Below are 57,023 nucleotides of genomic sequence, written 5' to 3'. Positions count from 1 at the left end.
TCGACACCCGTCAGCTCGGTGGCCTTCTTGATGACGGCCATGGAGGTGTCGATCTCGTACATGTTCTGCACGCCCTGCAGAATCATGGCGAGGCGTTCCATGCCGAGGCCGGTGTCGATGTTCTTGCTGGGCAGGTCGCCGAGGATCTCGAAGTCCTCCTTCGAGGTGCCCTCGCCGCGCTCGTACTGCATGAAGACCAGGTTCCAGATCTCCACGTACCGCTCGTCGTTGACGGCCGGGCCGCCCTCGACGCCGAACTCGGGGCCGCGGTCGTAGTTGATCTCGGAACACGGGCCGCAGGGGCCGGGGACGCCCATGGACCAGTAGTTGTCCTTCTTGCCGAGGCGCTGGATGCGCTCGGCCGGGACGCCGATCTTGTCGCGCCAGATGGACTCGGCCTCGTCGTCGTCGAGGTAGACCGTGATCCACAGACGCTCGGGGTCGAGCCCGTAACCACCCTTGTCCTGGGGCGAGGTGAGCAGCTCCCAGGCGTAGGTGATGGCGCCTTCCTTGAAGTAGTCGCCGAAGGAGAAGTTGCCGCACATCTGGAAGAACGTGCCGTGGCGGGTGGTCTTGCCGACCTCTTCGATGTCGGGTGTGCGTACGCACTTCTGCACGCTGGTGGCGCGCGACCACGGCGGCTTGACCTCACCGAGGAAGTACGGCTTGAAAGGGACCATGCCCGCGGGGACCAGGAGCAGAGTCGGGTCGTCCGCGATGAGCGACGCCGAGGGGACGACGGTGTGACCGCGCTCCTCGTAGAAGCTCAACCAGCGGCGGCGAATCTCGGCCGACTCCATCAGTGGTCCTCATTCCGGTTGTGCGAGTACGTCGACCTCTCGACGTACGTCGGGTTCTTGCTGTAGTTCGGGTTGTTGCGGTTCTCGATCGCGGTGTGACGTCGCGGACCGGGGAGCTCGTGGTCGACGGGCGCGTTCAGGCCGAGCACCTCGTCGAGTTCGGCCTCCCGCTGGGCCATGCCGTCGCGGACGTCGAGTGCGAAGTCCTTGAGCCGGTGCCCGGCCTCGATCGCCTTGTTCGTGGCCTGGGCCGCGAGGCTTTCGGGGGTCAGCTGCTTGAGCTTTCGGTTGACCTTGGTGGTGGCCCACACACCCGCGGCTGCGCCGGCGGTGAACCAGAACGTACGGCGGAACATCGCTGCGTCAGTCCTTCTTCCGCTTTCCCCGTCGCGCGGACGGGACGGTGCGGCCCACGATCACGGTACGCCGGGACGCCTTGGGGGGCACGTTCTCTCGGCGGCCGCCGAGGGCCTGGCGGACGCCGTAGCCGAACGCCGCGACCTTCACCAGCGGGCCGCCGAAGGTGGACGCGACTGTCGTGGAGAGCGCCGACGCGTTCGACGTGACCTCCTGGACGTCCGATGCGATGGCGTCGACCCGGTCGATCTGGGTCTGTGCGGAGCGCACCGCCGTGGAGGCGTCGGCCAGCAGGGGGACGGCCTGGTCGGTCACGTCGGCCACGAGCTTGGTGGTCGCCCTGAGCGTCTGGGCCAGCCTCGCCAGCGCGACGGCGAGGAAGGAGACCAGGATCGCCCAGAAGACGGCCACCAGGATCCCGGCCACCTCTCCACCGGACACTGTCGCACCCGCTCCCTAAGTACGTGCCTGAATATCGGGCCTGACCATCGTGCTTGAACATCGTGCTTGAACATCGTGCTTGAACATCAAAAGTCGTCCCCCGAGCCTATCGCGCCAGGGCCGCCACTCCGTACCGCATTACCGCCCCGACGGGACCGGAGTCGCGCGACGGGATTGTACGGAATGCTTATGGGTCAGTACGCTCCGCAATCCATGCAGCACTTTCACCGGCCCCAGCGCTCCGACGGTGCGCCGCACGGCAATCTGCCCCTGGAACTCAACGCGTTCGTGGGCCGCTCGGCCGAACTCGCGCAGCTGGCCGAGGAGCTGGACAGGGCCCGGCTGGTGACGGTGACCGGCATGGGCGGCGTCGGCAAGTCGCGCCTCGCGGCGCGTGCCGCGGCGGGCACGCGGTGGCCCGACGGGGCGTGGCGGGTGGAGCTGGCCGCGGTACGCGATCCGGGCCTCGTCGCCTACGCGCTCGTCGAGGCCCTCGGTCTGACGGATCAGACGTCGAGGCCACCGCGCCAAGTGCTCCTCGACCATCTCGCCGAGCGTCAACTCCTGCTGGTCGTAGACGGGTTCGAGCACCTGGTGGACGCGTGCGCCACGCTGATGAGCGAGCTGCTGCGGTGTACGCCGGGGCTGCGGGTGCTCGCGGTGGGGCGCAGGCCGCTGGCGGTCGAGGGTGAGCGGCTGTTCCCGCTGGCGCCGCTGAGCGAGTCGGAGGCCGCGGACCTGTTCGAGGACAGGGCGGCGGCCCGGTCGCCCGGGTTCGCGCTCGACGACGGCAACCGGTCGGACGTCCGGGAGCTGTGCCGGCGCCTGGAGGGGATCCCGCTCGCGGTCGAACTGGCGGCGGGGCGACTGAGCGCCCTGTCGCCCGCGCAGCTTCTGTCCCGCTTCGAGGACCGCTTCCGGCTGCTGACCGGCGGCGGGCGCGACGCGCTGCCCCGGCACCAGACCTTACGTACGGCGATCGGCTGGAGCCATGAGCTGTGCACACCCGAGGAGCGGCTGCTGTGGTCGCGGCTCTCGGTGTTCGCCGGACAGTTCGACCTGGAGGCCGCCGAGTACGTCTGCAGCGGCGACGGACTGCACGCCGACGACGTCCTCGACCTGCTGGACGAGTTACTCGCGCAGTCGGTGCTGTCCCGCGAGGAAACGGTGGCGGGCCCGCGCTACCGCATGCTGGACACGGTCCGGGCGTACGGCGGGGACTGGCTGGAGGCGGTGGACGACACGGGCAGGCTGCGCCGCCGCCACCGCGACTGGTATCTGGGTCTGGCCACCTGGTGCGAGCTGGACTGGTTCTCTCCGCGGCAGGGAGAGGTGGCCGGGCGCATCGAGACGGAACTGCCGAATCTGCGTCGCGCCCTGGAGTACTGCCTGACCGAGCCGGGCGAGGCGCATCTGGGCCAGTACCTCGCGGGCACCCTGTGGTTCCACTGGGTCGGCTGCGGCCGGCTGTCGGAGGGACGGCACTGGCTGGAGCGCGCCGTGGATCTCGACGGCGATGGTGACCAGCCACGACTGAAGGCCTTGTGGGTGCTCGGCTATGTGGCGATCCTGCAGGGCGACACGGTGCCCGCGCTGACCGCGCTCCAGGAGTGCCGCGAGGAGGCGGAGCGCACCGGAAACGCCATCGCGTTCGCGTACGCCGAGCACCGCACCGGCTGTCTGGCGCTGGTCACGGACGACATGGCGGGCGCGGAAAACCTGCTGCGCTCGGCGCTGAGCCGGTATCACGAGATCGGCGAGCTGAACAGCAATGTGCTGATGGGCCAGGTCGAGCTGGCGATGGCGCTGGCGTTCCAGGGCGATCTGCCGGGCGCGGTGCGGTTGTGCGAGGACGTCCGCCAGGTCTGTGAGGACCACGGGGAGCGCTGGGCGCTGACGTACGCGCTGTACGTACTGGCGTACGAAGCCTTGGCCGACGGCAATGCGGCGCGGACCCGGGATCTCCTTCAGGAGTGCCTCGGTATCGCGCACACCTTCCACGATCTGCTCGGCGCGGTCCTCTCGATCGAGCTGCTCGCGCTGGTCACGGCGGTGCAGGGCGATCCGGCCGAGGCCGCGCTGCTGCAAGGGGCAGCGGCCCGGATGTGGCCGTCGGTGGGCCTGCCGCTGTTCGGCTCGGCCTACTACAACGCGCCGCACGAGCGGTGCGAGGCCATGGCCCGGGAGCGGCTGGGCGATGAGCGGTACGAGGAGTGCGTACGGGCGGGGGCGCGGCTCGGGCAGGAGGCGGCGGTGGCGCGGGCGCTGGGGCGGGCCGGGGCCCGGCCGCTCGGCGCGGTGCCGTCACCTCGCAGGCTGCCCCCGGACACGCAAAAGCCCGCCGTCTCGCCCACCTCGAAGGGTGGGGAGACGACGGGCTGACGCTGACGCGCGGGTGGTACTACGTCCGCTGGAAGATCAGCGGGCGTAGTACTCGACGACGAGCTGCTCGTCGCAGATCACCGGGATCTCCTTGCGGTTCGGCTCGCGGTCCAGGCGGAACGCCAGGGCGCCGAGGTTCACCTGGAGGTAGCGCGGGGTCTCGCCGTCGGGGGCGAACCCGCCCGCGCGGGAGACCTCGAACAGCGTCTTGCTGCGGCTGCGCTCGCGGACCATCACGACGTCGTCGGGACGGACACGGAACGAGGGCTTGTCGACCTTGCCACCGTTGACCTCGATGTGGCCGTGGACGACCATCTGGCGAGCCTGGTAGATCGTGCGGGCAATGCCCGAACGCAGGACCAGCGCGTCGAGACGGCGCTCGAGCTCGATGATCAGGGCCTCACCGGTCTTGCCCTGAACCTTGGAGGCACGCTCGTAGGCGCGGACGAGCTGGCGCTCGGACACGTCGTACTGCGCGCGCAGACGCTGCTTCTCGAGCAGACGGACCTTGTAGTCCGAGTTCTGCTTGCGGCCGCGGCCGTGCTCGCCCGGCGGGTAGGGGCGGGCCTCGAAGTACTTGACGGCCTTCGGGGTCAGCGCGATGCCGAGGGCACGCGACTTCTTGACCTTGGGGCGGGACTGATTCGCCACTGTCTTTTTCTCTTTCCTGGTTTTCGGCTCACCAGAGTTAAAGGAGGTCGCATCCGCAGCCTGGGAAACCCCGCGGGTCCGGTCGGTCGAACCCGCTGGGCAGCCGCTCCCTGGTCTGGGCACATACGTGCAGCACGCGAGTGGCCCACCGACCGTTCCCGGAAGACCGGGTGGTGGTGGGCTGCCCGCGACACCTTCGACGGTGCGCGACGCTCCTGGAATCCCTCCATGGAGGCAGGGGTTCCGGCTGGATGTCCCGTTCTGGTGGTGCCGACCGGAGCCGGACACGGGACGCAGCGCTTCGAGACATGTTACAGGCCGATCAGGGCCGCCCTCGACCGAGGTGCTTCCTGGTCCACTCCACCGCGTCCGCGTAGCGCGCCTCGGCGCCGTGCCGGGTCGGCGCGTAGTACTCCCGGTCCTTGAGCTCCTCCGGAGCGTACTGCTGGGCGGCGATGCCCTCGGGCAGGTCGTGCGGATACACGTACCCCTGGGCGTGCCCGAGCTTGGCCGCGCCCTTGTAGTGCCCGTCGCGCAGGTGCATCGGCACCGGACCCGCGTGCCCCTTGCGCACGTCTTCCATCGCGGCGCCGATCGCCATCGTCGCGGCATTGGACTTCGGTGCCAGGGCGAGGGCGATGGTGGCGTGGCTGAGGGTCAGCGCGGCCTCGGGGAAGCCGATCAGCGCGACGGCCTGGGCGGCGGCCACGGCTATGGACAGTGCGTTCGGATCGGCCAGTCCGATGTCCTCGCTGGCGGAGATCATCAGGCGGCGGGCGATGAAGCGGGGGTCCTCGCCCGCCTCGATCATCCGGGCCAGGTAGTGCAGCGCGGCGTCCACGTCCGAGCCGCGGATGGACTTGATCAGGGCGCTCGCGACGTCGTAGTGCTGGTCGCCGGCGCGGTCGTACTTCACGGCGGCGCGGTCGACAGTCTCTTCCAGGGTCTGGAGGGTGACCTCCGGCTCGCCCTTGTCGAGTGCGGACCCGGCCGCGGCCTCCAGGGCCGTCAGGGCGCGGCGGGCGTCACCGCCGGCGATCCGCAGCAGGTGCTGCTCGGTGTCCTCGGGGAGAGTGACGGCTTCCCGCAGGCCGCGCTCGTCGGTGAGCGCCCGCTTGAGGAGGCCGCGCACGTCGTCGTCGGTGAGGGGTTCGAGGGTGAGGAGGAGCGAGCGGGAGAGCAGCGGGGAGATCACCGAGAAGTACGGGTTCTCGGTGGTCGCGGCGATCAGGGTCACCCAGCGGTTCTCGACGGCCGGGAGCAGGGAGTCCTGCTGCGCCTTGCTGAAGCGGTGGATCTCGTCCAGGAAGAGGACGGTCTCCTTGCCGAAGCCGCCGGTGGCGCGGCGTGCGCCGTCGATGACCGCGCGTACTTCCTTGACGCCCGCGGTGATCGCGGAGAGCTCCACGAAGCGCTTGTTGGTGGCCTTGGAGACGACATACGCGAGGGTCGTCTTGCCGGTGCCGGGCGGGCCCCAGAGGATCACCGAGGACGGTCCCGCCGGGCCGCCGTTCCCCTCGCCGACGAGCCTGCGCAGGGGCGAGCCCGGCTTCAACAGATGCTGCTGGCCTACTACTTCGTCGAGGGTGCGCGGGCGCATCCGTACCGCCAGGGGGCTGCCGGTCGGGTCCTTCTCCTGGCGTTCTTCTGCTGCGGCGGTGAACAGGTCGGGCTCCACGTACAAAACCCTATGTCACGCCACTGACATTGCCCGCAGGGCTGTCAGCTGGTCCAGAAATCCCACCAGCGGGTCAGGATCAGCATCCCGATGATGCCGATGTGCAGCACCGGCAGGACCCAGGTGAACTCGCCGAAGAAGCTCTTCAGCCAGCGCGGGGCGGGCAGGAAGTCGTTGCGGACGTTGGACGAGGTCACGTACCAGAACATGATGATCGTGGCGACCCAGGCGAGGCAGCACCACAGGCACAGCGAGTTGATGCGGTACAGCGACTGGAACTGCAGCCAGGTGCAGAATCCGACACCGAAGAGCGTGCCCGCGTTGAAGGTCAGCCAGTACCAGCGCGGGAACGTGACCCGCGCGAGCAGGGTCATGCCGACGCAGATCACCATGCCGTACGCGACGAGTCCCAGCATGGGGTTCGGGAACCCGAAGGCCGAGGCCTGGTCGCTCTTCATGATGTTGCCGCAGGAGACGACAGGGTTCAGGCTGCACCCCGGCACGAAGTTCGGGTTCTCCAGCAGCTTGAACTTGTCAATCGTGATGACCCACGCGGCGAGCAGCCCGGCCGCGCCGGTGATCACCAGCATCAGGGCGAGCGCACGGCTGCCGCCGACCGTCCGGGGACCGTCGACGCGTTCCGGGTCGGTGGAGACGTCCTTGACTGTCGTCTTGCTCATCACGCCGTTTCCGTAGCTTCGAAGGGCCTGCGGGCACCGACATTGTGCCGCACGCGCATGTGTGCCCACCGTTCGATGGACATAAGAAGGTACGCACGGTCGTCCCGGAGTGCTCGGTTTCGGCGGGGGTTCATCGGCATGACCACACGTACGAACGGACTCGCGGTGGATGTTCGGCCGAACCCGGTGGAGGGCACGCGCGCGTGGCGCTCACGCGTCGGCATCGCCGGGCTGAGGGCCTTTTTCGCCCCCGCCGCCCCTGCCCATTCCCATCCCCTGGGGGCTGCCGCCCCCAGACCCCCGCTTCGGCCCGAACGGCCTCGTCCTCAAACGCCGGACGGGCTAAAGATTGCCGTCCTCGTTCAACCCTGCCGGCAGCCGTTCAGGCCTGGGGGCAGCATGCATGCCCGGCCGGGGACACCCAGCCCGTCCGGCGTTTGAGGACGAGCCCTTCGGGCGAAGGCGGGGGTCCGGGGGCGGAGGCCCCGGGGATGGGACGGGTAGGGGCGGCGGGGGCGAGCAAACCCGGCCTCAGCCCAGTCGTGACTCGACCTCCGCCACGATCTCGTTCACCCCGACCGCAACCTGCTCACCCGACTCCATGTCCTTGAGCTGCACCACACCCTCGGCGAGATCCCGCTCTCCAGCGACGATCGTGTACCGCGCACCCGACCGGTTCGCGTTCTTCATCGCCCCCTTGAGCCCCTTCGCCCCGTACGAGAAGTCGGCGGCAACACCCAGTCTCCGCAACTCCGTGACCTTGGCGAAAAGCACCCGCCGAGCCTCCTCCCCCAGCGGCACCGCGAACACACTGGTGGACGCGGGAAGTTCGAGCTCGACCCCCTCCGCCTCCAGCGCGAGAACCGTGCGGTCGACACCCAGCGCCCAGCCGACGGACGGCAGCGCAGGACCGCCGATCATCTCGGACAGCCCGTCGTAGCGCCCCCCGCCGCCCACCGCGGACTGGGAACCCAGACCGTCGTGGATGAACTCGAAGGTGGTCCGGGTGTAGTAGTCGAGGCCGCGCACCAGCTTCGGGTCGTCCTCGAAGGAGACGCCCGCGGCGGTGATCAGCTCGCGCACCTCCTCGTGGTACGCCTTGCACCCGTCACACAGGTAGTCGCGCAGCAGCGGCGCACCGACCAACTGCTTCTGGACCTCGTCGCGCTTGTCGTCGAGGACGCGCAAGGGGTTGATCTCGGCGCGGCGCAGCGTGTCCTCGTCCAGGTTCAGCCCGCGCAGGAAGTCCTGGAGGGCGGCCCGGTAGACGGGACGGCACTCCTTGTCGCCGAGGGAGTTGAGCAGGATCCGGAAGTTACGCAGACCGAGCGAGCGGTACGCCTGGTCCGCCAGGATGATCAACTCGGCGTCGAGCGCCGGGTCCTCCGCGCCGATCGCCTCGGCGCCGACCTGCGAGAAGTGGCGGTAACGGCCCTTCTGGGGGCGCTCGTAGCGGTAGTACGAGCCCGAGTACCAGAGCTTGACCGGCAGATTGCCGAGTTTGTGCAGATTGGCCTCGAGCGCCGCGCGCAGCACGGACGCGGTGCCTTCGGGGCGCAGCGCCAGCTGGTCGCCGCCCTTGGTCTCGAAGGCGTACATCTCCTTGGTCACGATGTCGGTGGACTCACCGACCCCGCGCGCGAACAGCTCGACGCTCTCGAAGCCGGGCGTCTCGATGTAGCCGTAGCCGGAGTTCCGCAGCGGGGCGGCGATCGCCTCGCGCACGGCGAGGTACTTGGCGCTCTCCGGTGGAATCAGGTCGTACGTGCCCTTGGGGGCCTTGAAGGTGCTCACGGAAAGTCTCGTCACATTCCTCGTCGGGGAGCGGTGTTCACATCAGCTCCCTGGCCGGCTGCCACCTGCCGCAGATACGGGTTGGTGGCACGCTCCTGGCCGATGGTCGTCTGGGGGCCGTGGCCGGACAGCACCACGGTCGAGTCGTCGAGCGGCAGGCACACGCGGGCCAGCGAGCCGAGCATCTCGTCCATGTCACCGCCGGGCAGGTCGGTACGTCCGATGGAGCCGGCGAAGAGCAGATCCCCGGAGAAGAACACGGACGGGATGTCCGCGCTCTCGGGCATCCGGAAGGCCACCGACCCCTTCGTATGGCCGGGCGCGTGCGCGACGGACAGCTCCAGGCCGGCGAGTTCCAGTCGCGCGCCGTCAGTGAGCGTCTTGACGTCGTCCGGCTCCCCCACCGTCAGCTCGCCCATCAGCGGCATCCCGATGGACCGGCCGAGCGCCCGCTCCGGGTCGCTCATCATGTACCGGTCCTCGGGGTGGATCCAGGCCGGTACGTCGTGCGCTCCGCACACCGGGACGACCGAGGCGACATGGTCGATGTGGCCATGGGTGAGGATGACCGCGACGGGCTTGAGCCGATGCTTCACAAGCGTGTCCTCGACTCCCTGAGCGGCCTGATGGCCCGGGTCGATGATCACGCACTCCTCACCCGCGGCGGGGGCGACCAAGTAACAGTTGGTGCCCCAGGCCCCGGCGGGGAACCCGGCAATGAGCACGATCGTCCTTCGTGGTGGCGTACGCGATGTGTCGTACGGGGTGGGCGGCTGTGGATCAGAGCCTACCGGCGCTGCCGATTCCTCAGCGAACCCATATACGGTACGGGGCACACGCAGGCGGTCGGCTCACAAGACGCACGCGTCCCACTTGACGTACGAGACGCATGAGGAGATAACCCGGTGGTCACCCAGGAACAGCGGCGACGTCAGCTCGCCCGGGAGAAGTTCTTGCGGCAGCAGCAGCGGCGTACGGCCGCGCGGCGCAAGACGAACATGCGCAACTCGGTGATCGCATCGGTCCTCGGTGTGGTCGTCGTCGGCAGCGTGGTGTCGTACGCGACCGGGGTGTTCAAGGGCGACGACAAGAAAGCCAACGCGGGCGCGGAGGTGACCCCGAGCGCTTCGGCGACGAGCGCGGCGCCGGATCCGTGCAAGAAGCCCGCCGAGGGCGCGGTGAAGTCGCTGAGCTGGAAGAAGGAGCCCGCGGTCACCATCGACAAGTCCGCGGACTACACGATGAAGATGGCCACGACCTGCGGCGACATAGACATCGCCCTGAAGACGGCCGCGGCCCCGCACACGGTGAACTCGTTCAGCTTCCTCGCGGGCAAGGGGTTCTTCGACCACACCAAGTGCCACCGGCTCACCACGAACGGCATCTACGTGCTGCAGTGCGGTGACCCGCAGGGCACCGGCAGCGGCGGTCCCGGGTACACGATCCCGGACGAGAACCTGAAGGACAAAACCCTCAAGGGCGGCGTGTATCCGGCCGGCACGATCGCCATGGCGAACACCGGCACGGCGCACACCGGCGGCAGCCAGTTCTTCCTCGTGTACCAGGACAGTCAGCTGCCGGCCAGCTACACACCGTTCGGAACTATTTCCAAGTCCGGCCTGACGGTCCTCAAGAAGATCGCGGCGGCCGGCGAGAGCACAGGCCAGGGCGATGGCGCGCCCAACGCGACCGTCGTCATCAACAAGATGACCGTGACGAAATCCTGACCGTCAACTGCGAAATTTCGGTCGCGCTGGATGCGGACAGCCGCCGTGCTGGTCGCCTATGTTGGCCGTGACGAAACTGTGGACGATGCCCGGGGGCACTGAAGCCCCTCGCAGGCATCATGTGGAGGAGGCGCTGTGAGCAGCGACCCGTGGGGCCGCGTCGACGAGACGGGGACCGTGTACGTGCGTACGGCCGACGGCGAGCAGGTCGTCGGTTCCTGGCAGGCCGGCTCTCCTGATGAGGCGCTGGCCTACTTCGAGCGCAAGTACGAAGGCCTGGTTGTCGAGATCGGCCTCCTCGAGAAGCGAGTGAAGACCACCGACCTGTCGGCGAAGGACGCACAGACGGCCATCGACCACATTCGCGAGCAGGTGGACGCCCACCACGCGGTCGGTGATCTGGGCGCGTTGCGGCAGCGGCTGGACAAGCTCGTCGAGACGGTCGAATCGCGCCGCGAGGAGCGCAAGGTCCAGCGCGCGAAGCAGTCCGACGAGGCGCGGCACGCCAAGGAGGCGCTGGTCGTCGAGGCGGAGGAGCTGGCGCAGAGCGACCAGTGGCGGGCGGCCGGTGAGCGGCTGCGCTCCCTGGTGGACACGTGGAAGGGGCTGCCGCGACTCGACCGTAAGTCGGACGACGAGCTGTGGCACCGCTTCTCGCATGCCCGCTCCGCGTTCTCCAAGCGGCGCAAGGCGCACTTCGCCTCGCTGGACGCGCAGCGTGAGGAGGCCCGCAAGACCAAGGAGAAGCTGGTCGCGGAGGCCGAGTCGCTGTCCGGTTCGACGGACTGGGGTCCCACCGCGGCGCGCTATCGCGAGCTGATGGCGGACTGGAAGGCCGCGGGCCGCGCCCAGCGCGAGCACGAGGACGACCTGTGGAACCGCTTCCGCGGCGCCCAGGACGTGTTCTTCGCGGCGCGCAGCTCGGTCTTCGCCGAGCGGGACGCGGAGCAGACGGAGAACCTGAAGCTCAAGGAGGAGCTGGCCGAGGAGGCCGAGAAGCTCGTCCCGGTGCAGGACCTGAAGGCGGCCCGGTCCGCTTTCCGGTCGATCAACGAGCGCTGGGAGGCCATCGGCCATGTGCCGCGCGACGCCCGCCCGAAGGTCGAGGGCCGGATGCACGCGGTGGAGCGGGCTCTGCAGGAGTCCGAGGAGGCCGAGTGGCGCCGGACCAACCCGGAGGCACGCGCGCGTGCCGAGGGTCTGACCGGTCAGCTGCAGGCCGCCGTGGACAAGCTCCGTGGCCAGATCGAGGCGGCGCGCTCCGCGGGCAACACCGCGAAGGCCGACAAGCTCCAGCGGGAGCTCGACGGCCGTCAGGCGCTGCTCGACCAGGCGCTGAAGGGGCTGCAGGAGTTCGGCGGCTGAGGCGGCTGAGGTTTTCCGCTGCTACGTAGAGGGGCTCCCGTACGGTGCGTACGGGAGCCCCTCTACGTAGTGGCCGATTACGGCCTGCGGGCCGAAGTGACGCGGTACACGTCGTAGACGCCCTCGACGCCCCTGACCGCCTTCAGGACGTGCCCCAGGTGCTTGGGGTCGCCCATCTCGAAGGTGAAGCGGGAGGTGGCGACGCGGTCGCGGGACGTCTGGACGGCCGCGGACAGGATGTTGACGTGCTGGTCCGACAGGACGCGCGTGACGTCCGAGAGGAGTCGGGAGCGGTCCAGGGCCTCGACCTGGATGGCGACCAGGAAGACCGAGGACTGGGTGGGCGCCCACTCGACCTCGAGGATGCGCTCGGGCTCACGGGACAGCGAGTCGACGTTGACGCAGTCGCTGCGGTGCACCGAGACGCCGCTGCCGCGGGTGACGAAGCCGATGATCGGGTCGCCGGGGACGGGCGTACAGCAGCGGGCGAGCTTGACCCACACGTCGTCGACGCCCTTGACGACGACACCCGGGTCGGCGTTGGAGCGCCGCTTGCGGCCGCGGCCGCGCGCGGGCGGAACCGACTCGTCGATCTCCTCGGTGGCCGCCTCCTCGCCACCGAGCGCCTGCACCAGCTTCTGCACGACGCTCTGCGCGGCGACGTGGCCCTCGCCGATCGCCGCGTACAGCGACGAGATGTCGGGGTAGCGCATCTCGTGCGCGAGGGTGACCAGGGAGTCGCCGGTCAGGATGCGCTGGATCGGCAGGTTCTGTTTGCGCATGGCGCGCGCGATGGCGTCCTTGCCCTGCTCGATCGCCTCGTCGCGGCGCTCCTTGGAGAACCAGGCGCGGATCTTGTTGCGGGCGCGCGGGGACTTCACAAAGCCGAGCCAGTCGCGGGAGGGGCCCGCGCCGGCCGCCTTGGAGGTGAAGACCTCCACCAGGTCGCCGTTGTCCAGCGTGGATTCGAGCGGTACGAGGCGGCCGTTGACCCGTGCGCCTATGGTGCGGTGGCCGACCTCCGTGTGGACCGCGTAGGCGAAGTCCACCGGGGTCGCGCCCGCCGGGAGCGCTATGACGTCGCCCTTGGGCGTGAAGACGAAGACCTCGTTGCGGGACAGGTCGAAGCGCAGGGACTCGAGGAACTCGCTGGGGTCCTCGGTCTCCTTCTGCCAGTCGAGCAACTGGCGCAGCCACGCCATGTCGTTGACGGCGTCCTTGTCCTTGCCCGTGCTCCTCGGGGCGTCGGTGCGGACCTTGGAGGCACCGGCGGAGGGCTCCTGCTTGTACTTCCAGTGCGCGGCAATGCCGTACTCGGCACGGCGGTGCATGTCGAACGTACGGATCTGGAGTTCGACGGGCTTGCCGTTGGGTCCGATGACCGTCGTGTGCAGCGACTGGTACATGTTGAACTTGGGCATCGCGATGTAGTCCTTGAACCGGCCGGGGACCGGATTCCATCGCGCGTGCACCGTGCCGAGGGCCGCGTAACAGTCGCGAACCGTGTCGACCAGTACACGAATGCCCACCAGGTCGTAGATCTCCGCGAAGTCACGGCCGCGGACGATCATCTTCTGGTAGACGCTGTAGTAGTGCTTCGGGCGGCCGGTGACGGTGGCCTTGATGCGGGCGGCGCGCAGGTCGGACTGGACCTCGTCGGTCACTATGGCGAGGTATTCGTCGCGCTTGGGGGCCCGCTCGGCGACGAGGCGCACGATCTCGTCGTACATCTTGGGGTAGAGGATCGCGAAGGCGAGGTCCTCCAGCTCCCACTTGATGGTGTTCATGCCCAGGCGGTGGGCGAGAGGCGCGTAGATCTCCAGGGTCTCGCGCGCCTTCTTCTCCTGCTTCTCGCGCTTGAGGTAGCGCATGGTGCGCATGTTGTGCAGACGGTCGGCGAGCTTGATGACCAGGACGCGGGGGTCCTTGGCCATGGCGACGACCATCTTGCGCACGGTCTCGGCCTGTGCGGCCTCGCCGAACTTGACCTTGTCGAGTTTGGTGACGCCGTCCACGAGGAGGGCGACCTGGTCGCCGAAGTCGCGACGCAGGGTGTCGAGGCCGTACTCGGTGTCCTCGACGGTGTCGTGCAGGAGGCCCGCCATCAGCGTGGCCGGGTCCATGCCGAGTTCGGCGAGGATCGTGGTCACGGCGAGCGGGTGGGTGATGTACGGGTCGCCGCTCTTGCGCTTCTGGCCGCGGTGCCAGCGTTCGGCGACCTGGTAGGCGTTCTCGATCTGCCGGAGCGTCGCCGTCTCGATCTTCGGGTCGTTGCTGCGCACTATCCGCAGCAGCGGCTCCAGGACCGGGTTGTACGGGTTGGAGCGCTGGACGCCGAGCCGGGCGAGGCGGGCCCGTACGCGGTTGGAGGAGCCGCCGGTGCGCGCGGGCTGGCCCGCCGTGGAACGGACCGCAGGGGTGCTCGCGGGGCGCTCGGGAGTGGCCGGCTTGGGGCGTGGCTGCTCGGCCGCCTTGTCGTCCGGCGCGGACTGGGCGTGCTCGACCGGCCCGCTCGTGGCGTTCTTGGCGGGCGTGTCCGCGGGACCCGAGGTGGGCTCGGGCTTGGCGGCGGTGAGTGGCTGGGCCTCGTCTGGCAAGAGGACTCCTCGTGCGCGATCCGGGTCCCCCGGTCAGGCTCCGGAGACCCCATGGTAGCGATCCTGAGCGTCGGACTCTCTTTCGGCCGCTGGGACGGCCTCGTACAGGAGGAACGCAAGAGGCGGGCGCCGGATTCCTCCGGGCCCGCCTCTGCGGTGTCCTAGGGGTGTCTCAGGCCTTTCCTGAGGCTTTCCCTGGGGGATCTCGGACCTTGCGGGGGTCCTCAGGGCGCTCAGACCTTGAGGAGCGCCTCCAGCGGAGCGCCCGCGAGGGCCGGCTCCAGACGGCCGCGGCCGCCGAGGAAGCCGAGCTCCATCAGTACGGCGACGCCCGCGACCTCGGCGCCCGCCCGGCGGATCAGTTCGAGCGAGGCCTCGGCCGTGCCACCGGTGGCGAGGACGTCGTCGACGACCATGACACGGTCGCCCGTGACCAGGTCCTCGGCATGGACCTCGATCTCGGCGGAGCCGTACTCCAGGTCGTAGGCCTGCGACAGCGTCGCTCCGGGGAGCTTGCCCGCCTTGCGTACGGGGATGAAACCGAGCCCGGCGCGGACGGCGACGGGGGCGCCGAGGATGAAGCCGCGGGCTTCCAGGCCGACGATCTTCGTGGCTTCGTTGCGGACGGCGATCTCGGCCAGCGCTTCGGTGAGCGCCGTGAACGCCGCGGGGTCCGCCAGGAGCGGGGTGATGTCCTTGAACATCACGCCCGGCTCCGGGTAGTCGGCAACGTCACGGATTCGGCTGAGCAGCAGCCCTTCGATGTCGGTCATCGGCGCTTTCCCGAGGGTCGGCCGCGGCCCCGGTTGCGGGACGCGGGCTGGTTGCGCGGGCCGACGACCGCTGCTGCGGCGTCCTCCGGCTCGTCGTCGTCCAGCGGTTCGTCGGAGACCTCGGTCTCCAGGGGCACGCCCGTCGCGGCGGCCTGGGCCCGCTTGGCGAGCACACGCTTCTTCAGCGCCTTCATCTGCGGCTCGCGCTCCTTGAGGTCGGCGACGAGCGGCGTGGCGATGAAGATCGAGGAGTACGCACCGGCGGCAAGGCCGACAAACAGCGACAGCGAGATGTCGTTGAGCATGCCCGCACCGAGCACACCGCCACCGATGAACAGCAGGCCCGCGACCGGCAGCAGCGCGACCACCGTGGTGTTGATGGAGCGGACCAGGGTGCCGTTGATCGAGCGGTCGGCGATCTCGCTGTAGGTCCAGCGGGTCTGTTTGGTGATGTCCTTCGTCTGTTCCTTGAGGCTGTCGAAGACGACGACCGTGTCGTAGAGCGAGTAGCCGAGGATCGTGAGCAGACCGATCACCGTGCCTGGAGTGACTTCGAAGCCGACCAGGGCGTAGATGCCGACCGTGATGGTGATGTCGTGGATCAGTGCGACGAGCGCGGCCACGGCCATGCGCCACTCGAAGGCGATCGCCAGGTAGATCACGACGAGGATCATGAAGATCGCCAGGCCCTGCCAGGCCTTGTTGGCGATCTGGTCACCCCAACTGGGGCCGACCAGCTCCGCGTTGATCTTGGCAGCGTCGACCTTGAGGTCCTTGGCGAGCTGCTCGTTGATCTGGTCGGACTTGTCGGTGTCGATGCCGGCGATCTGGATGCGCAGGCCGCCGTTGCCGAGCTTCTGGACGATCGCGTCGTGGCCGGACGCCTCTTCCGCGTACGTCTCGGCCTGGGACACCGAGACGCTGGTCCGCTCGGTGGTGAAGACGGCGCCGCCCTGGAACTCGATGCCCATGTTCAGGCCGCGCACCGTCAGGCCGAGGATGGCCGTGATGGTGATCAGGATCGAGATGCCGTACCAGATCTTGCGCTTACCGACGAAGTCGTAGCCGATCTCGCCGCGGTGGAGCCGGGCGCCGAGGGTGCCGAGTTTCGACATCTCACGCCTCCTTCGTGTCGACGGGGGCGGACGCGCGACGGGTGCGGCGCAGCGGCGGCTTGGCGCCCAGTCGCTTCGGGTCGAGACCGGACCAGCTGTGGCCGTTCGCGAAGAACTTCTTGCGGGCGAGGATCGTCATCAGCGGCTTGGTGAAGAAGAAGACCACGACCACGTCGAGCACGGTGGTCAGGCCGAGCGTGAACGCGAAGCCCTGGACCTTGCCGACGGTGACGATGAAGAGCACCGCGGCGGCCAGGAACGACACGAAGTCGGACACCATGATGGTGCGCCGGGCCCGTGGCCAGGCACGCTCGACGGCGGGCCGCAGGGAGCGGCCCTCGCGGATCTCGTCCCGGATGCGTTCGAAGAACACGATGAACGAGTCCGCTGTGATACCGATCGCGACGATCGCCCCGCAGACGGCCGGCAGGTTCAGTGCGAACCCGATGGTGGGACCGAGCAGCGCCATGATCACGTACGTGAGGATGCCGGAGACCAGCAGGGAGGCGATCGCGATGAGCGACAGGCCCCGGTAGTAGACCACCAGGTAGACGACGACCAGGGCCAGGCCGATGCCGCCCGCGATGAGACCGGCTTCGAGCTGCTCACCGCCGAGCGCGGCGGTGACGGTGGTGACGCTCGCCTCCTTGAAGGTGAGCGGCAGCGCGCCGTACTTCAGCATGTTCGCCAGGTCCTGCGCCTCGGTCTGGTCGAAGCTGCCGGAGATCTCCGCGCTGCCGCCGGTCAGCGCCTGGCTGACGTACGGGTCGGAGACGACCTCACCGTCGAGGACGATGGCGAACTGGTTCTGCGGGGACTGGTTCTGCGCGAGCTTGCCGGTGATGCTGGCGAACTTCTTGGAGCCACCGGACGTGAAGTCCATGGTGACCTTCCAGCCCGCGGTGCTCTGGGTGTCGAAGACGGCGGAGGCCGACTTGATGTCCGTACCCGACACCTCGGCCGGGCCGAGGATGTACTTCTGCCACTGGCCCGAGGAGTTCTGGCCGCAGGCCACGGTGGTGTCGGTGGGCTTGACGCCTTCGCCGGCCTTGGCCCGGACCGCCGGGTCGGTGCAGTCGAGCGCGGTGTACGCCGCTTGGAGCGCGGTGGTCTCGGCGTCGGCGCTGCCGCTCGCGGACGGGGAGGCGCTGGCGGAGGGCGAGGAAGTCGCGGAGCTGCTCGCGGACGGCGTGGAGTCGGCCTTCAGGGCGTCGGTGACCGCACGGCCCTGGGAGGTGGCGGTGGCCGACGGGCTCGCGGAGCTCGACGAGGACGAGGTCGCCTTGTCGGCGGCCGACTCGGAGGCGCTCGGCGACGCGCTGCCGGAGGGGCTCGTCGACGGGCTGGCCGTCGCGGCCGTCCCGGCGACCTCGGTGGTCAGGACCGGACGGAAGTAGAGCTTGGCGGTGGTGCCGACCTGCTCCCGGGCCTGCTTGGAGTTCGTGCCCTTGGGGATGTTGACGATGATGTTGCGATCGCCCTGGGTCTGGACCTCCGCCTCGGAGACGCCAAGACCATTGACACGGCGGTTCATGATGTCGACCGCGGTGTTCATGTTGGTCTTGTTGATCGCGTTCGGCTGACCCGGCTCGTTCTTCGCTTCGAGCGTGATGCTCGTGCCGCCGGCGAGGTCGATGCCGAGACGCGGAGTGGTGTGCCCGGAGAGGAACATCCCCCCGGTGAGCGCCACGATGGCGATCAGGATGAGGGCCAGCGAGCGCCCCGGCCTGCTCTGGGCGCTCGCGCTCCGGCCCTTCTTCGGTGCTGCCACCTTCTCGTACTCCCTCTCGGGCCGCCTCGCGCGGGGTCAGCGCGTGGGCGGCCATGACATGGTGTCGGGACTCCGTGCGGTAAGACGCACCTCCCGGGAGACGCGGGGCGCAAGCGGATCGCGCCGCGTCCCCGGGGTGTGCCTACTTCGCGTCGGACTCGCCGTCGGTCTTCTTCGGCTCGGCTTCGTCGTCCTTGTCGGCCTTCGCCTCGGCGGCCTCGTCGACCTCGTCGGACGGCTCGTCCGCAGCGTCCTTCTTGCCGAGGTCGAGGGGCTTGGCGTCGGAAGCGTCGGAAGCGACGTCGGCGGCAGGCTCGTCGGTCTTGGTGAGGGAGGAGGCGTCGTCCGGAACGACCGAGCCGTCGGCCTCCAGGTCGTGCTCGATGCCGTGGACGATGCGGTTGTACTCGTCGTCGGAGAGCACGGCGCCGATCGCGTTCTTCGCGAAGAGCAGGTCGACACCCGGGCCCGCGTCAAGAAGGACCGAGTCCTCGCTGACCTCCTTGACGGTGGCGTACATACCACCGATCGTGCGCACGCCGGAGCCGGGCTGCATCTCATTGCGCATGGACGCGGCCTGCTGCTGCTTCTTCTTGGCCGACCGGGTCATCAGGAACATGGCCCCGATGAGCACGATGAACGGGAGGAGGGTCACGAGACTCACGGGTCGGAACTTCCTTCTTCGACCGCAATGGTGAGCGGCCTGCTGGATGGGGGTATGTACGTCGCCGACAAGGGCGGTATCGGCGGAGTCTAAGCGAGTCCGCACTCAGGGAACAACGCTCAGCATGGCACCGGGGTTCCTGACCTCGCGAGTGCCCTCGCCGTCACGCCCCGAACAGGTCCCCTTGTCCGTTTCCCCCGTTTGACCGGGAGGGCGGGGTGAGGCCGAGATGCGCCCAGGCGGCCGGGGTCGCGACCCGACCGCGCGGTGTCCGGGCAAGCAGGCCCTCCCGCACCAGGAAGGGCTCGGCGACCTCCTCGACGGTCTCGCGCTCCTCCCCCACCGCGACCGCGAGCGTGGACAGGCCGACCGGACCGCCGCCGAAGAGCTTGAGCAGGGCTTCCAGGACGCCGCGGTCCAGGCGGTCGAGGCCGCGGCCATCGACTTCGTAGACCTTCAGCGCGGCCGCCGCGATCTCGCGCGTGATGACGCCGTCGGCCTTCACCTGCGCATAGTCCCGTACACGGCGCAGCAGGCGGTTGGCGATACGGGGCGTGCCACGGGAGCGGCCGGCGATCTCGGCGGCGCCGTCCGAGTCGATCTCGACGTCGAGGAGGCTCGCGGAGCGGTGGATGACGCGCTCCAGCTCGGCGGGCTCGTAGAACTCCATGTGCGCGGTGAACCCGAAGCGGTCGCGCAGCGGGGGCGGCAGCAGTCCCGCGCGCGTGGTGGCGCCGACCAGGGTGAACGGCGGCAGCTCCAACGGGATCGCGGTGGCGCCGGGTCCCTTGCCGACGATGACGTCGACGCGGAAGTCCTCCATCGCCATGTAGAGCATCTCCTCTGCCGGCCGGGACATGCGGTGGATCTCGTCGAGGAACAGCACCTCGCCCTCCTGGAGCGAGGAGAGGATCGCGGCGAGGTCTCCGGCGTGCTGGATGGCCGGGCCGCTGGTGATGCGGATCGGGGCGCCCATCTCGGCCGCGATGATCATCGAGAGGGTGGTCTTGCCGAGGCCGGGGGCGCCGGAGAGGAGCACATGGTCTGCGGTGGCGCCGCGCGCGCGGGCGGCGCGCAGGACGAGGTCGAGCTGCTCGCGGACCTTCTCCTGGCCGATGAACTCGTCCAGGTCCTTGGGGCGCAGCGCCGCCTCGACGGCCTGGTCCTCACGGTCGGCGACAGAGCCCACCAGCCGCTCGGCGGCGGTCTCGTCGGTCGTGTCGTCCCAGTTCACTGAAGTTCTCCTAGCCGTGGAGGGCCGGGTGAGTCGTCGGCCGGGGGTCCGGGGTGCGTCCCCCCGGGAAAGCACAGCGTTGCTTGTGCCTCGCGGCCGCAAGGGGTCCTACGGGCTTCGGGGCTCACGGCCCCTAGCGTGCTCTGTTGAGGGTCTGCAGGGCGGCCTTCAGCAGCTGGCCCACCGGGGGTGCGCCAGCGGCGGCCTCCGCCTGCGGGGCGACCGCGGAGACGGCCTCGTCGGCCTCACGGGTCGCGTACCCGAGGCCGATCAGGGCGGCGTGCAGCTGGTCGCGCCAGCCGGTGCTGACCGGAGACCCGATTCCCGTACTCGTGCCGAGCGGCTCGCCGAGCCGGTCCTTGAGCTCGAGGAGCAGTTTCTGGGCGCCCTTCTTGCCGATGCCGGGGACGGCGGTGAGCGACTTCTCGTCGCCGGTGGCCACCGCGCGGCGCAGGGCGTCGGGCGTGTGCACGGCCAGCATGGCCTGGGCCAGGCGCGGGCCGACGCCGCTCGCGGTCTGCAGCAGCTCGAAGGTCTGCCGCTCGTCGTCGTCCGCGAAGCCGTAGAGCGTCAGGGAGTCCTCGCGTACGACGAGGGAGGTGGCGAGCTTGGCCGGCTGTCCCATGCGCAGCCCGGAGAGCGTGCCCGGCGTGCACTGGACGGCGATGCCGATGCCGCCCACCTCGACCACCGCGGAGTCGGGGGCCAGGGCGGCGACCGGGCCGCTGACGAAGGCGATCATGCGGTACGCCCTTTCGATGCGAGTTTCGATGCGTGCAGGGCGACAGCCTGCTGGAGTCTGTTCTGGGCGGGGGCGCGCCAGATGTGGCAGATGGCGAGGGCCAGTGCGTCGGCGGCGTCGGCGGGCTTGGGGGGCGCGTCGAGCCGAAGGAGGCGGGTGACCATGGCGCCCACCTGTGCCTTGTCGGCGCGGCCGCTGCCGGTGACGGCGGCCTTGATCTCGCTCGGGGTGTGCAGGGCGACGGGGATACCGCGCCGGGCTGCGCAGAGCGTGGCGACGGCGCTGGCCTGGGCCGTGCCCATCACCGTACGGACGTTGTGCTGGCTGAACACCCGCTCCACGGCGACGAATTCGGGTTCGTACTCGTCGAGCCACTGCTCGATGCCCTGCTCGATGGCGACGAGGCGCAGGCCCAATTCGGCGTCCGCCGGGGTGCGTACGACACCGACGCCGCGCATGGTCAGGGGTCGGCCCGCGACACCTTCGACCACGCCGACACCGCACCGGGTCAACCCCGGGTCAACCCCCAGTACCCGCACCCCAGTGCGCCCCCTTCTGCGGCTAAACCGCCGCCGCTCTCGCGGAGGTGGTTGATCGCCGTCGTGGTTCCTCAATTGGTGGTTGCGGTCCGCTGGGCGACGATCATCATCTGTTCTTGCCAGGCTATCCGCTGCCACTGACAACGACGGCGGGCCGGTGGGACGTGTCCCACCAGCCCGCCAGAAGGAACCCTCGCGCCTCAGGCGTCGACCTTCTCCATCACGTCGTCGCTGACGTCGAAGTTGGCGAAGACGTTCTGCACGTCGTCGCTGTCCTCGAGCGCGTCGATCAGCTTGAAGATCTTCCGGGCGCCGTCCTCGTCCAGCTCGACCTGCATGGTCGGGACGAAGTTGGCGTCGGCCGAGTCGTAGTCGATCCCGGCTTCCTGGAGGGCGGTGCGGACCGCGACCAGGTCGGTCGCCTCGGAGAGCACCTCGAAGGACTCGCCCAGGTCGTTGACCTCCTCGGCACCCGCGTCGAGCACGGCACCCAGGACGTCGTCCTCGCTCAGCTCGCCCTTGGGGACGATCACGACGCCCTTGCGGTTGAAGAGATACGAGACGGAACCCGGGTCGGCCATGTTGCCGCCGTTGCGGGTCATGGCGACACGGACGTCCGAGGCGGCGCGGTTGCGGTTGTCGGTGAGGCACTCGATGAGCACCGCGACACCGTTCGGGCCGTAGCCTTCGTACATGATCGTCTCGTAGTCGGCGCCACCGGCTTCGAGGCCGGCGCCACGCTTGACCGCGGAGTCGATGTTCTTGTTCGGGACCGAGCTCTTCTTGGCCTTCTGAATGGCGTCGAACAGCGTGGGATTGCCGGCGGGGTCGGCGCCACCCGTGCGGGCCGCGACCTCGATGTTCTTGATCATCTTCGCGAAGAGCTTGCCGCGCTTGGCGTCGATCACGGCCTTCTTGTGCTTCGTCGTAGCCCATTTAGAGTGGCCGGACATCTGCCTGTCTCCTTCGCGTAACCCATCCTGCACGAACGCCCCCAGACCTTAAGAGTCTGGGAGGACTCCCAGATCCTACAAGGACTCCGGTGAGCGGTTCGCGCGCACCATGTCGACGAAGAGGCCGTGCACGCGGTGGTCGCCGGTCAGTTCGGGGTGGAACGACGTGGCGAGCGCGTTGCCCTGGCGTACGGCGACGATGTGGCCCTCGTGCTCGGCGAGCACTTCGGCCGCGGCACCTACGGATTCGACCCAGGGGGCGCGGATGAAGACGCCCTCTACAGGATCGCCCTCGACGCCCTTGACGTCGACAGCCGCTTCGAAGGACTCGTTCTGGCGTCCGAAGGCGTTGCGGCGCACGATCATGTCGATGCCGCCGAACGTCTCCTGGCCCGAGCGCGGGTCGAGGATCTTGTCGGCGAGCATGATCATGCCCGCGCAGGTGCCGTAGACGGGCAGGCCGTCCCGCACGCGTGCGCGAAGGGGCTCCATCATCCCGAACAGAGCGGCCAGCTTGGAGATGGTGGTGGACTCGCCGCCGGGGATGACCAGGCCATCCACCTCGGCGAGCTCCTCGGGGCGCCGCACCGGCCTGGCCACGGCGTTAGCCGCGGCCAGGGCGATCAGGTGCTCCCGTACGTCGCCCTGGAGGGCCAGGACGCCTATGACGGGGGTGTTCATGAGTGGTGTGCCTTACCAGCCGCGGTTGGCGTAGCGCTCGGTCTCGGGGAGGGTGTCGCAGTTGATGCCGACCATGGCCTCGCCCAGGTTGCGGGACGCCTCCGCGATGACCTTCGGGTCGTCGTAGAAGGTGGTCGCCTTCACGATGGCTGCGGCGCGCTTGGCCGGGTCACCGGACTTGAAGATGCCGGAGCCGACGAAGACACCCTCGGCGCCGAGCTGGCGCATCAGGGCGGCGTCGGCCGGGGTGGCGACACCACCGGCGGAGAACAGCACGACCGGGAGCTTGCCCAGCTCGGCGACCTCCTTGACGATCTCGTACGGGGCGCGCAGCTCCTTGGCGGCGGCGTACAGCTCGTTGTTGTCGAAGCCGCGCAGCTTGGCGATCTCGTTCTTGATCTGGCGCAGGTGGCGGACCGCCTCGACGACGTTGCCGGTGCCGGCCTCGCCCTTGGAGCGGATCATGGCCGCGCCCTCGGCTATGCGGCGCAGGGCTTCGCCCAGGTTGGTGGCGCCGCAGACGAAGGGGGTCGTGAAGGCCCACTTGTCGGAGTGGTTGACTTCGTCGGCCGGGGTGAGCACCTCGGACTCGTCGATGTAGTCGACGCCGAGGGACTGGAGCACCTGGGCCTCGACGAAGTGGCCGATCCGCGACTTCGCCATCACCGGGATCGAGACGGCGTCGATGATGCCCTCGATCATGTCCGGGTCGGACATGCGGGCCACGCCGCCGTCCTTGCGGATGTCGGCCGGGACCCGCTCCAGGGCCATGACGGCGACGGCGCCCGCGTCCTCGGCGATCTTCGCCTGCTCGGGCGTGACGACGTCCATGATCACGCCGCCCTTGAGCTGCTCGGCCATGCCGCGCTTCACGCGCGCGGTGCCGGTCGCAGTGTTTTCAGCGGGCTGGGCGGAGTTGGAGAGCGTGCTGGACACGGGTTGACCTCACTCGGTGAAAGAGGGTTTCTGCAGCACCGAGGGAACATCTCGCGAGCAGGCCACAGCAAGGGCCAATGGGGAGGCGGTGGCTCGTTTTTGGGTGTGTGGTGGTGGAGGCGAGGGGTTGTTCGCCCCTGCCGCCCCTGCCCTCCCCCAAGCTCTCGGCTTCGCTCGAGCAGGGGGGACCCCCATCGTCCCCAGGGGGCGCAGCCCCTTGGGGGGGCGGGAAACCCGGGGCGTTCAGCTGGTCGGGCGGTCCGCGAGGGCCGTCGGCGGCTCGTCGTCCATCTCGAAGGCCATGGGAAACGGCGCGTGCCCGGCGAGCCGGAACCAACGCACCTTGCGGTGCCGACGCAGGGCACGCGCGGCACGTACCGCGTCATTGTGGAAGCGCCGAGCCATCGGCACCCGCCGCACCGCCTGAGCCAGCTCACCGGCCGCCGCCTCCCCACCCGGCGCCTCCCGCACCGCCTCCACCTGTTGCGCCTCCCCGAAAACGGCCCGCAACGCTTGGCTGAGCTCGCTCTCGGCGACCTCACGCTGCTCCTCCTCCGCCTGCCGGGCAGCGTGCGCCGCCTCGTACAGCACGATCGAGGCGGCCGGATCGAGAACCCCGGAGGTTGCCAACTCCTGGGCGACCGAGGCACGGCGCAACAACTGCGCGTCGAGGGCGGCGCGCGCGGCGTCGATCCGGGCGTGCAGCCGGTCGAGACGCCCCGCGGTCCAGCTCAGGTAGAGGCCGATCGCGACGATGCCGACGAGGATCCAGATGAGGGTTGCGGTCACGGGCGGCAAGGCTACCCGGGTACGGTCACCCCTCCGTCACGTCCCAGGCGCAGCGGAAACCGCCGTGCCCGGTCGAGGAATCGGGCGTGTTCTTCGACCGGGCCGCCACCCGGTAGCGGTTGCAGTACGAGGTGTGGCACAGGTAGGAGCCGCCACGGATGACGCGCTGCTCGGCACCCGCCCCGGCGGCGTCCGCCGCGGAGAAGGGGTCGGCGCACCACTCCCACACGTTGCCCGAAGTGTCGTACAGGCCGAAGCCGTTGGGCTCGTACGCGTCCACGGGGACGGTCCCGGTGAAGCCGCCGGGGCGGGTGCTGACCCGGGGGAAGTCACCTTGCCAGGTGTTCATCCGCTCCTGCCCGCCGGGCGCGAAATCGTCACCCCAGGGGTAGCGGCGCCCCTCGAGACCACCACGAGCCGCGTACTCCCACTCGGCCTCGGTGGGCAGCCGGGCGCCCGCCCAAGCGCAGTACGCGAGGGCATCGTGGTACGAGACGTGCACCACCGGGTGGTCCGCACGCCCGTCGACGTCCGAGCCGGGCCCCTCGGGCGCGCTCCAGCGAGCGCCCTCGACGCCCAGCCACCAGGGCGCCGCGGCGACCGCCCCGAAAACGGCGTCCCGCGCGCGTGGGTGCAGCAGCAGATGGAACACGAAGGAGCTGCCGTATCGCTCCGCCTGCGTCACGTACCCCGTCTCTTGCACGAAGGCGGCGAAGCGGGCGTTGGTGACGGCCGTCGCGTCGATCCGGAACGGCTCGAGGATCACCGTACGGACCGGCCCCTCGGCGTCGTCCGGGTACCCCTCGCCGAGGGCGTCGCCCATACGGAACGCACCGCCGGGCAAGGTGATGGCCGAAGCGTCGCAACCGTCACGCGCCGGACCTTCGCCCCTCCGCCGACCGGACGCCGCCAGTTGGAAAAGCGAACCGGCCTCCCCGCGCGCGGGCGCGCAGCACGACTCTCCCCCGCCCGGGGCCGACCTGTCCGTCACGCTCAGTCCCGTGCCAGCCCGAACCGCGCCCGCAACCCGGTGCGTTCGTCCGCGGCCACCGCCGCCGCCCCGTCCGTCACGGTCTCGTAGACGGACAGGATGTCCGCCCCGACGGTCGACCAGTCGAAGCGCCGCACATGGGCGCTCCCCCGCGCCCGGAGCTCGGCCCGGCGCTCGGGGTCGCCGAGCAGTCGTACGGCAGAGTCGGCCAGCGCCTCCGCGTCCTCGTTGGCGAACAGCTCCCCGGCCGCCCCATGGTCGAGGACCTGCGCGAAGGCGTCGAGATCGGAGGCCAGTACCGGCGCCCCCGCCGACATCGCTTCCACCAGGATGATGCCGAAGCTCTCGCCGCCGGTGTTGGGCGCCACATACAGGTCGACGCTGCGCAGGAAGCGGGCCTTGTCCTCGTCGCTGATCATGCCGAGGAACTCGACGCGCGAGCGCATCTCGGCCGGCAGCGACTCCACGGCCTCCTCCTCGTCGCCACGTCCGGCGACCAGGAGCCGGGTCTCCGGGCGCTCGGCGAGGATCTTCGGAAGTGCCTTCATGAGGACGGGCAGGCCCTTGCGGGGCTCGTCGATGCGGCCGATGAAGCCGAGGGTGTCGCCCTGCCACTCGGGCTTGGCCTCGGCGCGGGCGAAGAAGTCGACGTCGACGCCGTTCGGGATGACGACCGCGTCGCCGCCCAGGTGTTCGACGAGGGTGCGGCGCGCGTACTCGCTGACCGCGATCCGGGCGCTGATCTTCTCCAGGGCCGCCTGCAGGATCGAGTACGCGGCGACCATCGCGCGCGAGCGCGGGTTCGAGGTGTGGAAGGTGGCGACGATGGGCCCCTGTGCGGCCCAGCACGCGAGCAGTCCCAGGGACGGCGAGGCCGGCTCATGGATGTGGATCACGTCGAAGGTGCCGTCGTGCAGCCAGCGCCGCACCCGGGCCGCGGACAGGAAGCCGAAGTTCAGTCGCGCCACGGAGCCGTTGTACGGCACCGGAACGGCCCGGCCGGCCGAGACGACGTACGGCGGCAGTGGTGTCTCGTCGTCCGCGGGGGCGAGCACGGAAACCTCGTGCCCGAGGCGGATGAGGTGCTCGGCCAGGTCGCGGATATGGAATTGGACGCCGCCCGGCACGTCCCAGGAGTACGGGCAGACGATGCCGATCCTCACGGGGAGCCCTTCGTCGGATCGAGATCCGCGAGCCACAAGCGCTGCAGCATGTGCCAGTCCTCCGGGTGATCGGCGATACCGGTGGCGAAGGCATCGGCCAGCGCCTGTGTCATGACAGACGTCTTCTCGGCCCGGGTACCTGTCTCGGGGACCTCGACGGGGGGATGGACACGCCCCCGCATCTCCGGCGAGTCGTCGTACCAGAGCGTCACCGGCAGCAGCGTGGCGCCGGTCTGCTGCGCCAGCAGGGCCGGCCCCGCGGGCATCCGGGTCGCCTCGCCGAAGAACTTGACCTCGACGCCGGACGCGGACAGATCGCGTTCGGCGACCAGGCAGACCAGACCGCCGTCGCGCAGCCGGCGGGCCAGTGTGCCGAACGCCGAGCCCCCGCTGTGCGGCAGGACCTCCATGCCGAGGCCCTCGCGGTAGGCGACGAAACGGTCGTACAGCGATTCCGGTTTGAGGCGCTCGGCGACCGTCGTGAAGGGCGTTTGGAGTTCGGTGGTCAACCAGGCGCCCGCGAGGTCCCAGTTGCCCATGTGCGGGAGGGCCAGGATGACGCCTCGGTCGGACGCGAGGCAGTCCGTGAGGTAGTGCAGGTCCTGGGCGTCGAAACCCGTCCGAACGCGCTCCTCGCTCCAGGCCGGAAGGCGGAAGGACTCCATCCAGTAGCGCAGATACGAGCGCATACCCGCCCGGGAGAGCTCGGCGAGCCGCTCCGGGGTCGCGTCGGGCACCACGCGCGCGTAGTTGCTCTCCAGGCGCCGTACGCCCTTGCCGCGCTTCTTCCAGACGATGTCCGCGACAGCGCGCCCGAGGCGCACGGCGACCGGCTCGGGGAGCTTCTTGATCGTGCTCCAGCCGGCCGCGTACGCCCCGTCCACCAACCTCTCCTGGAGGCTGGTCACGACGTGGCCCCACTGTTCTGGGCGGCGGCCGCGTCCGCCTCCGCGGACTCCCGGCGCACCGTGACGACGCGCTGGATCAGCGTCACCAGGCTGCCGACGGCGACGATCCACAGGGCGACGGGCAGCAGCCACCGGATGCCGGGCACGCCGAACTTGTGCAGCCCCGCCAAGCCCGCCGCGACCAGCGAGATCACCAGGCGTTCGGCGCGCTCGATCAGGCCGTTGACGGCGACCGGCAGGCCGATCGACTCACCACGGGCCTTGGTGTACGAGACCACCTGGCCGCTGGCCAGGCAGAAGATCGCGACGGCGCACAGGACGTTGTTGTCGCCGCCGCCCGCGTACCAGAGCGCCAGGCCGCCGAAGATCGCGCCGTCGGCGACCCGGTCGAGCGTGGAGTCCAGGAAGGCGCCCCAGCGGCTGGTGCGGCCGAGCTGGCGCGCCATGTTGCCGTCGACGAGGTCGGAGAAGACGAAGAGCGTGATGACGACCGTGCCCCAGAAGAACTCCCCCCGGGGGTAGAAGACCAGCGCGCCCGCCACGACTCCTGCCGTGCCCAGGAGGGTGACCGTGTCGGGGCTCACCCCCCGGCGGATGAGAAACGCGGCGAACGGTGTGAGGACACGCGTAAAGAATGCACGCGCGTACTTGTTCAGCATGGCCTTCCCGAGGGTCGGTGTCGCCGTGCGGCCCCTTATGGCTACCGGCTGGCCCATCGTAGTCACGCGCGCGCGTGTGCGACGGTCGGGCACCCGCACCCCGCGTCACGACGGGATGCCGCCGGTGTCATGGCGCGATCGCGTCCGCCGTATGGACGCACCGTGAAGCGAGTGCAAAGCTCGAAGAACCGCGGGCGTCATCGGTGCCGCACCGCACGCGGATCCGGTATGCCCGCGCCCACAGTGACCTCACCGTGCACGGGAGGCAAGGCCATGGGCGACAAGGCGAACGCACACCCCGGAGCCGCCGGCAGGGCTACGGCGGCCGACCACCCCGCGTCCGTACGGAATGTGGTGCTGGTCGGCCACAGCGGATCGGGCAAGACGACTCTGGTGGAAGCTCTCGCGCTGACGGCGGGAGCGGTGAACCGGGCGGGCCGCGTGGAGGACGGCGGCACCGTCTCCGACTACGACGAGATCGAGCACCGGCAGCAGCGCTCGGTGCAGCTCTCCCTGGTACCCGTCGACTGGGACGGATACAAGATCAATATTCTCGACACCCCCGGATACGCCGACTTCGTCGGGGAACTCAGGGCCGGTCTGCGCGCTGCGGACGCGGCCCTTTTCGTCGTCTCCGCCTCGGACGGCGTGGACGGCTCGACCCGGTTGGTATGGGAGGAGTGCGCGGCGGTCGGCATGCCGCGAGCCATCGTGATCACCCACCTCGAAGCGGCCCGGGCCGACTTCGACGAGATGACCCGGACCTGCGCGGAAGCCTTCGGCGCGGACGACCCCGACGCCGTACTGCCGCTGTACCTGCCGCTGCACGGCACACCGGGACCCGACGGGCACGCGCCCGTGACCGGGCTGATCGGGCTCCTTACGCAGCGGCTGTTCGACTACTCCTCCGGGGAGCGCAAGGAGGCGGAGCCGGGCCCCGAGCAGCTGCCGCTGATCGAGGAGGCGCGCAACCGGCTGATCGAGGGGATCATCGCCGAGAGCGAGGACGAAACCCTCATGGACCGCTACCTCGGCGGCGAGGAGATCGACGTCAAGACACTCGTGCAGGACCTGGAGCGGGCCGTGGCGCGCGGGGTCTTCTTCCCCGTACTGGCCGCCGCCCCCGCCCCCGCGGGCGCCCGTCAGGGGATCGGCACGGTCGAACTCCTCGAGTTGGTCTGCGGCGGTTTCCCGACTCCGCTGGAGCGCGCGGCACCCACGGTGACCACACCGGACGGCGCGGCGCGCGAGGTCAAGGCGTGCGACCCGAACGGGCCGCTGGTCGCCGAGGTCGTGAAGACGGCCAGCGACCCCTATGTGGGCCGGGTCTCCCTCGTACGCGTCTTCTCGGGCACCCTGCGCCCCGACGAGACGGTGCACGTCTCCGGCCACGGCCTTGCCGACCGCGGCCACGAGGACCATGACGTCGACGAGCGCGTCGGCGCCCTGTCCAGGCCGTTCGGCAAGCAGCAGCGCGCCCTCACGCACTGCATCGCGGGCGACCTTGCGTGCGTGGCGAAACTCAACCGGGCGGAGACCGGCGACACGCTCTCGGCCAAGGACGACCCACTGCTCATGGAGCCCTGGCAGATGCCCGACCCGCTGCTGCCGCTCGCCATCCAGGCGCACAGCAAGGCCGACGAGGACAAGCTCTCGCAGGGGCTGGGCCGGCTGGTCGCCGAGGACCCCACCATGCGCCTGGAGCAGAACCAGCACACCCACCAGGTCGTTCTGTGGTGCCTGGGCGAGGCCCACGCGGACGTCGCCCTGGAACGGCTGCGCAACCGCTACGGCGTCCAGGTCGATGTCGTACCGCACAAGGTCTCGCTACGGGAGACGTTCGCCGACAGGTCCGCGGGGCGCGGGCGCCATGTGAAGCAATCCGGCGGCCACGGTCAGTACGCGATCTGCGAGATCGAGGTCGAGCCCCTCCCTAACGGCTCGGGCGTCGAGTTCGTGGACAAGGTCGTCGGCGGGGCCGTACCCCGGCAGTTCATCCCGTCCGTCGAGAAGGGCGTGCGCGCCCAGGCCGCCAAGGGCGTGGCCGCGGGCTATCCGCTCATCGACGTACGGATCACCCTGCTCGACGGCAAGGCGCACTCAGTGGACTCCTCCGACGCCGCGTTCCAGACCGCGGGCGCGCTCGCCCTGCGCGAGGCGGCCGCCGACGCCAGAATCCATCTCCTGGAACCAGTGGCCGAAGTGACGGTTCTGGTCGGCGACGACTACGTGGGCGCCGTGATGAGCGACCTGTCCGGGCGTCGCGGCCGGGTCGTCGGCACCGAGCAGGCGAGCGGCGGGCGCACGCTCGTACGGGCCGAGGTCCCGGAGATCGAGATCGGGCGGTACGCCGTCGATCTGCGCTCCCTCTCGCACGGCACCGCACGCTTCAACCGCAGTTACGCGCGGCACGAGCCGATGCCGCCTCAGGTAGCCGAAAGGATCCGCGAACAGGCCCAGGACGGCTGACAGTTCAGTGCGTCATCCGTCGCTCCATTCATCACTTCGTTCGTCGCTCCATTCATCGCTCCATTCATGGCTTCGTTCGTCGCTCCATTCGTCGGCGGGCGGCTTCGGCCGTCCGCCGACGAATGTCGGTCACGGCCGATACCCTGAGAACCTGATCAAGACGATGACCTGATCAACAGGTGTGCGGGGCAGGTAAGTCGGGAAGAGCCGCAGGAGCGGGGTGCGGCGGCGATGGGGGCGGAAGTGGCGTTCGACGGTTTCGATTTCACTCCCGGGGCGCAGGTGCCGCTCTCGGGCTCCGCGGGCCAGACGGCGGCGACCTTCGCCCTCGCCTCGGCGGCGTACCGGGACAGCGACGTCGCGGAGATCCTCAAAGCCAACAACGAATGGCACGAGTCCACCGTCAGCCCCGGCCGCAAATGGGCGACGATCTTCAAGCCCAACCTCGGCGAGGCCTTCGGGCGGGCAGTGGTGGACCGCATGCTGGGCGCGGAGCGCAAGCCGCTCATCCAGTCCTTCGGCACCGAACCACAAGTCGTCGTCGAGCACTGTCTCGCGGCGAACCGCATCCGCAGGGAGCGGGACAACTGGCTGTCGGCCGTGATGGTGCTGTGCGGCGTGCTCTTCCTGCCCGGACTCCTGGCCTGGCTGCTGGTCTTCCAGCTCCGATCCATGATCGCCAAACAGACGAACAAACGCGCCGGAGCCCTCGCCACCGCGCTCCTGGTCGCCGTCGGCGCCTTCGCCGTGCTCTTCCTCATCCGCATGCCGTTCACCGGCTTCTGGGCCTGGTACGCACGCGCGTCGGTCATCCTCCCGGTCGTCGGCTGGCTCTGGGCCAAGCAGATCTGCGAACGCACCGCCAAAGACCTGCGCGAGCGCTGGGACAGCCTCCTGTCCGGCGGCGGCATCGGCGCCAAGATCCCCGAGGCCGTGCCCGGCAGCCCCGGCGAGACCGCGGCCGAGCGGCTGCGCCAGTCCCTGGCCCACCTCAGCGCCGAGCAGCAGTCGAACTCGGTCTTCTACGCCGGCCCCAAGGGCATACTCGGCATGGGCACCCGCTGGGGCAGCTGGCAGCTCGCCGAGGACCTGGTGCCCAAGGACCCGGACAAGGAGATCCACCCCTTCCGCAGCTGGGACGTCATCCGCTCCGTCCACGACAAGCTCCGCATGCTGGAGCGCGGCCCGCTCAACACCGGTGGTTTCACAAAGCCTTCGATAAAGCACTGGATCGTCTCCCCGATCGGCGAGAACGCCAAAGCGGTGTCACGCCCGGGCGGTACGGACGTGGAGGCGTACACGCTCAAGACCCACGCCATACAGGACATCTGCAACAAGCAGCAGTTCGGCAGCGGCGACCGGCACTACCTCGGCGTTCAATGGACGCTGTGGGACGGCCAGTTGATCATCACCATGCTGATCACCGTGACCGTGCTGCACGAGACGCTGCGCATCGAGATCACCGGCCATGCGCTGGGGCCCGTGCACTCGCTGTTCACCAGCAAGCCCGAGGCGCCGACAAAAGAGGTCGCCAAGGCCGTCAAGTTCTGGGAGACCCGCAAGGTGAAACTCCCGCTGGTCACCACCGACGAGGTCGTGCGACTCACGGCGCGCGCCCCGCTCACCGCGTACCCGCCGCTGCTGAACTGGCTCGGCGGCTCCCTGACACTCCCCGAGCCCTTCGGCCTCCGGCACGCCTGGGCCGACCAGCCGTGGCGGCACCGCTTCATGGCCGACGACGCGCTGCGCGCCGCGACGCCCGTGCTCCGCGTGGTGCACGCGGCGGCGATCAAGGTCCTCGACGAGAACGGCGTCGACACGGAGAAGTTCGGCAACCGCTCGTCGTTCCTCAGCGGAGCTGTCCAGGACCCGTCGCCGCGGAAGGCGGACGCCTACGACGCGTAGGCCTCCGGCGGATTCGCGGGGAAACGACGGTGGGTTCGGTGCGGGTCGTGGTGGGCTGATCGAGCCCACACGGCGGAGCCGCACCTGGCACGGCCCCGCGCCCCTCGTATGCCGGGGCGCCCGCGACAAGGCGCCCCGGCACAGCGGCCGACTACCGCGCCGGCCAGGCCTCTGCCAGCATCTTGCGGGTGTCCGCGAGGAGCTGGGGCAGGACCCTGGTGTGGCCTACGACCGGCATGAAGTTCGTGTCGCCGCCCCAGCGAGGCACGATGTGCTGGTGGAGGTGCGCGGCGATGCCCGCACCCGCCACAGTGCCCTGGTTCATACCGATGTTGAAGCCGTGCGCGCCCGAGGCGGTACGCAGCGCGGTCATCGCCTGCTTGGTCAGCTCACCGAGTTCGGCGGTCTCCGGGTCGGTCAGATCGGTGTAGTCCGCGACATGGCGGTAGGGCACGACCATGAGGTGGCCTCCGTTGTACGGGTACAGGTTGAGCACCGCGTACACCTGCTCACCGCGCTTGACGACGAGCCCATCCTCGTCGGACTTGGCAGGAATCGAGCAGAACGGACAGCCGTCCTCGGCTCCCGGGCCGGTGGGCTTGTTCTCGCCCTGGATGTAAGCCATCCGGTGGGGCGTCCACAAGCGCTGGAACGCGTCCTGCGTTCCCACTCCGATCTGCTGCTCCGGCTCACTCGTCATGTGGGGAAGCATATGGCTTCGCCCGTTCGCGGCGTGTCGGCGGGGGCCACACAAAAGGGCCTGCGGCCAAGCTGGGGCAATGGACGACGACAGCCCACAGGCCCGCTGGGAGCGGCGCACCGAGATCCCGCTGGGCCTGGCGTCACTGCTGTTTCTCTCCCTGTACGCGACCCTTGTCCTGGCCCACGGCCTGGCCGAGGAGTGGAAGAACGCCTGCCGGGCGGCCCTGCTCGCCACCTGGGCCCTGTTCGCCGTCGACTACGCCGTGCGCTGGCGGCTGAGCGGGCAGCGCCTGCGCTTCGTACGGACACACTGGCTGGACACCCTGGTACTCGCCCTGCCCCTGCTGCGCCCACTGCGGATCGTCAAGGTCTACGACGCGGTACAGCACCGCCACGGACAGCCCCGATTCAGCCTGCACGCGCGCGTGATCACGTACGCGACCCTCTCCGTGACCCTCCTCGGCTTCGCCGGCGCCCTCGCCGTCTATCAAGCGGAGCACGCGGCGCCGAACGCGACGATCCTCACCTTCGGGGACTCGGTGTGGTGGGCCTGTTCCACACTCGCGACGGTCGGCTACGGCGATGTCACTCCCGTCACACCGTGGGGGCGGGTGATCGCCGTGGGACTGATGGCCTGCGGCCTGGCACTGCTCGGCGCGGTGACGGGGTCGTTCTCGTCGTGGCTGTTGCAGGTGTTCGCGCGCGAGGGCGACGAAAGGCCCCCGGGAGCCTGAGCATCCCGGGGGCCTCGCACGACATACACGACACAGGCGTCGGAGAATCGCCGTACGCGTCAGACCTGCGCGCGCTCCTCGACGACCTTCACGATCTTGGCGATCGCCTCGTCGACCGGGATGCCGTTCTCCTGCGAGCCGTCGCGGTAGCGGAAGGAGACAGCGCCGGCCGCCATGTCCTCGTCGCCCGCGATGACCATGAAGGGCACCTTCTGCTTCTGCGCGTTGCGGATCTTTTTCTGCATGCGGTCCGACGACGAGTCGACCTCGACGCGCAGGCCCTTCTTCCTCGCCTCGACGGCGAACTTCTCCAGGTACTCGACGTGCGCGTCGCCGATCGGGATGCCGACCGCCTGCACCGGCGCCAGCCAGGCCGGGAACGCGCCCGCGTAGTGCTCGAGGAGCACCGCGAAGAAGCGCTCGATGGAGCCGAACAGCGCACGGTGGATCATGACCGGCCGCTGCTTGGCTCCGTCCGGGCCGGTGTACTCCAGGTCGAACCGCTCGGGCAGGTTGAAGTCGAGCTGCACGGTCGACATCTGCCAGGTGCGCCCGATGGCGTCCTTGGTCTGGACGGAGATCTTCGGCCCGTAGAACGCGGCGCCACCCGGGTCCGGAACCAGCGGAAGACCCTGCTTCTCGGCCACCTGCCGCAGCGTCTCGGTGGCCTCCTCCCAGGCCTCGTCGGAGCCGACGAACTTCTCCGGATCCTTGGTGGACAGCTCGAGGTAGAAGTCGGTGAGGCCGTAGTCGCGCAGCAGGTTCAGCACGAAGGTGAGCGTCTTGTCGAGCTCGTCGGCCATCTGCTCGCGCGTGCAGTAGATGTGCGCGTCATCCTGGGTGAAGCCGCGGGCCCGGGTCAGGCCGTGCACGACGCCCGACTTCTCGTACCGGTACACGGTCCCGAACTCGAAGAGGCGCAGCGGCAGTTCACGGTACGAGCGGCCGCGCGCGTCGAAGATCAGGTTGTGCATCGGGCAGTTCATGGGCTTGAGGTAGTAGTCCACGCCCTCGTCGAGCTGCATGGGCGGGTACATGCCGTCGGCGTACCAGTCCAGGTGGCCCGAGGTCTCGAAGAGCTTCCCCTTGGTGGCGTGCGGGGTGTAGACGAACTCGTAGCCCTCTTCCTCGTGGCGTCGCCGCGAGTAGTCCTCCATGACCCGGCGGATGACGCCGCCCTTGGGGTGGAAGACCGCGAGGCCGGAGCCGATCTGCTCCGGGATGGAGAACAGGTCCAGCTCGGAGCCGAGCTTGCGGTGGTCACGCTTCTCCGCCTCGGCGAGGAAGTCGAGGTGCGCCTTCAGCTCGTCCTTGGTCGGCCAGGCGGTGCCGTAGATGCGCTGGAGCTGCTTGTTCTTCTCGCTGCCGCGCCAGTATGCCGAGGCGTTGCGCATCAGCTTGAACGCCGGGATGTTCCGGGTGGTGGGCAGGTGGGGACCGCGGCAGAGGTCCTTCCAGCACAGCTCACCGGTCTTGGCATCGAGGTTGTCGTAGATGGTCAGCTCGCCGCCGCCCACCTCGACGTCCGCGCCGTCGGCCCCATCCTGAACGGCCGCGGATCCCTTGATCCCGATGAGCTCCAGCTTGTAGGGCTCGTCGGCCAGCTCCTCGCGGGCCGCCTCGTCGGTCACGACGCGCCGCGAGAAGCGCTGCCCGCGCTTCTGGATCTCCTGCATCTTCTTCTCGATGGCCTTGAGGTCATCGGGGTGGAAGGGCTTCTCGACGTCGAAGTCGTAGTAGAAGCCGTCCTTGACCGGCGGGCCGATGCCCAGCTTGGCCTCGGGGAAGAGCTCCTGCACGGCCTGGGCCATGACGTGCGCGGTGGAGTGGCGCAGGATGTTCAGGCCGTCCTCGGAGGAGATCTCGACCGGCTCGACCTCGTCCCCCTCGGCCAGCGCGTACGCGAGATCCTTGAGCTCGCCATGCACGCGGGCGGCGACGATGGTGCGCTCACCGGCGAAGAGATCGGCGGCCGTAGTGCCCGTCGTCACCGCGCGCTCTTCCCGCTCGGAATCGCGTTGGATGATCACACGGACGTCTGACACCGGTCTCTCCTGACTGAAGGTGGTCGCGTACGTAACCACGCACGCACCCGGAATCGTACCGAGCCGGAGGCATCACCCGCGAAACGGTTAACCGTTGCGCTGGTCACGGCCGCTCTCAGTCCCCGCTGCACGCCTCCTCGAAGAAGTCCAGGTTCTCCTGGAGCGACTTCATCAGCCGGTCCCGCTCGGCCTCGTCGACCTGCACGGGCACGACTTCGGAAGGGTCGGTGAGCCGACGGAATCCGCCGCGGCTCTCCAGCCGCCCGTGCACCCGCACCGGCAGTCCCACAAGATGTGCCTGTCCCGCTATCCGGTACGCCTCCTCATCGAGGGTCATCCGGACGTGCGAGACCTCCGCCCCGGCGATGACCCGCAGCCGGACGGTGCCCTCGCCGCGCGGCTCCGACCTGCGCATCCGCACCACGGCACCCGTGATGCGCACCGGCATGGACGGCTCCTCGCGCAGATACCGGGCCCCGGCCTGGCGCAGCACGGGCAGGTCGCCGGGCGAGAACTCGATGGCCTCGGCGGGGGCCGCGCAGCCCTCGGGGACTCCGGCGGCGGGTGCCCACTCGACGGCGATGCGGGCGCCCTCCGTGCCGCGGACGAGGGCGACGACGGCCTCGGTCAGTTCGTGGCTGACGCCCGCCTCGACGGCCGCGTCGAAGGCGTCCATGCCGCCGGTGGCCCGCTGGTAGTCGATGGCCTCGCGGGCGGCGTACAGCGCCTGGTGCAGGCGTACCGAGAGCGGTCGGCCGGTGGTGACGGGCACGAAGGCGGTGAGTCGGCGTCCGCCGGGGTCGGCGCCGACGAGGACGTTCTCCAGGGCCGCGGCGGCCGGCCTGCGGTGCCGGGCGCCGTAGTAGCCCGCACGCGCGCGCGTGGCGAGCGCCGCCGCGAGCAGCATCTGGCGGGCGGCCATGCGCAGCCGCTCCTCGACGCTCCAGGGCGTGGCGCCCACGGGTCCGGTCGGGACGTCCCGCCACCAGCGGATCTCGTCGCTGGGCACGGCGAGCGCGACCAGCACGTCGCGCGCGGACGGCGAACCGCTGCGGGAGAGCGCGACGAGCGCCTCGCCGAGCAGGTCGTCGCTGTCGGGGAAGGCCCGGTTCTCCGGCACGAGCAGGCTCGTACCGCCGCCGGCGGGTCCCGGTGGCGTCCACCTGCCGTACCGTCCCGCCGCTCCCCCGCGGCGCTGCCAGCCGTGTCGGTGCAGGAGGGCGCTGAGCACGGCGGGGTCGACCTGGCCGGGCTCGGGCGGCTCGGTCCACTGGTCTTCGACGGGGTGCGGCCTGACCGGCCGGAGGGGTTCGTCGATCGGGCGGTGCGTCACGGTCTGCCTCCCGTCCCGACTCGCGTCATCATCTCGCAGAGCGCCCGGTCGTCGAAGATGCGCGAGGTCGGTATTCGCACGGTGGTCCGGGTCCGGCCGGTGATGGCGTGGCCGGCGAGGTTGGTCCAGTAGCAGCAGTGCCGCAGGTCGAGGCGGTCGTGGCTGGCGCGCAGCCAGTCGTCCTGGGACCTGGGCACGAGCATCACGACCAGTATTTTGTGCACCGAGACCGGGGTGCGGGCCAGCTTCTCCAGGTGGGCGTTGTCGAGCGTGAAGGAGAAGGCGGGCCCCGGCGGGTTCGGCGGGATCTGGTACGTGCACTTGAGTTGCACCTTGATGGTGACCTCATCGTCGACCGTGTGCCCGGGGGCGCTGTGGCTGACGTGCCAGTCGATGCCGTTGTCGGGAAAGGGCTGGGACAGCGAGCAGCCCGCGGCCGCCGCGACGGCGTGCAAGTAGCCGACCTGCAGTGTCTCCATGCAGGCGGTGGTGGCGAGTGTGCCGCGATGGGGTGCCGTCCGCTGGGGCAGCAGCCCGCCCCGCTCGGGCTGCGCGAGTGCCATGAGTCCAACAGCCTTCCAAGCCAGAAGAGTCCGCGCGCCGGGCCGCTGATCTGCAAAGACCCGTACCTCTGTTGTCTCCTTCCGGCGTACGGCGCAAACAGCCCGGGTATCACCAAACGGGCAGAAGACGGTGCGTCAGCTGCCGAGGGTGAACGAGGAGTTGTGTCCATATGACGTGCTGGTACGAGGGCCCTTTGGCCGCGTTCGACACGGAGACCACGGGCGTGGACGTCGAGACCGACCGGATCGTGTCGGCCGCCGTCGTCGTCCAGGACGCCACGGGTTCCCGGCCACGGGTGACCCGATGGCTGGTGAACCCGGGAGTGCCGGTGCCCGAGGGGGCGACGGCGGTGCACGGGCTGACGGATGAACATCTGCAGCGCAACGGCCGTTGGCCGTCGCCGGTGATGGACGAGATAGCCAGGATACTGGGCGAGCAGGCGGCGGCGGGCCGTCCTCTCGTGGTGATGAACGCGCCGTTCGATCTGACGCTGCTGGACCGGGAGTTGCGCCGTCATCGCGCCTCCTGCCTGGATCGCTGGTTCGAGACGGCGCCGCTGCTGGTACTCGATCCGAGGGTCCTCGACAAGCATCTGGACCGCTATCGCAAGGGTCGTCGCACGCTGACCGATCTGTGCGCGCACTACGGCGTGGCGCTGGAGGGCGCGCATGACGCGGAGGCCGACGCGCTGGCCTCGATGGATCTCGTACGAGCGGTCGGGCGCCGTTTCGCGGCCCGGCTGGAGCGGCTCTCCCCGGCCGAGTTGCACACCTTGCAGGCGGTGTGGCACGCGGCACAGGCGCGGGGCCTGCAGGCATGGTTCGCGCGCAGTGGTTCGGAGGAGGCGGTGGATCCGGCGTGGCCGCTGCGTCCGGAGCTGCCGGCAGCGGCCTGATCGGCCTGCGCATGCAAAAAAGCCGGTCCGTCTGTGACGGACCGGCCTTTCCCGGTGGGCGATACTGGGTTCGAACCAGTGACCTCTTCGGTGTGAACGAAGCGCTCTCCCACTGAGCTAATCGCCCGGGAACGCACTGAACAATACAGGTCCCCGGGGGTGTCGTTCAAACCGCTTCCAGGTAGGCCGTGAGACCCCGCTGTCCCGCGCGCATCATCAGGGCGTGATTGGCGCGGAAGACGGGGCGGCCCGGCACGGCGAGCCGCCGCATCAAGGGCTTTCTCACGTCCACCTCCTGGTCGTATCGGGCCCGGGTGCCAAAAACGTCGGAAGTGAGCGTCCAGCGCGCCCAGCCGTCGAGGTCGCCGGTCATGGCGATCTCCAGGACGCCGGCCGTGGGGTCGCGCCGCACTTCCTGGGCGGCGAACACCAGGTCGTACGGCAGGAGTGAGCGGATCCGAATCGTGCCGCTGCAGTCGTCGATACGGTTCACCTCGCGCACCTGGGGCCACCACAGGGGGTAGTCATCGGCCTGTTCCAGGGCGGCGTACACGCTGACGGGCGGCGCGGGCAGCTTCCACACGCAGCGGAAGCGGTAGTGACTCCAGTCCATATACGGAGTGTGCCCAAACGGACATCTGAGTACGGCATGAGTACCCGCACTCATGCCGTCGAACGTGACCGGGGCCACACTCCGGAGCATGACCCACTTTCCGCCCCTGGCCGAGGAGTTGCGGCTTCTCGATGGCGAGCTACGGCAACTCGACGCGCGCCGGGCCTTGTTGCTGGCACGCCGCGCCTGGCTGATCGCCGCGCTCCAGCCGGTCGTGCCTCCCGCGCCCCCTCGCGCGCGTCGGCCCGAGACCACCGCACCCGGAGTCCAGAACGTGCTCCTCGTCCTCGGCGGCGTGCTGCTGACCGTCGCCGCGATCGCGTTCACCCTGGTCAGCTGGGGGCGCATGGGGATCTCCGGGCGGGCGGCGGTGCTCGGCGCGGTGACGCTGGCGGTGCTCGGCGGGCCGGTGCCGCTGCTCAGGCGCAAGCTTCGCTCGACGGCCGAGGCGGTGGCGGGGCTCGGTCTCGCCCTGACGGTCCTGGATGTGTACGCGCTGTACGAGGTGGCGTTCCCGGGCGTGGCCGGTCTCGGGTACGCGGCAATCGCGTCGGCGGTGCTGGCGGGGGTGTGGGCGGGGTACGGGCTCGTCCTCGGCGGTCCGCACCGGCGCTCGGACCAGTCGACGGCGACCGCCGTCCCACCCCTGCCCGCGGGCCGACCTCAGGCGACCGGCCTTCTGCACCTGCCTCTGCCCGCGGCCATGGCCGCGGCCCAGTTCCCGCTGATCCTCTGGGCGGCCGCCGCCGACGCGGGTGCCCCCACCATGACGGCCGCACTGCTGCTGACGGCGGCGCTCGACACCGCCGTCGCGCTCCGGGTTCCCCTGCGGTCCGTACGTCTCGTCGCCACCGTGGGCGCGTACGGCTCGGGGGGCTGGGGCACCTTTGCGGCCGGCTGGCTGTCCTGGACGGCCCCCGGCCCGAGCGCCGCCGCCCGTGCGGCGGCGCTCCTTCTCTTCGCCGCGGCGATCGCCCTGGCGGCTGCGCGGCACCTGCCCGACCCGAAGCCGAAGGCCGTCACCGCGCTCGCTCTGACCGGCGGTCTGATCACGGTCGCCGCGCTCGGTGGGGTGCTGCGCCCGTCGCTGCCGGACGGCTGGACGGTTTTGGGGTATCTGGCGTTCGGCGTCGCTCTGTCGGCGGCGCTCCGCACCCGTCTCCCCGAGCCCCTGAGGCGCGGCCTCGTCTGGGCCTCCGGCTCTGTACAGGCCGCCGCCGTGGTGTGGACTCTGCCGCTGCTCGCCGTCGTGCTGCTGGGCCCGGTCGGCCGGCTGAGGTCGATCTGGTCCGGGTCTCCCGCGACCGCCCGCGACGCGGTGACGATCGATGCTCCCTGGCCTTCGTACGCGAGCACGGCCCCGGTCGTCCTCGTCGTCGTCGCCGGCGTGCTGGCCGTGGCCGGACGCGGCACTGCAGGGCGACCGCGAGCCGTCGCCGGCGCGCTGATACTCACCTGGGCGACGGCGCTCGCACTCCCTGCAGCCCTTGAACTCCCTTACACCGTGGGACTGTTGATGCAGGGGCTCACGACCGTGGCAGCCCTGGCGTATGCCCGTTCGGCGGAGTCCCGGTCGACTCCCCTGGTCCTGGCCTTCCTCACCTCCGTGAGCCTCGCGTGCCTCGCGCTGGCCTCCGAGGGCGTGACGCTGGGCGTCCTCGCCGCTCTGACCGTGCTGTTCGCGGCCATGGCCGGGCAGCCGCAGCTCGGCCCGGTCTGCGCACCCGCGGCCCTCGGGTACGCCACCGCCCTCGCCTGTGCGGCAGGGGCGTCCCTCGGCTGGCAGCCGCAGCACACCGCACTGCTGGTGCTGGTCGTACCGGCCGTCGCGGCCCTGCTCGCGGCGCGTCTCGGCGGCTCCCCGACGACCGTGCCCGTCGAGGTGACGGGTGCCGCGGCCGGCCTGCCGGCCCTCGGTCTCACGGCGGGTGATCCGCCGATGCTGGCCCTGGTCCTGGCCCTGTGCGCGGTGATCGCCGCGGGCACCGCCGTACGAGCGGACCGTCGCCCCATCGGATATGCGGCCGCCGCCTTGTTCGTACTCGCGACCTGGATCCGCCTGGCGGCCTGGGACATCGGCTCCCCGGAGGCGTACACGCTGCCGGTGACCGTCCCGGCGTTGCTGGTGGGGGTGGTCAGACGTCGCAAGGACCCGACGGCCTCGTCCTGGACGGCGTACGGAGCGGGGATTTCCGTCACGTTCGTGCCGAGTCTCCTCGCGACCTGGGGTGACCCTCAGTGGCTGCGCCCCCTGCTGCTCGGGGCGGCGGCGCTCGCGGTCACGCTCGTGGGCGCCCGCCATCGGCTGCGGGCTCCGCTGGTCCTCGGGGGCGCCGTGCTCGTCCTGGACGTGCTGCACGAACTCGCCCCGTACCTCGTGCAGGTGGCCGGCGCGCTGCCCCGTTGGGTACCTCCCGCACTCGCCGGTCTGGTGCTGCTCGCACTCGGTGCGACGTACGAGCAGCGGATCCGGGACGCGCGGCGGGTGCGGGAGGTGCTGGGGAGGATGCGTTAGGGCCTGTCCGGCCGATCATGCCGCAGACGCGGGGTCCGGCACGCCGATCTGCGGCGTTGTCGTCGGTTGCCGACTCCCCCACTCTCGGCTTCACTCGAGCGGGGGGACCCCCATCGCGTCGACGCCCTCCTCCGCCTTGCAGCTCGACGCACCAGACCCCGCTCACCCGCGCCGACAAAGCGCCGCCGCTTCCCTCCGACCTGATCCGCCGGACAGGCCCTGATCGAGTAGCGCTACGGCATCTTGTCGCCGAGCAGCGCCAGGTTCTCGATCGCGGCGAGGCCGTACAGGGCGGTGTCGTTGGTGCTGATCCAGGTGGCCTCGCTGCCCGGGACCAGTGTGACCGGGCCGCTCAGCGGTTCCGTCTTCCAGGGCGAGGACTCCATGTAGCCGTCGGAGCTGTAGAACTTCGTCCACGCGCGCTTGGCGAGCGTCTCGTCGCCGGTCTGGACGGCGGCGTAGGCGTCGAGCCGCGAGTGGCCCTGGAAGAGCAGCAGGGAGCCGAAGTTCGAGCCGTACCGGGCCGCCTGTTCGGTCTTGGTGGCGTTGAAGTAGCGGCAGTAGTCGAAGTAGGCCTCGTTGAACTTCGGCATGTCGACGAGGTCGATCAGTTCGGCGCACAGCTCGTTGAGCCCGAAGACGGCGGAGAGGTGCGAGACGCCGACGACGGGCGACGCGGCGACGGCGAATCTGCCGGTGTCGAGGTCGTACAGCCCGCTGCCCTGGACGAAGCCGTTGGGCTGGGCGGCGATCGTCTCCATGGTGGAGAGCACCCGCGCCTTGGCCTTCTCCCACTTGGGACCCTTGCGCTCCCACTCCGTCAGCCACGCCGACGCCAGCCCGCTCCAGTCCGTGCCGAAGCCGATCGACAGGGCGTGCCGGTCGGGGGTGTACGGGTCGGTGCGGATCTTGCGGATCGGGTCGAGGACCAGGAACGTCTCGTCGCTGTCGACGTTGGCGTGCATGAGGTCGCCGACCCGCTCGTCCGCGGTGAGGAAGTAGTAGTAGCGGCGGTAGGTGGTGTTGGCGATGCGCTGCTGCTTGGCGCTGTCGGCGTAGTGCTGTACGCCGTGCCGGGTGCCGAGGCCCGCCCACTGTCCGAGGTGGTAGACGTCGACCTCGCCGGTGTGCCGGGTCATCGCCTCGGCGAAGCGGAAGATGTCCGCGCGGCCGGAGCGGAGATACGCGAACCACAGCCAGAGATCCGGCGACAGCTCGGAGTTGTCCCAGGCGTACCCGCCGATGTCGTACCGCCACTGGTGCCGGGCCGTGTCGTACGTGTGCATGATGTCGCCGTAGTCCCAGAAGCCGTACCAGCGGCGCTGCTCCACCTGGTCCTTGTAGTAGGTGAAGAGGAAGTCGAGGTGGTCCTCGATCTTCGCCTTGGCGGGTGTGGAGCGGTCCGGCTCGGAGTACAGGCCGGGGCCGAAGACCTTGGCCTTGATGAGCTGCTTGGGCGGGGCCGCGAGTTGCGGCAACACCCGTACGGCGGCGACCTGTTCGGCGAGCTTCTCGGGTGTGGGCGTGGACTCGTTGGCCCAGAAGAGGAGTTCGGAGGTGCGGGCGATGCCGTACGGGGTGCCGAACTCGGGTTCGTAGTCCTCGTAGGTGATGTTGAGGCCTTCGAGCTGCTCGGCGAAGGTGTCCTGGCCCATGCCGTCGTGGTAGAAGCGCAGGTCCATGGGCTGCGCCTCGGGCGACCAGAGCCAGAGAGTGACCTCGGCCTCGTCGGTCTGCGCGTCGCGGATGTCGAGCTGAGCGGGGTACTTCTCCCAGAAGTCCCTGAGACCGAAGGAGAATCCGCCGCTGGGGCCGCCGACGTAGCCGAAGCCGCTCGCCCGGCGCCCGCCGCCCGCGCCGATCCAGCCGTGCCCCTTCTTCGTCCGCTTGCGCAGCCCGAAGCCGTCGGCCGAGAGCTGGGAGAGGGTGTAGTCGCCCCACTCGGGGATGTACTGCAGCCGAGTTGTCACCCGCTGGTCCCAGGTGGACGGGTCGGGCAGCTTCTGGCCCGCGAACTGGGCCGCCTGCACAGCCGCGCCCGGGTCACGGCGCAGTCCGGTGATGCCCTTGACGGCCTCGCGCAGCAGACCGGTGCCCTCGCCGCCGATGCGGATGTGCCGGTCGTACGCCGCGTCGCGCATCGGCACGGAGAAGCGGACGCCGAGCCCGCGGATGAAGTCGCCGCTCGACTTCCCCGGTTCCTGCTTCCCGTCGAAGGTGATGGTGTGCACCATGCGGAACGAGTCGGCGCCCGCGTAGAAGTACAGCCGGATGGAGAAGGGCAGCCAACTGCGGTGGCCCTTGCGGTGCTTGCCGTCGATGCGGACGACGGCACGGATCGGGCCCTCCTGCTCGACCGCCACCTCACCGATGACGCTCTCGAACCGCTCGTACTTCTCCGCGCCCTGGTCCTCGTCCTCGATCTCGGGCTGGCGGATGAGGACGAGCCGGCCGTTCTTGGCGATCTCGACGGAGCCCCGCTTGACCGACTTCACCAGCGTGGAGCCGCTCTTGCCGATCTGCGCGGTGATGACCCCGGTCGATATGTCGATGGTGCCGCCGCTCTTGTCGACGGTCACTTTCTTGTCGGGGGCGGCGGTCGTCCCGGCGGCGAGGGTGAGCTTGCCCGAGCCCGAACTGACCGCGTGCGCCGTCCACTTGAGGGATCCGTCCGGCCAGTACGCGATCGGCCAGGACTGCACCGGCACGTCCTTGCCGTCAGCGTCCGTGAGCGCGAAGGTCTGGTCCTCCTGGTATGCGCCCTTCGGCCAGGGCACACCGACGGTGGAGCCGGGGGCGGCGCCGAGGCCGCCGTCCTCCAGCCAGTCCAGGGTCACCGGGTCCGCGTCCGCGGCCTCGACTCTGGGGGCCGCCTGGGCGTTCGTGCTCCCTAGGGCCCAGCTGAACTGTGCGGCGGCTCCGGCGACGGCAGCCGCCTTGAGGAGGGACCTGCGGGGAATGGGAGACATCAGAATTCAGCCTTACCTTTCCGTGCGGGGAAGTCAGGGGCATGACAGATAGAGGGACGACGCCGAGGGCGCCGACCTGCGAAGGGCTCACCGGTGGCGGTGGCGCTCCTCGACGGCAACGGCCGCCGCCGCGACGGCCCCCAGGACGGGGACCGCCAGCGGCGCGATGAAGAAGGCGGAGGAGGCCACCACGGCCAGCCCGCCGACGAGCAGGAAGGACCCGGCGGGGTCGAGGACCGTACGCCGCCCAGCAGCCGCGAGCAGCGCACGCCAGGAGGCACCGGGCACCCAGACCGCCGCCGCGCGCAGCCCGGCGACGGCCAGGCCGATCAGCGCGAAGAGACCGACGGCGCCGACGAGCGGGCCACCGGGCAGTCCGGCGCGCACGGCCTGGACGTCCACCCAGACCGCGGCTGCCGCGGCCCAGCCGACGGCCCCGGCGATCCAGCCGCCCCGAAGGGCCGAGCGGAAGTCGGCGACGAACTCCCGCCAGCCGCCCGCCTCGTGGGACGTACGGCGCCGCAGATGCCGCGCGCCGGCGGCGAAGGCGGCAGGATAGGTGACCAGCGGCAGCGAGGCCACCGCGATCCACACCCCGGTGAGCAGACACTCGGCGAACACGGCGAACCGCTCGCCGAAGACGGACTCCTTGCGCGCCTTCACGCGTGCTTGGGCCATGGTGACCGCCTCAGCCCTTCAGTCCGGAGGTCGCCATACCGTCGATCAGGTAGCGCTGGAAAGCCATGAAGAAGGCGATGACCGGCACCAGCGCCACCAGCGACATCGCGATCATGCTGCCGTAGTTGGAGATGCCCTCCTGGTCGCGGAACATCATCAGGCCGAGCGAAACGGTGTACTTCTCGGGGGTGTTGAGGTAGATCAACGGCCCCATGAAGTCGTTCCACGCGTTGATGAAGGTGAAGATGGCGCTGGTGATGAGGGCGGGGCGGCACAGCGGCAGCACGATGGACCAGTAGGTCCTCAGGTGCCCGCAGCCGTCCAGCTTGGCGGCCTCGTCGAGCTCGCGCGGCAGCCCGCGCATGAACTGCACCATCAGGAAGACGAAGAACGCCTCCGTGGCCAGGAACTTGCCCGCGACGAGCGGCACCAGCGTGTCGATGAGCTCGAGCTTGCGGAACATCACGTACTGCGGGATGAGCAGTACGTGATACGGCAGCAGCAGTGTGCCGATCATCAGCGTGAACAGCAGGTTCCGCCCGGCGAACCGGATCTTGGCGAAGGCGTACGCCGTCAGCGAGCTGGAGAGCACCACACCGGCCACGGCCAGGCCCGCGTACATCAGCGAGTTGGTGAAGAAGCTGGTGATGGAGATGCCGGAGATTCCGTCGGCGAGCCCGGAGAAGTTCTCCCAGACCGGGTTGGCGGGCAGCAGGTCGAGGCTGGCGATGATGTCCTTGCCCGGCTTGAAGGCGGCCCCGACCACCCAGATCACCGGATACAGGATGACCGCGAGGATGACGAGCGCGCCCACGTGCCAGGCGAGCGATCCGAAGCGCCGCCGCTCGTTCGCGGTCGTCACAACAGGGCTGGTGACACTGGTCACTTGGCGGCCTCCTCGTAGTGCACCCACTTCTTCTGCGACCAGAACAGGACCGCCGTGACGAGCGCCACCGCGACCACCAGCGTCCAGGCCATCGCGGAGGCGAAGCCCATCTGGGCCTCCTTGAAGCCCTTCTGGTAGAGGTAACAGGTGTAGACGAGCGTGGCGTCGGCGGGCCCGCACCGGGTGTCGGAGACGACGTACGCGGAGCCGAACACCTGGAACGCGTGGATGGACTCCAGCAGTACGTTGAAGAACAGCACCGGGGAGATCATCGGCAGCGTGATGTTCCAGAACCGCCGGAGGGGACCGGCCCCGTCCATCTCGGCAGCCTCGTACAACTCCTGCGGCACCTGCTTGAGACCGGCCAGGAAGATGACCATCGGTGCGCCGAACTGCCAGATGCTCAGGGCCACCAGGGCGTACAGGACGTAGTCCGGATTGCCGATCCAGCCGCCGACGTCGAGCCCGAAGATCTTCTGCGTACGGTCCACGACGGCGTCGTCGGAGAACAGCGCCCGCCACACGAAGCCCACGGAGACGCTGGCTCCGATCAGCGACGGCATGTAGAACGCGGCCCGGTACAGGGCCTGTCCGCGCCGCTTCTGCGCGAGCAGCAGCGCCACTCCGAGGGCCAGGAGCAGCTTCAGCGGCGTGGCCACGACGACGTACTTGAGCGTGACCTCGACCGACTTCTGCCAACGCGGGTCCTGGAACATCGTCGTGAAGTTGTCCAGCCCCACCCACTGGGGCGGCGTGAACAGGTTGTAGCTGGTGAACGCGTAGTACAGCGACGCGATCATCGGCCCCGCCGTGAGCAGCAGGAACCCCGCGATCCACGGCGACATGAAGAGATAGCCGGCGAGGTTCTCGCGGCGCCGCCCGCGCCGCCCGGCGGCAGGAGCGGCGGACCGCCTCTTCGCCGGGCGCGCGGGCGCTTCCTTGACGAGCGTCATGGTGGTACGTCCCCTCAGCCCGCGAACGCGGCCTTGGCCTCGCTGAACAGCGCCTTCGCGGCATCGGCCGGCTTGGACTTGCCCTGGGCGACCTCGCCGCCGAGGCGCAGGAACGCCGCCTCGATGACGTCGGCGCCGGAGGGGTGCGGGGTGATCTTCCCGAGCACGCCCGCCTCGGCGACCTCGTCCTCGTAGGCCGCGACACCCTTGTTGTTGGCGTCGGTGGGCTTGAAGGCGTCGTACTGCTCGGTCGTGGCGAGGATGCCGCGGTCGTAGCCCATGATCTTGCCGACCTCGGGGTCGTGGACCATGAAGTCGATGAACTGGGCGACCTCCTTGGGGTGCCTGGTCCCGGAGAAGGCGCTGAGCATCAGCGAACCGAGGTACTGGCCGGTGTCCTTGCCGTCCGTGGTGGGGATCGGCGCAAGCCCGTAGTCCGACTCACCCTCGCCCTCGTAACGGATGGAGAAGTTGTCCCAGGTGAACTCGGACGCGGCGAGCCCCGCCGAGAGACCGGACTTCGGCTTGACCTGCTCGATCTTCTTCGGGTCGGCGACGAGCCCGGACTTCACGCGTTTGTAGCCGTCCTCCCACCACTGCGTCAGATCGTCCTCGGTGAAACCGAGATCGGAGTCGGTGAAGAAGGCCTTGCCGTTCTGACGCAGGTACAGGTCGTAGAGATACATGATGGCGAAGTAGCCGGTGTCACCGGCGATCTTCAGCTTGTCCTGGATCGTCTGCAGCGCGTCGAAGTAGTCGTCCCAGGTCCAGCCGAACTTCGGCTCCACGCCCGCCTTCTTGAAGGCCTTGAGGTCGATGACGAGCGACATGGTGTTGGCACCGACGGGTATGCCGATCTGCTTGCCCTCGACCTGACCGTTCGCCAGAACGCCGTTGCGGAAGTTCTCCAGGTCCAAGTTCCCCGCGTCCGCCTGCGACTTGAGATCCATCAGAACACCGCGCTTGTCGTACTTGCGCAGGAAACCGACCGCATTCTGGAAAACGTCCGGCGGATTCCCACCGGAGGCCTGGGTCTGGAACTTCTCCCAGAATGCCTCGTAGTCGGTGAATTCGGGCTTGATCTTAATCTTCGGGTACTTCTTCTCGAAGAGCGCGATCGTCTTCTTGATGGCGATGGTGCGCGGCTCGCCACCCCACCACGCATAACGGAGTGTCACATTCCCGTTGCCCGAACCGCCGTCGCCGCCGCAGCCCGTCGTCGCGGCCAGCCCCAGCGTGGCCGCCGAGGCCCCGGCCACCTTCAGGATCGTTCGCCTCTCAACATTCCTGCTGGTTCCCATGGTTGGGCCCCCTCCCCACAACGTCATTGTCGCCTGCATGAATCGTTTCAAGTAAGCGCTTGCTGGCACAAGGTACGGAGGGCTTCCGGGCGCGTCAATGATTCGGACAGGATTTGATGTAATGCAGTTCACCCGCGTGACAGTGCTCACGGAGGGCGCCTACCCGCCGCGGGCACCCGACTGGGCAGGTCCGACGCGTGCGGTCGACCCACCGAACAGGAAACGACGAGTCGGGCGAGATGCGGGACGGGCCGAAAACAACCGTGACACCAAAGGGGCCGGCGTCACAGGAGCGAGGGCGATCGGGGGTGTACTAACCGAGGGTGAGGGGACGGGGGCCGGCCAGCTCTCACGCCACGTCGGTTCGAACTGGCGCACCCACTGGCGGTGTTCGTCGTGGACTGCAGGGGCGCGGACATCGACAGCCCCCGCCCCTCCGGTGACCGGGCGGAGACTCCCGACTTTGGAGGCCGTCGGCCTGCGACCCTCGGGGGGCGTGCGTCGCCCCCGTGAACCGATGCGCCGGGTCACCGCCTACCGGCCTGGCGAACCGGCGTTCGCCCTGGCCAGAGGCTCGGTCACGAGAGCCGGCACGGGGAACTGCCGTCCGCGCGGGAAGTGACCGGGGCCTGGGTAGCGGGTGCGCCTCGGACCTGCAATCCGTACACGGAAGCGGCGCTCATGGGTGGTCGTCCGGGAACGACTGGGTGGTCGTCCGGGAACGACTGGGTGGTCGTCCGGGAACGACGAAGGCGACCTGGACCACGATTCCGTGGACCAGGTCGCCAATCGCATACGTGGGCGATACTGGGATCGAACCAGTGACCTCTTCGGTGTGAACGAAGCGCTCTCCCGCTGAGCTAATCGCCCGGGCGCAGGGAGAACATTACCCCATGTCAGAGGGGGACTCCGACCAGCCGAAGAGCCTTCAGGGCACCGCCGGAAGGAGCACCGTCATTCCTTGATGTTCCAGGGCATCTCGAGGCCGAACTTCCAGAGGTAGACGGCGCCGAGGGCCGCGACGATGACGAGGCCGACGGTCGTGAGGATGATGTTGCGGCGCCGCACCTTGGGGTCGAGCGCCCGCTGCGTCGCCTCCGTGACTTTGCGTTTCGTCCAGCGGAGCACCAACTGCGCCCAGACGAACTCGGTCGCCCAGATCGCCATGCCGCCGAAGATCACCAGCCAGCCGGGCCCCGGCAGCGGAAGCATGACCACGCCCGCGGCGACGACCGCGAGCCCCACGATGAAAACGCCCACCTGCCAGCTCATGTGCAGCGCACGACGCGCCTTGATGAATTCCGGCGCCCGCGAACCGAGCGCGCGCTCGATCTTCGACTCGTCAGCAGCCATGGCGACATCGCCCGGCTCGTCACTCCCCGTATTCATACAGCCATACCCTACCGGAGAGAATCCAGTCACCGGAATGGCCCTATCCGGCGAAGGGACTCTCGGCCGGATGAGTTACGTAAAGGCACGCAAAACACTCAGAGGGGTTTACAACGGCACCGTAGGTGGCATGTCGATTTCGCCGACGTGCGAATCCCCGAGCGCACACTGAGCGAAAGGCCCTGGCGCTTATGAACACCACGGTCAGCTGCGAGCTGCACCTGCGCCTCGTTGTGTCGAGCGAGTCCTCACTGCCTGTTCCCGCAGGACTGCGGTATGACACGGCCGATCCCTACGCCGTGCACGCCACCTTCCACACCGGAGCCGAGGAAACCGTCGAGTGGGTGTTCGCCCGCGACCTCCTCGCCGAGGGCCTGCACCGGCCCACCGGTACCGGCGACGTCCGTGTCTGGCCGTCCCGGAGCCATGGTCAGGGCGTCGTATGCATCGCCCTGAGCTCCCCGGAGGGCGAGGCCCTGCTCGAAGCCCCGGCGCGGGCCCTTGAGTCGTTCCTGAAGCGAACGGACGCCGCCGTGCCCCCCGGCACGGAACACCGGCACTTCGATCTCGACACCGAGCTCTCACACATCCTGGCCGAGAGCTAGCGAGACACCACAGAGCCGCCCGGCGCCGTCCACTCGGGGAGACGGCTCGGGCCTAGACAACCACATAGGGCACAACCAGATAGGGCACAACCAGATAGGGCACAACCGCATCAGACACAACCGCATCAGGTGCAACCTCATGAGAGTCAACCTCATGAGGCACAACCGCATAAGGCACGCACACCGGCGCCGTCGCCGCGGACTTCCCGCGGAGGCGGCGTCGGCATGCGTGGTCCGGGGCGACTTCGGCAGGGGGCGGCGACCGCGCCGACGCACATGACCCGCGGCCTCGCCCTGGACCCCCCGGCCCGCATGCCCGGCGCCTCTCCCCCACCCCGGGAAGCCACTACGATCGGCCAGCATCGGCGGGCGCCCGCCCGACCCCCCAGGCCAGGGAGCGAAACGTGCTGATCACCCACGACACCCGGTGCGCCCTCGACACCGTGGTGGATCTGGTGAACACCTCGCCGGACGAGCACACGAGGGACGGGCTCGCGGATGTCGCATCCCTCGCCGATTTCGTACGAAACCACGAAATCAGCGATGTCGGTGTGCTGTCCGAGCGCGACCTCGCGGCCGTACGCGAGGTCCGCGGCCGGTTCGCCGGGATCTTCGCGGCCGACGACCCGCGGACAGCCGCCGCCTTCATCAACGAACTGGTCGCCGCGGCAGGCACCACACCCCGGCTCACCGACCACGACGGCTACGACTGGCATGTGCACTACTTCGCGCCGGGTGCCTCGGTGGCCGACCACCTCGCGGCCGACTGCGGGATGGCGCTGGCTTTCTTCGTGGTCGCCGGGGAGCAGGACCGGCTGCGGCGCTGCGAGGCTCCCGACTGCCGGCGCGCCTTCGTGGATCTCTCCCGCAACCGCTCCCGGCGTTACTGCGACAGCCGGACCTGTGGAAACCGGCTCCACGTGGCCGCCTACCGGGCGCGCCGCAAGGAAGCGGCGGGCTGAACGAGCCACGGGACGGGCGACGGGGCGACCCGAGCCACAGGACGGGCGACGGCGACTGGGACAGGACGGGCGACGGAGTGATTGAGCCGCTGGACGGGCGCGGGCTGACGGAGCCCTCGGCGGGTGACGCCAGGGGCCCCGTGTACGGCTCAGAGCAGCAGCAGGTCGTGCAGCGAAGCCATGAGCAGCAGACAGCCGATCACCGCAAGGAAGATCATCAGCGGTGGCTGGGAAAGCGCGAAGAGACAACCTCGCCGCTCCTCTGGCGGGGCGGCGGTGTCGCTCTGTGTTGTGTCCAGCATCTCGCGGGCGATGATGGCGCAGCCGCCACCCCCTACGCGATCAACGCGCCCGGAATGACCGGTAGTTCGCCAATATCCGTGATGCGCGGTGACGAACGTGATCACTTCCGCGCCTTCGCATGATCTTCTGTGTCGTTTCAGGCCGTCATATGCCGTGCTTCTTCAGGATGGCTTCGATGTCGCTGAAGTCGTCCCCGGCACCGGTGGCCCGGGGCTTCGTCGCGGGCCGGGACGCCGGGCGGGAGGCCTGGCCGAGCGAGGGCGCCGAGGACGCGGGGGCCACCGCGTCGCGCTGGGCGGCCCGGGCGGCAGCCTTGCGTTCCTTCCGCGTCCCGCCGCCACGCCGCTCCACGGCTCGCGTCGTCATGAACAGCAGCCAGGCGCCGCCGAGCACGGCGAAGCCCGCCCACGCGGTCGGACTGAACGCGGTGTCGGCCACCCAGCCGACAGCGCCGGTCATCACCAGGCCTACCGGCACCAGCGAGTAGGCGGCGATACGGGCGGCGGCGAGGAAGCGCTTGCGGTAGGCCGTGACCGCGGCGATCCCCAGGCCTGCCGCGGAGACGGCGGAACAGACGGTCTCGGCAATCATCCGGTCCTCCAGGGCAGAGCTCGGTCGCACAAGGGCGGTTCGTCCCTTCCATCCTGCACCGCCGCCCGCCCGATATGCCATGCTCCGGGCGGACCTCAGGGAGATCTCCGGGTAGGGGTCCTCCCCAGGTCCCGGTTGGGGCGTGGGAGCCGAGGCTGGGAGACTGGATTCCATGAACGACTCCGCCACCGCCCGCACCACCGCCGTCCTGGACGTCTGGTGCGAACTCCAGTGCCCCGACTGCCGCCGCGCCCTCGACGACCTGCACGCGCTGCGCGCCCGCTACGGCGACCGGCTGGAGCTGCGGCTGCGGCACTTCCCGCTGGAGAAGCACAAGCACGCCTTCGCCGCGGCGCAGGCCGCCGAGGAGGCCGCCGAGCAGGGACAGGCCTGGCCGTACGTAGAGGCGCTGCTCGGCCGCGTCGAGGAGCTGGACCGCGAGGGAGAACCCTTCCTGGTCGAGGTGGCCCGTGAACTCGGCCTGGACGCCGAGGAGTTCGACACGGCCCTGATCGACGGCCGGCACATCCTGATCGTCGACGCCGACCAGGCCGAGGGCAAGGCCATCGGCGTGACCGGCACCCCGACGTATGTGATCGACGGCGAGCGGCTCGACGGCGGCAAGAGCCAAGAGGGCCTGCGCGAGCGCATCGAGGAGATCGCCGACCGGCTGCTGGCCGAGGGTGCGTAGCCCTCGGGGCCCCAGGAGCGCGGGCCGGGGTTCGGGGTGGGCAGCCCTCAGAGCAGAGACTCGTCTCAGCCCTCAGGGCAGAGTCATGCCCTCAGAGCAGGGTCTTGTAGAGGTGGTGCGAACTCGTCGTGTAGCCAAGTGACTCGTAGAGCTTCTCCGCCGAGGTGTTCCCCGCGAAGACGTTGAGGCCGATGCGGTCCCTCCCGCCGGCCACCGCCTGAGCCTCGGCCAGCAGCATCAGGGTACGCCCATGCCCGCGCCCCCGGTGCTCCGCGTCGACCTCGACGTCCAGCACGTACGCCGTTTCGGGCCACAGGCCCAGCCACAGGGTGCCGACCGGTGCCCCCTCCTGCTCCAGGACGCTGATCAGCGTGTTCTCGCTGGCCAGACCGTCCGGGAGGAGCCTGGCGTGTCCCTGGTCGGTCTTGCGGTACGCCTCGGTCTCGGGCACGCCCCACGCGATGAGAACGCGGGCGAACTCCTCGCGTTCGTGCGCCAGCCAGGGCACGTACTCGGCCTCGGTCATGGGCCGAGCGACGCTGCCGGCGGGCAGTTCGGGCAGGGGGGCGTCCAGCCGCTTGGTCATGTTCCGGTTGCTCAGGACGTAGCCGAGCGCCGTGGCGAGCCGGAGCGCGGCCGCCGCGTCGCCGGGCACGGCCGTCTCCACGCGCCGACAGCCCCAGCCGCGCGCCACCTCCTCGGCGGCGAGCACGGCCACCGTGCCCCGGCCCCGCCCGCGGTCCGGTTCGTCGATGCTCAGCTCGCCGACCCGGGCCACGGTGGGGCCGTACTCGGGATGTGTGGAGAGCTGTATCCCGCCCACGGGACGGCTGTTCACGCACACCTGGTAGCGGCGTGACAGCATTCCGTCGGCTCCGCGCTGAAGCGGCTCGGTCGGCCGCAGGGTGGTCGTCATCACGGGTGTTCTACCCGCCCCGCGGCATGTCGTCATCCCAATTTGGCGGCTTCCGACAGGAGCCACCGACCGCGTCCGTCCTGCGGGTGACCGCGTACGGGTTACGGGTCGAGGTCGTTCCCGGCCCGCTCGTCGAAGATCCGCATCGCCTTGGCGGTCACCGGGCCCGGCGCGCCCGGGAGTTGGCGTCCGTCGACCCGGTGCACGCCCTGCACATCCCGCAGGGTGGACGTCAGGAAGACCTCCTCGGCGTGCTCCAGGACGTCGAGCGGCAGATCGGTCTCCTTGGCGCCGGTCCATTGGACGGTGAGCGCACGTGTGATGCCGGCGAGGCAGCCGGAGGCGACCGGCGGGGTGTGGATCTCGCCGTCGAGGACGACGAAGACGTTCGAGCCCGTGCCCTCACACAGCTGCCCGACGGTGTTGGCGAACAGCGCCTCGGACGCGCCCTGTTCACGCGCGCGGGCCAGCGCGACGACGTTCTCGGCGTACGAGGTGGTCTTGAGGCCGGTGACGGCGCCGCGCTCGTTGCGGGTCCACGGCACGGTGATCACCGCGGTGGAGTCGGGGCGCCGGGCGGACTCGCCGAGGGCGACGACCAGAGTCGGACCGTGCTCACCACGGTCGGAGCCGAGCGGGCCGTGGCCGCCGGTGTACGTGATCCGCAGCCGGCCGAGTGCCATCGGGTTGGCGTCCAGGACGGCGGCACAGGCGTGCCGCACCTCGTCGCGGTCGGGTTCCGGCAGCCCCAGGCCGCGCGCCGAGCGGGCCAGCCGGTCGAGGTGTCGGGTCAGCGCGAACGGCCGGCCGTCCACCGCCTTCACGGTCTCGAAGATGCCGTCGCCCACGGTCAGTCCGTGGTCGAAGACGGAGACCCGGGCGGATTCGATGTCCTGCAAGCCACCATCGAGCCAGAGCTTCACTGGATTTCACCTCGCGAGAACGTGCCGGGCCGATCGTCCGACGTGCTTCCACTCTCGTACGTATCTCCGTACGCACCCGACGCTACCGCGAGGAGTCTCGATGCCTTCAGCTCGGTCTCCCGCCACTCCGCCTCGGGATCGGAGCCCCAGGTGATGCCGGCGCCGGTGCCGAACCGCAGGACGCCCTCCGCCCGGTCGATCCAGAAAGTGCGGATGCCCACGGCGAGCTCTGCGGTGCCGCGGTCGGCGTCGACCCAGCCGATGCCCCCGCAGTAGGGGCCGCGGGGCGCGGTCTCCAGAGCCTCGATGATCCGCAGGGCGCTGGATTTGGGCGCGCCGGTGACGGAGCCGGGCGGGAAGGCGGCGGCAAGGAGCTCCGGCCATCCCACGTCCGCGCGCAGCTCTCCGTGCACGGTGGAGACGAGGTGGACGAGGCCCGGGTGCTTCTCGACGACACAGAGGTCGGGGACGGTCACGGTGCCGCTGGCGCACACCCTGCCGATGTCGTTGCGGACCAGGTCCACGATCATCACGTTCTCGGCGTGGTCCTTCTCCAGGAGGTCCGCCTCGGTGCGTCCGGTGCCCTTGATCGGGCCCGACTCGACGACACGGCCCGTGCGGCGCAGGAAGAGTTCCGGGGACGCGGTGGCGATCTCCACGCCATGGCCGGACAGGCGAATCGTTCCGGCGTACGGCGCCGGATTGCCGCGCGCCAGCAGGGCGGTCAGCGCGTCCACATCGGCGTCGGGGGCGAGGGGCGCGGACAGCACCCGGCAGAGGTTCGCCTGATAGACCTCGCCGGCCGCTATGTGCTCGCGGATACGGCGTACGCCCGCGGTGTACGCGGCGCGGTCGAGCGACGACTTCCAGTCACCGGCCGCGGGCCCGCGCCACTGCCCGGGCACCGGCGCGGGCACGGACTCCTCACGTACGTCCGCGAAGCGGGCGCAGACCAGACGTCCCTCGAAGTCTGCGGACACGGCCCAGAAGCCGGCGGAGTCCAAGGCCGCGGGGTCGCTGGTGACGTCGAGGAGACCGGTCGCGACGAGGCCACCGAAGCGGGCGAGAGGAGGGAGGTCGAGCACGCAGTCGAGTCTAGGGCGGGTGACCTGCGGGTGCCCTGACCGTGTCCTTGAGCGGGCAGACCGCAGCACGCTGCACAAACGCGTTTTTGTACTGGCCCGGGAATCCGCTAGAGTTCAACACGTCGCCGGGACGCGCAAGCGATCCGGAAACGACAAGCGGACGTAGCTCAGTTGGTAGAGCGCAACCTTGCCAAGGTTGAGGTCGCCAGTTCGAACCTGGTCGTCCGCTCGCAGGAAGTGGGGGATCTTCCCGAACCCCCACACTCCTGGTGGAGTGGCCGAGAGGCGAGGCAACGGCCTGCAAAGCCGTCTACACGGGTTCAAATCCCGTCTCCACCTCCAAGGACGATTAGCTCAGCGGGAGAGCGCTTCCCTGACACGGAAGAGGTCACTGGTTCAATCCCAGTATCGTCCACTGGATCTTCTCGAAGATCCGTACCCGCGCGATTAGCTCAGCGGGAGAGCGCTTCCCTGACACGGAAGAGGTCACTGGTTCAATCCCAGTATCGCGCACTGGATCTTCTCGAAGATCCGTACCCGCGCGATTAGCTCAGCGGGAGAGCGCTTCCCTGACACGGAAGAGGTCACTGGTTCAATCCCAGTATC

At 69.6% G+C, this 57,023-nt stretch carries 51 protein-coding genes and 6 tRNA genes (1 of these 57 only partly in view); 15 read left to right on the top strand and 42 right to left on the bottom strand.

Features of this window, described 5'->3' with window-relative positions:
- The 3 genes in view from alaS to AB0D57_RS10505 are tightly spaced (at most 7 nt apart) and all read right to left on the bottom strand, a layout consistent with a single transcriptional unit that may run on beyond the window.
- Window positions 1-800, bottom strand: the 5' end (the start) of a protein-coding gene (gene alaS, locus AB0D57_RS10515; RefSeq protein WP_362069911.1) for an alanine--tRNA ligase. 1,873 nt of this gene lie to the left of the window's left edge; the window shows 800 of its 2,673 coding nt (coding positions 1-800); it begins with the start codon at window positions 798-800; its stop codon lies off the left edge, out of view.
- On the bottom strand, window positions 800-1,156 hold the full coding sequence (locus AB0D57_RS10510) for a DUF6167 family protein (protein ID WP_362069908.1): 357 nt from the start codon (window positions 1,154-1,156) through the stop codon (window positions 800-802). The genes alaS and AB0D57_RS10510 overlap by 1 nt, the downstream gene beginning before the upstream one ends.
- A 7-nt stretch (window positions 1,157-1,163) precedes the next feature.
- Window positions 1,164-1,598 carry a DUF948 domain-containing protein gene (locus AB0D57_RS10505; RefSeq protein ID WP_362069905.1) on the bottom strand — a complete coding sequence of 145 codons (435 nt, stop codon included), beginning with the start codon at window positions 1,596-1,598 and terminating at the stop codon, window positions 1,164-1,166.
- 213 nt (window positions 1,599-1,811) lie between these two features.
- Between AB0D57_RS10505 and AB0D57_RS10500 the strand changes: the two genes are divergently transcribed.
- Entirely contained in the window at window positions 1,812-3,980 is a 2,169-nt protein-coding gene (locus AB0D57_RS10500) for an AAA family ATPase (protein WP_362069902.1), read from the top strand.
- A 36-nt stretch (window positions 3,981-4,016) separates the two neighbouring features.
- Here the strand turns inward: AB0D57_RS10500 and rpsD are convergent, their stop codons facing one another.
- The 5 genes from rpsD to AB0D57_RS10475 form a co-directional block, all read right to left on the bottom strand.
- Window positions 4,017-4,631, bottom strand: a complete 615-nt coding sequence (gene rpsD / locus AB0D57_RS10495; RefSeq protein WP_046260069.1) for a 30S ribosomal protein S4 — start codon at window positions 4,629-4,631, stop codon at window positions 4,017-4,019.
- A 322-nt stretch (window positions 4,632-4,953) separates the two neighbouring features.
- Window positions 4,954-6,309: a replication-associated recombination protein A gene (locus AB0D57_RS10490; protein WP_362069897.1), complete on the bottom strand. Its 1,356-nt coding sequence runs from the start codon at window positions 6,307-6,309 to the stop codon at window positions 4,954-4,956.
- Window positions 6,310-6,353: 44 nt separating this feature from the next.
- Window positions 6,354-6,989: a vitamin K epoxide reductase family protein gene (locus tag AB0D57_RS10485; RefSeq protein ID WP_362069894.1), complete on the bottom strand. Its 636-nt coding sequence runs from the start codon at window positions 6,987-6,989 to the stop codon at window positions 6,354-6,356.
- A 531-nt stretch (window positions 6,990-7,520) separates the two neighbouring features.
- Entirely contained in the window at window positions 7,521-8,783 is a 1,263-nt protein-coding gene (gene hisS / locus AB0D57_RS10480; RefSeq protein WP_362069891.1) for a histidine--tRNA ligase, read from the bottom strand.
- An 11-nt stretch (window positions 8,784-8,794) separates the two neighbouring features.
- Window positions 8,795-9,508, bottom strand: coding sequence for an MBL fold metallo-hydrolase (locus AB0D57_RS10475; protein WP_362069888.1), 714 nt, complete (start codon window positions 9,506-9,508; stop codon window positions 8,795-8,797).
- A gap of 180 nt (window positions 9,509-9,688) precedes the next feature.
- Here AB0D57_RS10475 and AB0D57_RS10470 point away from each other — a divergent pair, with 180 nt between their 5' ends.
- On the top strand, window positions 9,689-10,510 hold the full coding sequence (locus tag AB0D57_RS10470; RefSeq protein ID WP_362069885.1) for a peptidylprolyl isomerase: 822 nt from the start codon (window positions 9,689-9,691) through the stop codon (window positions 10,508-10,510).
- 135 nt (window positions 10,511-10,645) lie between these two features.
- On the top strand, window positions 10,646-11,875 hold the full coding sequence (locus AB0D57_RS10465; RefSeq protein WP_362069882.1) for a DUF349 domain-containing protein: 1,230 nt from the start codon (window positions 10,646-10,648) through the stop codon (window positions 11,873-11,875).
- 77 nt (window positions 11,876-11,952) lie between these two features.
- Here the strand turns inward: AB0D57_RS10465 and AB0D57_RS10460 are convergent, their stop codons facing one another.
- From AB0D57_RS10460 to pgsA, 16 genes are all read right to left on the bottom strand, one after another.
- Window positions 11,953-14,472: a RelA/SpoT family protein gene (locus AB0D57_RS10460; protein ID WP_362069879.1), complete on the bottom strand. Its 2,520-nt coding sequence runs from the start codon at window positions 14,470-14,472 to the stop codon at window positions 11,953-11,955.
- A 233-nt stretch (window positions 14,473-14,705) separates the two neighbouring features.
- Window positions 14,706-15,245 (bottom strand): adenine phosphoribosyltransferase, encoded by a 540-nt coding sequence (locus AB0D57_RS10455; protein ID WP_362069876.1) that lies wholly within the window; start codon window positions 15,243-15,245, stop codon window positions 14,706-14,708.
- The gene (gene secF / locus AB0D57_RS10450) at window positions 15,242-16,360 is read right to left on the bottom strand and encodes a protein translocase subunit SecF (protein WP_362069873.1); all 1,119 of its coding nucleotides are present in this window, start codon (window positions 16,358-16,360) and stop codon (window positions 15,242-15,244) included. Before secF ends, AB0D57_RS10455 begins: the two co-directional genes overlap by 4 nt.
- A gap of 1 nt (window position 16,361) precedes the next feature.
- Window positions 16,362-18,131 (bottom strand): protein translocase subunit SecD, encoded by a 1,770-nt coding sequence (secD, locus tag AB0D57_RS10445; protein ID WP_362069870.1) that lies wholly within the window; start codon window positions 18,129-18,131, stop codon window positions 16,362-16,364.
- 142 nt (window positions 18,132-18,273) lie between these two features.
- Window positions 18,274-18,795: a preprotein translocase subunit YajC gene (yajC, locus tag AB0D57_RS10440; RefSeq protein ID WP_362069867.1), complete on the bottom strand. Its 522-nt coding sequence runs from the start codon at window positions 18,793-18,795 to the stop codon at window positions 18,274-18,276.
- 163 nt (window positions 18,796-18,958) lie between these two features.
- Entirely contained in the window at window positions 18,959-20,029 is a 1,071-nt protein-coding gene (ruvB, locus tag AB0D57_RS10435) for a Holliday junction branch migration DNA helicase RuvB (RefSeq protein ID WP_362069864.1), read from the bottom strand.
- A 133-nt stretch (window positions 20,030-20,162) separates the two neighbouring features.
- The gene (ruvA, locus tag AB0D57_RS10430) at window positions 20,163-20,771 is read right to left on the bottom strand and encodes a Holliday junction branch migration protein RuvA (RefSeq protein ID WP_362069861.1); all 609 of its coding nucleotides are present in this window, start codon (window positions 20,769-20,771) and stop codon (window positions 20,163-20,165) included.
- Window positions 20,768-21,310 carry a crossover junction endodeoxyribonuclease RuvC gene (ruvC, locus tag AB0D57_RS10425; protein WP_362069858.1) on the bottom strand — a complete coding sequence of 181 codons (543 nt, stop codon included), beginning with the start codon at window positions 21,308-21,310 and terminating at the stop codon, window positions 20,768-20,770. The genes ruvA and ruvC overlap by 4 nt, the downstream gene beginning before the upstream one ends.
- Window positions 21,311-21,510: 200 nt before the next feature.
- Entirely contained in the window at window positions 21,511-22,263 is a 753-nt protein-coding gene (locus AB0D57_RS10420) for a YebC/PmpR family DNA-binding transcriptional regulator (RefSeq protein WP_362069854.1), read from the bottom strand.
- A gap of 75 nt (window positions 22,264-22,338) precedes the next feature.
- Complete coding sequence (gene pdxT, locus AB0D57_RS10415; protein ID WP_362069851.1) at window positions 22,339-22,944, bottom strand: pyridoxal 5'-phosphate synthase glutaminase subunit PdxT; 606 nt, start codon at window positions 22,942-22,944, stop codon at window positions 22,339-22,341.
- A gap of 12 nt (window positions 22,945-22,956) precedes the next feature.
- Window positions 22,957-23,880 (bottom strand): pyridoxal 5'-phosphate synthase lyase subunit PdxS, encoded by a 924-nt coding sequence (pdxS, locus tag AB0D57_RS10410; RefSeq protein ID WP_362069848.1) that lies wholly within the window; start codon window positions 23,878-23,880, stop codon window positions 22,957-22,959.
- A gap of 243 nt (window positions 23,881-24,123) precedes the next feature.
- A complete protein-coding gene (locus tag AB0D57_RS10405; protein ID WP_362069845.1) occupies window positions 24,124-24,669 on the bottom strand; it encodes a hypothetical protein in 546 nt (181 codons plus the stop codon).
- Window positions 24,670-24,694: 25 nt separating this feature from the next.
- Window positions 24,695-25,519 carry a formylglycine-generating enzyme family protein gene (locus AB0D57_RS10400; protein ID WP_362070100.1) on the bottom strand — a complete coding sequence of 275 codons (825 nt, stop codon included), beginning with the start codon at window positions 25,517-25,519 and terminating at the stop codon, window positions 24,695-24,697.
- 143 nt (window positions 25,520-25,662) lie between these two features.
- Window positions 25,663-26,823, bottom strand: coding sequence for a glycosyltransferase family 4 protein (locus AB0D57_RS10395; RefSeq protein WP_362069842.1), 1,161 nt, complete (start codon window positions 26,821-26,823; stop codon window positions 25,663-25,665).
- Complete coding sequence (locus AB0D57_RS10390; RefSeq protein ID WP_362069839.1) at window positions 26,820-27,731, bottom strand: phosphatidylinositol mannoside acyltransferase; 912 nt, start codon at window positions 27,729-27,731, stop codon at window positions 26,820-26,822. The genes AB0D57_RS10395 and AB0D57_RS10390 overlap by 4 nt, the downstream gene beginning before the upstream one ends.
- Window positions 27,728-28,447, bottom strand: coding sequence for a phosphatidylinositol phosphate synthase (pgsA, locus tag AB0D57_RS10385; RefSeq protein WP_362070097.1), 720 nt, complete (start codon window positions 28,445-28,447; stop codon window positions 27,728-27,730). Before pgsA ends, AB0D57_RS10390 begins: the two co-directional genes overlap by 4 nt.
- 216 nt (window positions 28,448-28,663) lie before the next feature.
- Here pgsA and AB0D57_RS10380 point away from each other — a divergent pair, with 216 nt between their 5' ends.
- A complete protein-coding gene (locus AB0D57_RS10380) occupies window positions 28,664-30,859 on the top strand; it encodes an elongation factor G-like protein EF-G2 (protein WP_362069836.1) in 2,196 nt (731 codons plus the stop codon).
- 231 nt (window positions 30,860-31,090) lie between these two features.
- Entirely contained in the window at window positions 31,091-32,764 is a 1,674-nt protein-coding gene (locus AB0D57_RS10375) for a CvpA family protein (RefSeq protein WP_362069833.1), read from the top strand.
- 151 nt (window positions 32,765-32,915) lie between these two features.
- On the opposite strand, the gene AB0D57_RS10370 is transcribed toward AB0D57_RS10375, so the two are convergent.
- Complete coding sequence (locus AB0D57_RS10370) at window positions 32,916-33,476, bottom strand: HIT domain-containing protein (RefSeq protein ID WP_362069830.1); 561 nt, start codon at window positions 33,474-33,476, stop codon at window positions 32,916-32,918.
- 67 nt (window positions 33,477-33,543) lie between these two features.
- Between AB0D57_RS10370 and AB0D57_RS10365 the strand changes: the two genes are divergently transcribed.
- Complete coding sequence (locus AB0D57_RS10365) at window positions 33,544-34,200, top strand: potassium channel family protein (protein ID WP_362069827.1); 657 nt, start codon at window positions 33,544-33,546, stop codon at window positions 34,198-34,200.
- Between the two features lie 59 nt (window positions 34,201-34,259).
- Here AB0D57_RS10365 and thrS read toward each other — a convergent pair whose 3' ends face one another.
- From thrS to AB0D57_RS10350, 3 genes are all read right to left on the bottom strand, one after another.
- Window positions 34,260-36,245, bottom strand: a complete 1,986-nt coding sequence (gene thrS, locus AB0D57_RS10360; RefSeq protein WP_362069824.1) for a threonine--tRNA ligase — start codon at window positions 36,243-36,245, stop codon at window positions 34,260-34,262.
- A 115-nt stretch (window positions 36,246-36,360) separates the two neighbouring features.
- A complete protein-coding gene (locus AB0D57_RS10355; protein ID WP_362069821.1) occupies window positions 36,361-37,578 on the bottom strand; it encodes a hypothetical protein in 1,218 nt (405 codons plus the stop codon).
- Window positions 37,575-38,141, bottom strand: coding sequence for a DUF4365 domain-containing protein (locus AB0D57_RS10350; RefSeq protein ID WP_362069818.1), 567 nt, complete (start codon window positions 38,139-38,141; stop codon window positions 37,575-37,577). Before AB0D57_RS10350 ends, AB0D57_RS10355 begins: the two co-directional genes overlap by 4 nt.
- A gap of 170 nt (window positions 38,142-38,311) precedes the next feature.
- Here AB0D57_RS10350 and AB0D57_RS10345 point away from each other — a divergent pair, with 170 nt between their 5' ends.
- Window positions 38,312-39,037, top strand: coding sequence for a 3'-5' exonuclease (locus AB0D57_RS10345; RefSeq protein ID WP_362069815.1), 726 nt, complete (start codon window positions 38,312-38,314; stop codon window positions 39,035-39,037).
- A gap of 55 nt (window positions 39,038-39,092) precedes the next feature.
- On the opposite strand, the gene AB0D57_RS10340 is transcribed toward AB0D57_RS10345, so the two are convergent.
- Both AB0D57_RS10340 and AB0D57_RS10335 read right to left on the bottom strand, forming a co-directional pair.
- Window positions 39,093-39,164: transfer RNA gene (locus AB0D57_RS10340), tRNA-Val, on the bottom strand.
- Between the two features lie 39 nt (window positions 39,165-39,203).
- The gene (locus tag AB0D57_RS10335; protein ID WP_362069812.1) at window positions 39,204-39,650 is read right to left on the bottom strand and encodes an SRPBCC family protein; all 447 of its coding nucleotides are present in this window, start codon (window positions 39,648-39,650) and stop codon (window positions 39,204-39,206) included.
- Window positions 39,651-39,738: 88 nt separating this feature from the next.
- Between AB0D57_RS10335 and AB0D57_RS10330 the strand changes: the two genes are divergently transcribed.
- On the top strand, window positions 39,739-42,165 hold the full coding sequence (locus AB0D57_RS10330) for a hypothetical protein (protein ID WP_362069809.1): 2,427 nt from the start codon (window positions 39,739-39,741) through the stop codon (window positions 42,163-42,165).
- A 233-nt stretch (window positions 42,166-42,398) separates the two neighbouring features.
- Here the strand turns inward: AB0D57_RS10330 and AB0D57_RS10325 are convergent, their stop codons facing one another.
- From AB0D57_RS10325 to AB0D57_RS10295, 7 genes are all read right to left on the bottom strand, one after another.
- Window positions 42,399-45,134: a Tat pathway signal sequence domain protein gene (locus tag AB0D57_RS10325; protein WP_362069806.1), complete on the bottom strand. Its 2,736-nt coding sequence runs from the start codon at window positions 45,132-45,134 to the stop codon at window positions 42,399-42,401.
- Between the two features lie 87 nt (window positions 45,135-45,221).
- A complete protein-coding gene (locus AB0D57_RS10320) occupies window positions 45,222-45,812 on the bottom strand; it encodes a hypothetical protein (RefSeq protein WP_362069803.1) in 591 nt (196 codons plus the stop codon).
- A 10-nt stretch (window positions 45,813-45,822) separates the two neighbouring features.
- Window positions 45,823-46,698 (bottom strand): carbohydrate ABC transporter permease, encoded by an 876-nt coding sequence (locus AB0D57_RS10315; protein WP_362069800.1) that lies wholly within the window; start codon window positions 46,696-46,698, stop codon window positions 45,823-45,825.
- Window positions 46,695-47,651, bottom strand: a complete 957-nt coding sequence (locus tag AB0D57_RS10310) for a sugar ABC transporter permease (protein ID WP_362069797.1) — start codon at window positions 47,649-47,651, stop codon at window positions 46,695-46,697. Before AB0D57_RS10310 ends, AB0D57_RS10315 begins: the two co-directional genes overlap by 4 nt.
- A gap of 14 nt (window positions 47,652-47,665) precedes the next feature.
- Window positions 47,666-48,952: an extracellular solute-binding protein gene (locus tag AB0D57_RS10305; protein WP_362069793.1), complete on the bottom strand. Its 1,287-nt coding sequence runs from the start codon at window positions 48,950-48,952 to the stop codon at window positions 47,666-47,668.
- Between the two features lie 798 nt (window positions 48,953-49,750).
- Window positions 49,751-49,822: transfer RNA gene (locus AB0D57_RS10300), tRNA-Val, on the bottom strand.
- An 84-nt stretch (window positions 49,823-49,906) separates the two neighbouring features.
- A complete protein-coding gene (locus tag AB0D57_RS10295) occupies window positions 49,907-50,341 on the bottom strand; it encodes a TIGR02611 family protein (protein WP_362069790.1) in 435 nt (144 codons plus the stop codon).
- A gap of 191 nt (window positions 50,342-50,532) precedes the next feature.
- Here AB0D57_RS10295 and AB0D57_RS10290 point away from each other — a divergent pair, with 191 nt between their 5' ends.
- Entirely contained in the window at window positions 50,533-50,946 is a 414-nt protein-coding gene (locus AB0D57_RS10290) for an SsgA family sporulation/cell division regulator (RefSeq protein WP_003959770.1), read from the top strand.
- A 404-nt stretch (window positions 50,947-51,350) separates the two neighbouring features.
- Window positions 51,351-51,908 (top strand): CGNR zinc finger domain-containing protein, encoded by a 558-nt coding sequence (locus AB0D57_RS10285; RefSeq protein WP_362069787.1) that lies wholly within the window; start codon window positions 51,351-51,353, stop codon window positions 51,906-51,908.
- 149 nt (window positions 51,909-52,057) lie between these two features.
- On the opposite strand, the gene AB0D57_RS10280 is transcribed toward AB0D57_RS10285, so the two are convergent.
- Window positions 52,058-52,315 (bottom strand): hypothetical protein, encoded by a 258-nt coding sequence (locus AB0D57_RS10280; RefSeq protein ID WP_362070112.1) that lies wholly within the window; start codon window positions 52,313-52,315, stop codon window positions 52,058-52,060.
- A gap of 40 nt (window positions 52,316-52,355) precedes the next feature.
- Window positions 52,356-52,802, bottom strand: a complete 447-nt coding sequence (locus tag AB0D57_RS10275) for a hypothetical protein (protein WP_362069784.1) — start codon at window positions 52,800-52,802, stop codon at window positions 52,356-52,358.
- A 172-nt stretch (window positions 52,803-52,974) separates the two neighbouring features.
- Here AB0D57_RS10275 and AB0D57_RS10270 point away from each other — a divergent pair, with 172 nt between their 5' ends.
- Window positions 52,975-53,493 (top strand): DsbA family protein, encoded by a 519-nt coding sequence (locus AB0D57_RS10270; RefSeq protein WP_362069781.1) that lies wholly within the window; start codon window positions 52,975-52,977, stop codon window positions 53,491-53,493.
- 91 nt (window positions 53,494-53,584) lie between these two features.
- Here the strand turns inward: AB0D57_RS10270 and AB0D57_RS10265 are convergent, their stop codons facing one another.
- From AB0D57_RS10265 to AB0D57_RS10255, 3 genes are all read right to left on the bottom strand, one after another.
- A complete protein-coding gene (locus tag AB0D57_RS10265) occupies window positions 53,585-54,409 on the bottom strand; it encodes a GNAT family N-acetyltransferase (RefSeq protein WP_362069778.1) in 825 nt (274 codons plus the stop codon).
- 101 nt (window positions 54,410-54,510) lie between these two features.
- On the bottom strand, window positions 54,511-55,332 hold the full coding sequence (locus tag AB0D57_RS10260) for an aminodeoxychorismate lyase (RefSeq protein WP_362069775.1): 822 nt from the start codon (window positions 55,330-55,332) through the stop codon (window positions 54,511-54,513).
- Window positions 55,329-56,417 (bottom strand): chorismate-binding protein, encoded by a 1,089-nt coding sequence (locus tag AB0D57_RS10255; protein ID WP_362069772.1) that lies wholly within the window; start codon window positions 56,415-56,417, stop codon window positions 55,329-55,331. Before AB0D57_RS10255 ends, AB0D57_RS10260 begins: the two co-directional genes overlap by 4 nt.
- A 156-nt stretch (window positions 56,418-56,573) precedes the next feature.
- On the opposite strand from AB0D57_RS10255, the gene AB0D57_RS10250 reads away from it, so the two are divergent.
- The 4 genes from AB0D57_RS10250 (at window position 56,574) to AB0D57_RS10235 (ending at window position 56,930) form a co-directional block, all read left to right on the top strand.
- Window positions 56,574-56,646 (top strand) — tRNA-Gly (locus AB0D57_RS10250).
- Window positions 56,647-56,685: 39 nt separating this feature from the next.
- Window positions 56,686-56,759: transfer RNA gene (locus AB0D57_RS10245), tRNA-Cys, on the top strand.
- 1 nt (window position 56,760) lies between these two features.
- Window positions 56,761-56,832: transfer RNA gene (locus tag AB0D57_RS10240), tRNA-Val, on the top strand.
- A 26-nt stretch (window positions 56,833-56,858) separates the two neighbouring features.
- Window positions 56,859-56,930 (top strand) — tRNA-Val (locus AB0D57_RS10235).
- The last annotated feature ends 93 nt before the right edge of the window (window positions 56,931-57,023 follow it).

This window comes from Streptomyces sp. NPDC048275 (assembly GCF_040652275.1).
In the GTDB taxonomy this organism is placed as follows: Bacteria; Actinomycetota; Actinomycetes; order Streptomycetales; family Streptomycetaceae; genus Streptomyces.
This window is presented reverse-complemented; position numbering and strand designations above follow the sequence as displayed.

What these genes read in the sequence shown, in the direction of transcription:
- AB0D57_RS10510 (WP_362069908.1), bottom strand. Translation starts at nt 1,156, where the DNA reads ATGTTCCGCCGTACGTTCTGGTTCACCGCCGGCGCAGCCGCGGGTGTG.
- AB0D57_RS10500 (WP_362069902.1), top strand. Translation starts at nt 1,812, where the DNA reads ATGCAGCACTTTCACCGGCCCCAGCGCTCCGACGGTGCGCCGCACGGC.
- AB0D57_RS10485 (WP_362069894.1), bottom strand. Translation starts at nt 6,989, where the DNA reads ATGAGCAAGACGACAGTCAAGGACGTCTCCACCGACCCGGAACGCGTC.
- AB0D57_RS10455 (WP_362069876.1), bottom strand. Translation starts at nt 15,245, where the DNA reads ATGACCGACATCGAAGGGCTGCTGCTCAGCCGAATCCGTGACGTTGCC.
- secF (WP_362069873.1), bottom strand. Translation starts at nt 16,360, where the DNA reads ATGTCGAAACTCGGCACCCTCGGCGCCCGGCTCCACCGCGGCGAGATC.
- ruvA (WP_362069861.1), bottom strand. Translation starts at nt 20,771, where the DNA reads ATGATCGCCTTCGTCAGCGGCCCGGTCGCCGCCCTGGCCCCCGACTCC.
- AB0D57_RS10420 (WP_362069854.1), bottom strand. Translation starts at nt 22,263, where the DNA reads ATGTCCGGCCACTCTAAATGGGCTACGACGAAGCACAAGAAGGCCGTG.
- pdxT (WP_362069851.1), bottom strand. Translation starts at nt 22,944, where the DNA reads ATGAACACCCCCGTCATAGGCGTCCTGGCCCTCCAGGGCGACGTACGG.
- pgsA (WP_362070097.1), bottom strand. Translation starts at nt 28,447, where the DNA reads ATGGGCCAGCCGGTAGCCATAAGGGGCCGCACGGCGACACCGACCCTC.
- AB0D57_RS10380 (WP_362069836.1), top strand. Translation starts at nt 28,664, where the DNA reads ATGGGCGACAAGGCGAACGCACACCCCGGAGCCGCCGGCAGGGCTACG.
- AB0D57_RS10375 (WP_362069833.1), top strand. Translation starts at nt 31,091, where the DNA reads ATGGGGGCGGAAGTGGCGTTCGACGGTTTCGATTTCACTCCCGGGGCG.
- AB0D57_RS10370 (WP_362069830.1), bottom strand. Translation starts at nt 33,476, where the DNA reads ATGCTTCCCCACATGACGAGTGAGCCGGAGCAGCAGATCGGAGTGGGA.
- AB0D57_RS10365 (WP_362069827.1), top strand. Translation starts at nt 33,544, where the DNA reads ATGGACGACGACAGCCCACAGGCCCGCTGGGAGCGGCGCACCGAGATC.
- AB0D57_RS10350 (WP_362069818.1), bottom strand. Translation starts at nt 38,141, where the DNA reads ATGGCACTCGCGCAGCCCGAGCGGGGCGGGCTGCTGCCCCAGCGGACG.
- AB0D57_RS10345 (WP_362069815.1), top strand. Translation starts at nt 38,312, where the DNA reads ATGACGTGCTGGTACGAGGGCCCTTTGGCCGCGTTCGACACGGAGACC.
- AB0D57_RS10335 (WP_362069812.1), bottom strand. Translation starts at nt 39,650, where the DNA reads ATGGACTGGAGTCACTACCGCTTCCGCTGCGTGTGGAAGCTGCCCGCG.
- AB0D57_RS10330 (WP_362069809.1), top strand. Translation starts at nt 39,739, where the DNA reads ATGACCCACTTTCCGCCCCTGGCCGAGGAGTTGCGGCTTCTCGATGGC.
- AB0D57_RS10325 (WP_362069806.1), bottom strand. Translation starts at nt 45,134, where the DNA reads ATGTCTCCCATTCCCCGCAGGTCCCTCCTCAAGGCGGCTGCCGTCGCC.
- AB0D57_RS10320 (WP_362069803.1), bottom strand. Translation starts at nt 45,812, where the DNA reads ATGGCCCAAGCACGCGTGAAGGCGCGCAAGGAGTCCGTCTTCGGCGAG.
- AB0D57_RS10310 (WP_362069797.1), bottom strand. Translation starts at nt 47,651, where the DNA reads ATGACGCTCGTCAAGGAAGCGCCCGCGCGCCCGGCGAAGAGGCGGTCC.
- AB0D57_RS10305 (WP_362069793.1), bottom strand. Translation starts at nt 48,952, where the DNA reads ATGGGAACCAGCAGGAATGTTGAGAGGCGAACGATCCTGAAGGTGGCC.
- AB0D57_RS10295 (WP_362069790.1), bottom strand. Translation starts at nt 50,341, where the DNA reads ATGAATACGGGGAGTGACGAGCCGGGCGATGTCGCCATGGCTGCTGAC.
- AB0D57_RS10290 (WP_003959770.1), top strand. Translation starts at nt 50,533, where the DNA reads ATGAACACCACGGTCAGCTGCGAGCTGCACCTGCGCCTCGTTGTGTCG.
- AB0D57_RS10275 (WP_362069784.1), bottom strand. Translation starts at nt 52,802, where the DNA reads ATGATTGCCGAGACCGTCTGTTCCGCCGTCTCCGCGGCAGGCCTGGGG.
- AB0D57_RS10270 (WP_362069781.1), top strand. Translation starts at nt 52,975, where the DNA reads ATGAACGACTCCGCCACCGCCCGCACCACCGCCGTCCTGGACGTCTGG.
- AB0D57_RS10265 (WP_362069778.1), bottom strand. Translation starts at nt 54,409, where the DNA reads ATGACGACCACCCTGCGGCCGACCGAGCCGCTTCAGCGCGGAGCCGAC.